Genomic DNA, 40,654 nt, shown 5'->3' on the forward strand with positions numbered 1-40,654 from the left:
CGACCGCACCACAATAGAACCCGCCCCCAAGGCGCACAAGCCGGCGGATTCTGGCTTGGCTGTAGGCAACGGCGCAAGGATTTGTAGCCTTGGGACCGTGTCAGCAGGTGTCTTTTAAACAGCTTCGTTTAAATCGAAGAATTGCGCCGAACCTGATGGCCTCTTCGCGAGCAGGCTCGCTCCCACATTGCAATTCATTGCGCCGCAGTCCACCGCACCAGCCCAAAACCCAACCTTATGGCTGATACGGAATCACCTTGTCCCGGTCCATTTCCACCAACAACTGGTCGAGCATCTGCCGTTTGTTCTCGACCCCGGGAATCGGCACATACCACGTCATCACGCTCCAGCCTTCGCGGGAGTAGTTGTAGGTTTTGAGCAGTTGGCCATCCTTGAAGACCGAGCCGCGCAGGTTGTCCTGGTAGTGGTAGGGCATCGGGAAGGTGAACAGGGTGAAGACGTTGACCAGCGCCAGCCAGTTGACCTTGCCGTCGCTGGGTTCGGTGATCAACAGGCTGTAGCCGTTGCGGGTGTAACCGCCGTCGAGCATCGAGAACGCGCCGGTCTTTTTCAGGACGCTGACGGTTTCGCGCTGATGCTGCTCGTCGATGCGCGTATACGCCGGCCCCATGCCGAGCGTGACCGGCACGTAGGCCTGATCGGCATGGTAATCGAGCGGCTGCAAGGTGTTGGCGCAGCCGCCCAGCATCAGTGAGGCACAGAGCAGGCCGGCGACTTTTATCATCGCGCGGTTCATTGCGCGACTGCCGGGATCAGCCGGTCCTGCTGCACATCCTGCGCGAAGGCGCGGGCGATGCGGCCGAGGTTCTGTTCGCGCATCTCGCCGCCCTGATCCAGTAGCCAGACGTATTTTTGAGTGATGTTGCGATAGGTGTATTGCTTCAGTCGCTTGTCACCCTGGAACACGGTGAATTCGGTTTGCGTGTCGAATTCGTTCGACAGCGGCAGCAAGAACAACGTCGCGGTGCTCAGCAGAATCACCGGAAACGGCGGCAGGTGTCGTTCCACATTGAGTTTGACCTGCACGTTGTACTCGTCAGCTTTACCGCTGCCGGTTTCGATAGTGCGGAACACACCGGTCTGACGCAGGTGGTTGCGCAGGCTGGAGCCGTTTTCCGGATCATCGACCATAACGTGAATCGGCTGCAGATAATCCTGAGCGTCCGTAAGCGTGCGCTCGGGCAAGGTGTTGGTCGCCGCGCAACCGGTCAACAGAGAGGCGGCGGTGAGGACGATGATTTTTTTCATGGTTTGGCATCCACGGCAATACCCGGAATGGGGCCGGTGAAGATGTAGGGCTGAGCACGGTTGAGGTCGAGTTTCAGCGGTTGCAGCGTTGGCAATCCTGGCGCCAGACGTTGCGCAATCAGCGCATCGCGGGCGTTCTGATCACTCCAGCGGAACGCGCAGAAACCGGCGGTCAGGCAGAACGAACGGAACTCGCCGATGTAATAGGCCTTGCCGGGTTCCAGGCGCATCGGCAGGTTGAATTTTTCCCGCGCCTCTCTCGAGGTGAAAACAGTGCCTAGCCCAGGTTGATAACGTGCGGAAAAGAACTGGAAATCATAGAACTCGTAATCGCCCGGCTTCAGGGGAAGCACGAATACGCTCGCTGCGCCGACACCGTCCTGAATATCCTGCGGCGTGGAGTAGGCGCCGGCCATTTTCCAGACGCCGGCCGCACCGTATTCGGAACCGCGTTTGCGGAAAAAGATTCGCTGGTTGTCAGCGGCTGATTGCTTGAGTGATTGCGGCCCGATTGAGCCAACGAGATAACTGACTGGCTCGCTTGCCTTGGGTTGCAAGGGTTCGCTGACCCAGGAAGCGCTTTCGGTAATGCAGCCGCTGAGCGTCGCGGCGAGCACGACGGCCGCTCCGAGTTTGAATAGCTGAAACATGTACATCCCTGAATCTGCTTACGTTGATTGACTACAAACAGGAAGGTCAATCAATGCCTTCCTGGCTTGGCTTTTTATGCGGGGGCGCAGAATAAACGAGGTGATGGCACTTGGCTAGCCGCTGTAGGCGCTGCGGTACGCTGAAATCATTTGATTTTGATCTCAAGGAGCAAACTCAGGGTTTGTGGCCGACGCAGGAACCTGTGGGCGGGTTGATCGTGTTACCTCAAAAACCCAGCGGGTACTGAATGACCACGTAAATCCGGTCAATATCATCGCCAGCCTGCGCTTCGTTGGCGCGGTGGGTGACGTGCGACAGCTGCACCGACAGATCCTTCGCGGCGCCGGATTGCACGACATATTTCAGGTCGATATCGCGTTCCCAGTGTTTGCCGCCGCTGCCTTGTTGCGGTTGATAGTCGCCGCTGTCGGCGTCGAACGGGTTGTAGGCGCCGCCCCTCGGCGCGTGCGTGCCGTCGATGTGGCTGCCGCTGACGTAGCGGGTCATGAAGTTCAGGCCGGGGATGCCGAAGGCGCCGAGGTCGAGGTCGTAGCGGGCTTGCCAGGAGCGTTCGTTGGCGCCGTTGAAGTCGGCGTATTTGATCGAGTTGGCGAGGTAGATCGAGTCGCCGCCGACGAAATCAAACGGCGTGTCGCCATTGATCCGTTGCCAGCCGAGCATCACCGCGTGCGCGCCGAAGCTGTATTTGCCGGAGAGGCTGAAGGCGCTGTTGTCGATCTCGCCGGCCAATGCGCGGCCGGTGTCGCGGGTATGGTAGAGGTTGGCGTCGAGCAGAATGCCGGACTGTTTGAAGTGCAGGTTGCCGTAGTACTGGTGCCAGGTGTCGCTCAGTTCCGAGGCATACAATGCGCCGCCGATCGGGCTTGAGCTGAACAGATCGGCACCGACGAAGCTGATGCCGCCCGCTTCGGTGTTGGCGCCGTATCCAAAGAAATCGCCTTGGCCGGAAGAGCTGTCCTGGTTCTTGAACGCGGTGAAATGCCCGGCGACCAGATTGACGTTGTCGAACTCGGCGCTGTTGAGCAAAAAGCCTGTGGCGTATTCCGGTTGCAGGCGTTTGTCGGAGGTGTCGAAAACCGGGGTTTCTACGGTCATTTCACCGAAGGCCAGACTGGTGCGCGAGACCTTCAGCTTGAACGCACCGCCGGCGCTGGAATAGTTGTTTTCACTGCGACCATCGCTGTCGACCGGTAACAGACCGGTGCCGGAATGGCCCTTGCCGCCGTCGAGTTTCAGGCCGGCGAAAGCGTGCGCGTCGATGCCGAAACCGACTGTGCCCTCGGTGAAACCGGATGAGAAGTTGCCGATAAAGCCTTGTGCCCATTCCTGTTTGTAGTTTTTCCCGGAGGGCGTGGGCGAGCGGTAGTCGTTGCTCAGGTAGAAGTTGCGCAGCAGGACATCGCTTTTGGCGTCGTCGAAAAAGCCGCTGGCATGGGCGGTGCCGGTCAGACCGCAGAGCATGGCGAGCAGAGTGAGGCGGGAGGGGGCGCGGTTGATCATGGTCAGTGCCGGTGGTAATCAGGATGGCGCTGATGATCGGCGGATTGGCCTGGTAAGGATTGGGCCGGTGTGCTGAGTTGGCAGCCCTCACACTAAACCCTGTGGGAGCGAGCCTGCTCGCGAATGCGGAGTGTCAGTTAACAAAAATGCTGACTGAAACAGCGCTTTCGCGAGCAGGCTCGCTCCCACAGTTTGAGTCGGGGTAGTCAGGTGGAAATGTGGCGGCTGTCAGGCCGCCATCGCTGGCAAGCCAGCTCCCACAGAGATTGTGGAAGCTGACACAGTGCATTAAGCCAGCGGCGGTGTACGCGGTGGGATCTGGCGTTTGCTGCCGGTGGATTCGTAGGCGGCGGCGAAGCGCAGCAGGTTCGAGTCGTCGTAGGCGCGGCCGGCGAAGGTCAGGCCGACGGGCATGCCGATGTCGGCCATCACGCCCATGGGCACGGTGACGGTCGGGACGCCGAGGTGGCGGATCGCGAGGTTGCCGTTGGCCACCCAGACGCCGTTGCTCCAGGCGATATCCGCCGAGGCCGGGTTCACATCCGCATCCGCCGGGCCGACGTCAGCGACGGTGGGGAACAGCACGGCGTCGAGGCCGAGGCTGTCCATCCAGTCTTCGAGGTCGATGCGTCGGGTCTGCTCCAGACCGCGCAAGCCATCAGGCACGGTTGGGATTTCATTCCACGGCGTGATGCCGCGCTCGGCCATGCGCACGTATTCGTCCATGCCGGCGGCCAGATCGCCTTCGCGGTTGGGCAGGGTGCCCGGGTCGTGCGGGAAGATCTTCTGCCCGTCGACATCGACCAGACGATTGAGCTTCGGGTCACCGTTGGCTTGCAGGAAGTCGTCGAACGCCCACGCAGTCAGATCCCACAGTTCATGGTGCAGAAACTCTTTCGACACCAGGCCACGGGTGAACACGGTTGGTGCGCCAGGGCGGTCGCCTTCGCAGTTGGAAACCAGCGGAAAGTCGGTTTCGACGACTTCGGCGCCAGCGGCCTCAAGGGCCTGACGCGCCTGTTTCCACAAATCGATCACGGACGCGCGGGTGTTGATGCGCTGGCCGGTCGGGCCGCCAATGCCGGGGGCTTCGCTGGTGCCGGCGTCCGGGTCGGCATTGATGTACATGCGCGGGATGGCGAAGCGTTTGCCGGCCAAGGCTTTGGCGTCGGCGGCCAGTTCGCTGTACGCAGCCGGGCGTACTTCGCTGACACGCGGTATCGGCACCCAAGGTTGCAAGCGCCAGAGGTCGCCACGGGTATCGGTATCTTCGGCGACGACCACATCGAGCACTTCGAGCAGGTCGGCCATGGTCCGCGCGAACGGCACGACGACGTCCATGGTCGGGGTCAACGGCCAGTTGCCGCGCACCGAAATTACGCCGCGCGACGGGGTGTAGGCGCACAGGCCGTTGTTCGACGCAGGGCCGCGACCGCTCGACCAGGTTTCCTCGGCCAGACCGAACGCAGCGAAACTCGCAGCGGTCGCGGTGCCGGCACCGTTGGACGAGCCGGAGGCGAACGGTGCGGTGAGGTAAGCGGCGTTGTACGGGCTTTCAGCGCGGCCATAGACGCCGCGCTGCATGCCGCCATTGGCCATCGGCGGCATGTTGGTCTTGCCCAGGCAGATCGCCCCGGCAGCGCGCAGGCGCTCGATGGTGAAGGCGTCGCGATGGGCAACCAGATCGGCAAACGCCGGGCTGCCGGAAGCGGCGGTCAGGCCCTTGACCAGATAGCTGTCCTTGGCGGTGTAGGGAATGCCATCGAGCGGGCCGAGGGTTTCACCGTTGGCACGGCGGGCGTCGGAGGCGCGGGCTTCGTTCAGTGCTTCGGGGTTGCGCACGACGACGGCGTTGAGTGCCGTCGGGGTGTCGGCGCCATCGTAGGCATCGATCCGTGCCAGATAGGCTTGCACCAGTTCCACGGCAGTGGTCTGGCCTGATTCGAGGGCGGCGCGCAGTTGGGCGATGGAGACTTCGGTGACTTCGATCATCGGGTCACCTGTTGAGCGTGGATGTTCTGGGCAGGGGTTTTCATAGCGGTTCTCGTGGCACGGCTTGAAGCGACAAGGTCGGGACTGGCGCCTATTTAACACCATGCGGCGGGCGGAGTAATCGGTGGGGTGATGGTTTTGTTGGTAGATGGCCTGAGCATCCGTGCTGCCTGACCTTGCGCTTTCGCGAGCAGGCTCGCTCCCACACTGGATTTGTGGGCGGGTTGAGATTGAGGATTAACGCAAAGCCCGGTGGGAGCGAGCCTGCTCGCGAAGGCGCCGGCAGATTCAAAAGGGTCTTGGCCCTGAAATACTGCTTTCGCGAGCAGGCTCGCTCCCACAGTGTGTTGTGTAAACCGATAATCCCGCGCCCCACAGGAAGACCAGCCCAACATGTTCTAGGCTCAGCGCATCCCGAATGCTGCACCGCTCAGGAATGTTGCCATGGAAGAAAAGCCGCTGATTGCCTTCAACAGTTCCAAAGCCTTGCTCGACGTGCTGATCCGCGCCGGGTTGATCGCGACCCTGGTGCTGTTCTGCTACGACATTTTCCATCCGTTTCTCAATGTGATGCTGTGGGCGCTGATCCTCGCGGTCACGCTGTACCCGCTGAACCAGAAACTCGGCGCAAAACTCGGCAACCGCTACGGTTGGGCGGCGATTGTGCTGGTTTTGCTGGGGCTGGCGATCCTGATGGTGCCGCTGAGTCTGCTCGGCGCATCCGTGGCCGATTCGGTGAAGGTGGGCATGCAGACCGTGGAAGCGGGGCAGTTCGAGATTCCGCCGCCACCCGCCAATGTCGCCGACTGGCCGCTGATCGGTGCGCCGTTGTATGGCATCTGGATGCACGCTTCGCAGGACCTGAGCTGGGTATTCAAGGAGCTCGCGCCGCACCTGACCAGTTGGGGCCGGGTGCTGTTGCATCAGGCCGCCGGCGTCGGCGCAGGCATCGTGGTGTTTGTCGTCGCGCTGATCGTCGCCGGACTGATCATGACCCACGGCGAACGCGGCCATCGCACAGCGGTGGCGATCACCACGCGGATTTCCGGCCCGGTGCGTGGCCCGCAGATCGCGCAGCTGTGCACCTCGACCATTCGCGCTGTGGCGCAGGGCGTGGTCGGTATCGCTTTTATCCAGATGATCTTGATCGGTGTGGCACTGGTGATCATGGGCGTGCCCGCTGCCGGCGTGCTGGCGTTGATGGTGTTGCTGCTGGGCATCATGCAACTGCCGGTGCTGCTGGTTACCGTGCCGGTGGTGGTGTTTGTCTTTGCCCATGATGGCGTAGGCCCCGGCACGATCATTTTCGCCGTGTGGATGGTGATCGCCGGGCTCTCCGACAACGTGCTCAAGCCGATGTTGCTCGGGCGTGGCGTGGCCGTGCCGATGCCGGTGGTGCTGATCGGCGCGCTGGGCGGCATGGTCACCAGCGGCATCATCGGCCTGTTCACCGGGCCGGTGATCCTGGCGGTCGGTTATGAATTGTTCATCGGCTGGGTCTATCAACCGGCCGACGTCAGCGAAGTGCTGGACGAAACCTCCCACGACAATCAGCCATAAGGAACGGCGCATGCGTAACAGGCTGATGGTGCTGGCGATGCTGCTGGCTGCAACACTGTGGTCCGGGCTCGGCCAGGCACTGGAAGACACCACGACAGCAACGGACGAAGCGGTAGAACTGAAGGTGGCCAACCGCAGCATCATGCTGTTTCGCGCAACCATTCTTGGCGAGGCGCCGGCCTCACGGGTCAAGCGGGCGAAGCGGGTGATCAGTGAAGCGCTGGAGGAAGACCCTGAGCTGAAAATCAGCACTGATTCGATCCAGAACAGTTACATGGTGCTGATCGGCAATACCCGTGCGTTCATCGTTGCACCGAAAGACGTCGACAGCCTGGCCTATTCCTCGGTGCAGGAAGCTGCCGAAGGCGCAGCGGAAAAACTGCGCCAAGTGGTCAACGAGACCCGTGAGGCGCGTAACGTGCAGATGATTGTGCGTTCGCTGGCGCTGGCGGCGGTGGCCACGCTGATCTATCTGGCGCTGCTCTGGTGCCTGTCATGGCTGCGCCACAAGCTGTTGGCGAAACTGCCGGCGCTGATGGATCGGCACACCAAGGCGCTGAAGGTCGGGCGGGTGCAACTGATCGATTCGAATTTTCTCTACCCGTTGGTCAGCCGCTGTCTGTTGTTCCTGCGTTGGTTGCTGATCCTGCTGCTGTCCTACGAATGGCTCGGTTTTGTCCTGTCACGCTTCCCGTATACGCGGCCGTGGGGCGAAAGCCTCAACAACTATCTGGTGGAACTGGCCGGTTATCTGTTGCAGGGCATCGTCGATGCGATACCGGGGCTGGGCGTGGCGCTGGCGATTTTCTTTATCGCCCGGGGCGTGACCGCATTTACCCGACGCATCCTGCGCCGGATGGCCGCGCCGGGGACGTTCAGCTGGCTCAACCATGAGACCCTGCAACCGACGCAACGCCTGACCGCACTGGCAGTCTGGCTGTTTGCGCTGGCGATGGCTTATCCCTATCTGCCCGGCGCTGGTACCGATGCGTTCAAAGGCTTGTCGGTGCTGATCGGCCTGATGATTTCCCTCGGCGCCACCAGTGTCGTCGGGCAAGCGGCGGCCGGGTTGATCCTGACCTACACGCGGACTTTGCGCCCAGGCGAGTTTGTCAGGATCGGCGAGTACGAAGGCACCGTCACCGAGCTGGGCATGTTCACCACGCGGATTCGCACCGGCCTCGGTGAAGTGCTGACGCTGCCCAACTCGATGATCACCGGCACCGTGACCAAGAACTACTCGCGCACCGTGCAAGGTCCGGGCTACGTGGTCGATACGGTGGTGACCATCGGCTACGACACGCCATGGCGCCAGGTCGAAGCGATGCTGCTGGAGGCGGCCAAACGCACGCCGGGCGTGCTCGAAGACCCGCCGGCGCAGGTGTTCCAGACCGCGCTGTCGGACTTCTATCCCGAGTATCGACTGGTGGCCCAGGCCATCCCCAGCCAGCCGCGCCCGCGTGCGGTGTTGCTGAGCATGCTCCACGCCAATATTCAGGACGTGTTCAACGAATACGGCGTGCAGATCATGTCGCCGCATTACCTGGGCGATCCGCAGCAGGAAAAACGCGTGCCGCCGGAGCAGTGGTTCACCGCCCCGGCGCAGGCACCGAAGGATGAGTGATCCCTAGAAACGCCAGACCACGCCGCCGCCCAGCACATGCAGGGCGGCGTTTTTGTATTCGCCGGAGACCGAGCCGCCGGAGCGCGCTTTGGTCTGTTGCACGTCCATGTCGCCGAGGTAGATCAGTGTGTAGCTCATGTGCACGTCGACATCTTCCTGCAACGCATAGCTGACCCCGGTCGCCAGGCGCCACGCTTCGTTCATCGGGTTGTCGACGGTGCGATCCTTGTCGTCCACTGCCGAGGAGTCGTAACCGAGGCCGACGTTCCAGCGCAGTTTCGGGTTGATCTGGTGCTGCGCGCCGATCGAGGCATGCCAGGTGTCCTTGTATTGCCGCTGCGCAGTTCTGGCAGTCGAGCCCAGGTCGGTATCGACTTCCACGCCGACCTTGCCGAAATCGCTCCAGTCCTGCCAGCCGAGGCTGCCGAGCAGCGTCCACTGCGGATCGAGCTGGTAGGACACGCTGGTGGTGACGGTCTGCGGCACGTTCATGTCGACGTTCAGCTGATCGGCGTCAAGACGGTTGAGCGCCAGACGCAGCAGCGGATTGGTGATTTTCTTAAGCTCGGGTTTGTCTTCGAATTTGAGCTTGATCTTGCTGGTCCAGGCCAGCCCGAGCTTTGTGCGCTCGTTGAGGTTGTAGAGCACGCCGACGTTGGCGCCCGTGCCCCAGTCGGTGTCCTTGTAGCGCAACTGACCATCCTCGGCGTTGCCCAGACCGAGCACGTTATTGTTGACCGCCACTTCGGTGCGGAAGTAGCCAAGCATGAAGCGCGGGCCGAGGCCGACGGACAGGTCGTCGGTGATCTTGTAGGCATAGGTGGGCTGGAATGACACACCGATAATGGCCGACTCCTGAGCGAAATAGCGCCCGGCCCAGTCATCGTCGTAGTCCAGCGCCAGACCGAAATTGCCGTACATGCCGAAGCCGATCGAGGAGCGCTCATCGAGTTGATGGCTGATGAAGAAGCTGGAGCCGGGCAGGTACTTCAAGGCGTTGCCACCTTCGTTGCCGCCGAAGGTATTGGCGTTGTCGCGGGAGAAGCTGACGTCGCCGAGGATCAACTGCGCGTTGAAGTTGATCTGAGTGCCAGCCAGTTGGCTGATGCCCGCCGGGTTGGTCATCAGAATGCTCGGGTCGCTGGCCATGACCGCAGAACCGGCGTTGGCCAGCCCGGTGCCTTCGTGGCCGGCCTCGTAAATCATGATGCCGCCGGCTTCGGCCTGAAGGCTGGCGAAGAGCAATCCGCCAGCGACCGAACTTTTCATCAGCTTGAACATGTGAACTCCTTGAATGGCATGCGATCCGGTTTCAAGGCTAGCTCAAGCTCGGCGCGGCGTCGGACCGATTGCCGACGCCGCACTGATCAATCGATGCGCGGATGCTGGAGCGCCAGTTCCTTGCGCTTGGCTTCCAGCGCGGCGATTTCGGCATCTATGTCTTCGATTTTCTGCTCGATGTTGTCGTGGTGTTCCTGCAACAACTCCTTGGCCTCTTCCAGGTCGGAAGCCGCCGGGGCCGCGCCGCGCAGGGGCTTGTTGGCGGTTTCCTTCATGGTCACGCCAGTGACCAGACCGACCACGGCGATGACCATCAGGTAATACGCAGGCATGTACAGGTCGTTGGTGCTTTCCACCAGCCAGGCCACGGCAGTCGGGGTCAGACCGGCGATCAGCACCGAAACGTTGAAGGCACTGGCCAGCGCGCTGTAGCGGATGTGCGTGGGGAACATTGCCGGCAGGGTCGAGGCCATCACGCCGATGAAGAAGTTGAGCAGCACCGCGAGGATCAGCAGGCCGGAGAAGATCAGGCCGATGCTGCCGCTGTTGATCAGCATGAACGCCGGAATGGCGAAGATGAACAGGCCAATGCTGCCGACGACGATGAAGGGCTTGCGGCCGATCTTGTCGCTGATGAAACCGATCAGCGGCTGCACGAAGAGCATGCCGACCATGATTGCGATGATGATCAGCACGCCGTGGTTTTCGCTGTAGTGCAGGTTGTGCGTCAGGTAACTCGGCATGTAGGTGAGCAGCATGTAATAGGTGACGTTGGTCGCCGCCACCACGCCGATGCAGGTCATCAGGCTGCGCCAGTGTTTGGTTGCGACTTCCTTGAACGACACCTTCGGGCCACCGGCGAGGCCTTCGCGGTCGCCTTGTTCGAGTTTTTCCACGTGCTGCTGGAACGCCGGGGTTTCTTCCAGGGCGTGGCGCAGATACAGGCCGATCATGCCCAGCGGCAGGGCGAGGAAAAACGGAATCCGCCAGCCCCATTCTTCGAAGCGCTGTTCACCAAGAATCGTCGAGATCAGCACCACCACGCCCGCGCCGAAGACGAAACCGGCGATCGAGCCGAAATCCAGCCAACTGCCGAGGAAGCCGCGCTTACGGTCGGGCGCGTATTCAGCGACGAAGATCGAGGCGCCGGTGTATTCGCCACCGACCGAGAAACCTTGGGCCATTTTCGCCAGCAACAGCAGGATCGGCGCCCAGATGCCGATCGAGGCATAGGACGGAATCAGGCCGATGGCGAAGGTGCTCAGGGACATGATGACGATGGTCGCGGCGAGGACTTTCTGCCGTCCGTATTTGTCGCCGAGCGCACCGAAGAACAAACCGCCAAGCGGACGGATGAGGAAGGGCACGGAGAAGGTCGCCAGCGCGGCGATCATTTGCACGCCGGGATCGGCGCCGGGGAAGAAGACCTTGCCGAGCACATAGGCGACAAAGCCGTAGACGCCAAAGTCGAACCATTCCATGGCGTTGCCCAGTGCGGCGGCGGTGATCGCCTTGCGCATCTTGGCGTCGTCGACGATGGTGATGTCTTTCAAACCGATCGGTTTGACGGTGTTCTTGCGTGATTTCATTGCGCTGTTCCCGCTCGCTGATCCAGATTACCGCTGCGATGCCATCTCCATGATGGCGCCGGCTCTTCTGGCTCAGATACATGCAGACACGAAATAATTCACCGATAGGCTGGAATTAATTTCGACAGGTGGGGCGGGTGGTCGGTGCGCTGAAGAGCTTGGTTGGAGCATTCAAGATAGTTGTTGCCTGAGCCCATGCCATCGCGAGCAGGCTCACTCCTACAATTTTGCGCGGCGAATCACAATTCCCTGATCCAACACAAATCCCCTGTGGGAGCGAGCCTGCTCGCGATGACGGCAGCCCTTTCACCACAAGGTTAAAGCGCAGCCTTCACCTGCAAACCCACCACCAGCGCATTATCGATGTCCTGCCCGGAAAACGCCCCCGGTTCGATGATGTATTGCAGGTTCGGGCGCAGGGTCAGCCATGGGGTGGCCTGGTAGCCGTAACCCAACTCGATCAACTGCTCGGCGCTATCGAGGTTCGGGAACGCAGCACCATTGGCCAGCGCGGCATCCTGCTGCACATCGCGGCTGCGCGGGTTCGGCACGGCGCGGCCGTAGCCCAGCGCCAGGGTGTCACGCGGGCGGCCTTCGAACGGTTTGTACAAAACCACACCGGTGCCGTACCACTTGCTGAACGGCGAGGCGGCTTCACTGGCCGCCGAATACTGACCGAAAGCATGCAGGCTGCGGCCCTCGGAGGTCGGCGAACGCCATACGGCCTGATCGATCAGCAGATAATGCCCGCCACGCCCGGACACCTCGTCGTCGCTGCCGATGCGTTTGACGTCGGAGCTGTCGTAGTAATAGCCGAGCTTGTACTCGCCGGGCAGCTCGCCGGCGTGCTTGTACACCAGCTCGATCGGCACGACGGTGCCGGTGGTGTGCTTAGGCCCCAGATGCCAGGCGCGACTGGAATTGCCGTTGCTTTCTGGATCGACGTTAAACGCCGCCACACGCAGCTGCCAGGACGGCGACAGGTCGTATTTGACCCGCACGCCCAGACGCGCGTTGGGGTAGTTGGTCCAGCCGCTGCCGCCGGACATGTTCAGCGGATGGCCGCAGAAACCGGCGTTCATGAAGTTGCACAGAATGCCGCTGTCGAGACCGCCGAGGTCGTTGCCCATGGCCATGTAGCCGAGCTTCACGTTCAGCGCCGGGGTGAACAGGCTGCGCTCGTAGCTCAGTTCAGTCAGGCGCGTGTACAGGCCGCCGTAGTTTTCCTGAATCGGCAGGCGGTTGCCGACCAGATCTTCCGAAGCGCTGTTGCCGCGCCGGTCGTTGATGGTCAGTTGCACTTTGCCGGCGTTGTCGACGCCGTAGAGTTTGCTCAGATCAAACTGCACGCCGAGTTTGATGTTCTGCGAGTAGCGCGCCGAACGGTGCAGGCCGCCGTCGGCGTTGTAAGCGGTTTCGCCGCTGTAATCGCCAGTGAACTTGATGCCGTCTGCATCGAGTTGATGACGCAAGCCGCCCCAGTCACCGGTCAAGGTGCTGCGGGTCAGCAGATCGGAATCGCTGGCGGCCAGCGCGGGGAGGGCAGTGGTGCAGCTCAGGCCCAGCAACAGGCCAGTGGAAAGCTTGGTACGAGAAAAGCGAACAGCCGATGACATGTGAATCCTTCCTGCTGAAATCTTTAACGCAATAAAACAGCGACGCGGTGCTTTGGGGCACCGCGCGCTTGGAGGAGGTTGGTGGTGCGGCAGCGAGTTACGGCAGGGCGTAAGCCATCACGTAATCGCCCCGATCGGTCGACTGGCGTGCGCCGCCAGCGGTGACGACGATGTACTGCTTGCCGGTCTTCGGCGAGACGTAGGTCATCGGGCCGCCCTGGCTGCCGACCGGCAGACGGGCTTTCCAGACTTCTTCGCCGTTGCCGCTGTTGAAGGCGCGCAGGTAGAAGTCCTGGGTGCCGGCAATGAAGATCAGGCCGCCCTGGGTCGACAGGGTGCCGCCGAGGGTTGGCAGACCGATCTTGATCGGCAGGTGCATGCGGATGCCCAGGGGACCGGTATCTTCAACGGTGCCGACCGGAACCTGCCATGCGACTTTCTGGGTCTTCATGTCGATCGCGGTCAAAGTGCCGAACGGCGGCGCCTGGCACGGAATGCCGGCCACCGACAGGAAGCGGTTCTTGTTCACCGCGTACGGCGTGCCTTTGAGCGGCACAGCGCCCATGCCGGTGTTCAGCGCTTCGCCACCGCCAGCGGCCTGGCCTTTGTTCTGCGACGGGATCATCTGGATCCACAGACCCAGGCGCATGTCGTTGACGAAGATGAAACCGTGCACCGGATCAGTGGAGATGCTGCCCCAGTTCATGCCGCCCAGCGAACCCGGGAAACTCAGCGATTTGTCGGTACCCGGTGCGGTGTACAGACCGTCGTAGCGCATGCTCTTGAAGTCGATGCGGCAGAGCAACTGGTCGTACGGCGTGGCGCCCCACATGTCCGATTCGGTCAGGTGCTGCGCGCCGATCTGCGGCATGCCCACGGATTTCGGCTGAGTCGGCGAGTACGGCTCGTTGGGGATGTTCGCGGCTTTCACCGGTACTTCCTTGACCTCGGTCAGCGGCTTGCCGGTGGCGCGGTCGAGCACATAGATCTGCCCGGCCTTGGTGCCGATGACCAGCGCCGGAACGCTTTGGCCGTCCTTGTCGAAGTCGATCAGGCTCGGCTGCATCGGCAGGTCGAAGTCCCACAGATCGTTGTGCACGGTCTGGAACACCCAGCGTTCTTCACCGGTGCTGGCGTCCAGCGCGAGGATCGAGGCGCCGTACTTGTGGTCCAGTTCGCTGCGCTCGACACCATAGATGTCGGTGGACGAGCTGCCCATCGGCAGGAATACGGTGTTGGTCGCCGCGTCGTAGGACATAGGCGCCCAGCTGTTCGGCGTGCTGCGCACGTAGGTTTTGCCGTCGGCTGGCGCGTTGCGATCCTGCGGGTTGCCCGGGTCGAACGCCCAGCGCATGGTGCCGGTGATCACGTCAAAACCACGGATCACACCGCCTGGCATGTCGCTTTGCACGTTGTCGGCAACACGACCGCCAACCACCACGGTGGTGCCAGCCATCAATGGCGCGGACGACAACTGATAGTAGCTGTCCGGAACATCACCCAGGCCGGCCTTCAGATCGACCTGGCCGTTGTTGCCGAAACCCTGGCAGAACTCGCCGGTGTCGGCATCGACCGCGATCAGGCGGGCATCGATGGTGTTGGTCAGCAGACGGCGCTGGCAGTTGGCAGCCGGCTCGGGTTTGGCTTCGATGATCGAAGAGTTGCTCGGCTGAGCGATGGTGACGGTGGCATCGAAATAGGCCATGCCACGGCAGCGCTGCCAGACTTTCGATTGCGCGTTGATCGCGTTCTTCCACAGCTCTTTGCCGGTGTCGGCATCGAGGGCGATCAGGTTGTTGTGCGGGGTGCAAATGTACACCTTGTTGCCGACCTGCAGCGGGGTGAGCTGGTCTTCGGCGCCGTTGCCATCGCTCTCGGCGACGTCACCGGTGTGGTAGGTCCACGCGACTTTCAATTTGTCGACGTTGTTGCGGTTGATCTGATCGAGCGCGGCGAAGCGGCTGCCACCTTCGGTGTTGCCGTAGTGCGCCCAGTCTTTCTGCGCCTTGGCCGGCTCGACCGGAGTCAGGCCCGGGCCAGTGCCAGTCGCGGCAACGGTTGGGTGAGCGACAAACATGTTGCCCGCCGCAACCGCGACACCGACCGCGAGCACAGCGGCCACGGCATACGCGCCACGACCGGCGACGCGGCCATTGGCGCGCGCCAGCAGCGGGTAGACCAGAGCGACGACCATACCGATGGCGCTGAACATGAACAGCCGCGAGAACACCGGCCAGAACACCAGCCCGGCGTCAGCCACGGCCCAGATCGCGGTGGCCACGAGAAATGCGGCGAACAGCCAGGCGCCTGCAGTTTTCTTCAGTGCGATCAGCACACCGGAAACGGTCATCGCCAGACCGCCGACCAGGAAGTACCAGGAACCGCCCAGGCTGACCAGCTTCACACCGCCGACCGCGAGCGCCAGACCGAGCAGGGCGATGATCACGCCAAGGCCGACCAGAATGAACGTTGAAACGCCTGAGACGCGTTGACTGTGGTTCACATTGAAAGTCCCGTTTGAATGAAGCGCGGGATTATAACGGTAACTAACCATTCAGTTAACCGCAGTTTTGCCAGGAAAACGTGCACTTCTGTGAATCACAGCGTGGTGCAGGATGGGCAAAATGCAAGTTGAGAGGGGTTTCTCGACGTTTCAGCGGGGGATGGCGAGTCGGGCTTGCAGTTGCAATGCACATATACAAACACCGCGCTGAATTCACCCCTCACCCCAGCCCTCTCCCCGAGGAGAGGGAGCTGATTTGTGGGCTTTTTGGGATATATGTTCGACTCGGTATCTCAGGTCGGCGTTACTCGCGCATTCAGCTCGGTCAGTTCCTTCTCCCTCTGGGAGAGGGTTAGGGTGAGGGCGTTTCAGGATCGATCACGATGGCAACCTTGCCCTTGGCCCGACCTTGTTCAACGTAGTGCAACGCGTCAGCTATCTGATCGAACGGAAAAGTGCGATCAACCACCGGTTTGATCACTCCTGCCTCAATCAATGCAGTGATTTTTTGCAACTGAGCGCCATCGGCACGCATGTACAGAAACGAATAACCCACCCCGTGTTTGCGTGCCTTGCGCCGAATACCACTGCTGAGCAGGCGCATCACCAGCCCGAGCAGCCACGACAAACCCTGCTCCCGAGCGAACTGCGCAGTCGGCGGCCCTGACAGGGAAATCAGTTGCCCGCCCGGTTTCAACACCTTTAACGATTTCTCCAGGACATCGCCGCCGAGGCTGTTGAGCACCACGTCGTAGTCGCGCAGCTCAATGGCGAAATCCTGCTGCTTGTAATCGATCACCACATCAGCGCCCAGCGCCTTGACCCACGCGACATTCGCCGTGCTGGTCGTAGTCGCAACAAAAGCGCCGAGGTGTTTGGCCAGTTGAATGGCGACCGTGCCAACGCCACCGGAACCGGCGTGAATCAGCACCTTCTGGCCTTTTTGCACGTTGGCGACTTCGACCAGGGCCTGCCACGCCGTCAACGCCACCAGCGGCATGCAAGCCGCCTCGGTCATGGCGAGATTGGCGGGTTTCAACGCGATCGCTTGTTCGTCGACAGCGATGCGTTCGGCAAACGTGCCAATCCTGTTTTCAGGCGCACGCGCATAAACCTCATCGCCCGGCTTGAAACGCTTGACCGCCGCACCGGTGCTGAGCACCACACCAGCGAAATCGTTGCCCAATATCAAAGGCATTTGATAGGGCAGGATCATCTTGAATTCGCCGCTGCGAATCTTCAGGTCCAGCGGATTGACGCTGCTGGCGCGCACTTCGATCAGCACGTCGTGAGCGCCAACCAGCGGTTCGGGCAGGTCGCCAACCCGGCCGTTCTGCTTGCCGTAGCGCTCGATGAAAAATGCCTTCATTGCGGATGCTCTTGTCGGTAGAAACCCGCCGGCATAGCGGCGGGTCTGGATGAGGTCAGGCCTGAGTCAGATAACGCTGCGCCACCGCCGACTGGCGAATCTGCCCCAACAGCCCCTGACGCGCCGCTTGCAAGGCATCCCAGCGCTCGCCTTCGTGCAGCGGCGGGATGGTCACGACTTCGCGACGGTCGAAGCCGACCAGCGCGGCGTCGACCATGTCGCCGACTTCCATGATGTCGGTGAGGGTGTTGATGTCGATACCGGCGCGGTCCCAGATTTCCGTGCGGGTGGCCGCAGGCAATACGGCTTGCACGTACACGCCTTGTGGCGACAGTTCCAGGCTCAGGCCCTGGGAGAGGAAAAGTACGAACGCCTTGGTCGCGCCATACACCGACATGCCGAACTCCGGCGCCAGGCCCACCACCGAGCCGATGTTGATGATCGCGCCGTCGCCGGCCTTGGCCAGACGCGGGGCGATGGCACTGGCCAAACGCACCAACGCCGTGGTGTTCAGCGCGACCAGTTGCGCCACGCTGTCGGTGCTCTGCTCGATGAAGGTACCGGACTGCGCCGCGCCGGCATTGTTGACGAGGATACCGATGCGCGCGTCGTCACGCAGACGCGCCTCGACGGTTTGCAGGTCGCTCAGTTGCGTGAGGTCGGCCTGTAGCACTTCGACATTGACGTTGTGTTCAGCGCGCAAACCGGCAGCAAGGGTGTCCAGGCGCGACTGGTCACGGGCGACCAGCACCAGATCGTGCCCGCGTTGGGCGAAACGTGCGGCGTAGACGGCGCCGATGCCGGTGGAGGCGCCAGTGATCAGAACAGTAGGGCGAGTAGTCATGGTGTGGGCTCTTTTGTCAGTTGAAGACTGATTGCGGACCTTTAGGATGATGATCGAAATCTAACCTGTCAACGGTTTTGATTATGGCCAACATCTATGTATCATCGGCCGATGAATTTTCAGCGCTGGAGGTATTCAACATGCGCGTATCCAAGGCTCAGGCTCAGGCCAATCGCGAGCACATTGTCGAAACCGCTTCAGTGATGTTCCGCGAACGCGGTTATGACGGGGTCGGCGTGGCTGACCTGATGGCGGCCGCCGGTTTTACTCACGGCGGTTTCTACAAACACTTCGGCTCCAAGGCCGACCTGATGGCCGAAGCGTCGGCCAACAGCCTGGCGCAGTCCACGGCCGCCGCCGAAAGCATGAGCGTGCAGGATTTCATCGACGTGTACGTGTCGCGCGAGCATCGTGACGGCCGTTCCACCGGTTGCACCATGGCAGCGTTGTGCGGCGATGCGGCGCGGCAGTCCGGGGACGTGAAAGCGGCGTTCGCTGAAGGCATCGAGCGCACGTTGCAGACGCTCGGCGAGAGATACCCGACGGCAGCGGATGCACCGCAAGGTGAGGGCAGGACCCGGATGATCGACCTGCTGGCCCGCGCCGTCGGGGCGATCATGCTGTCGCGCGCCTGCCCGGATGACTCGGCGCTGGCCGATGAGATTCTGGCGGTGTGTCACGCTTCGATGACTGAGTCGCTGCCCGCGATCGAAACTGCGGAACAAGACACGCAGGACAGCTGAAGCGATCAGTGCTGGCGGTGCAGGGCCTTATCGAGTGCCGCCAGCAAAACCTCTTCTTCGAAGGGTTTGCACAGGCATTCAAACGCCTGGTAATGCCCGGACTCAGCCAGCGCCGCCTCGTCCCAATGGGCGGACATGCAGATCACCGGAAACTGTCGCGGCAGTTGGCGCATCACGTCGATGCCGGACAGGCCGGGCATGCGCAGATCCAGCAGCAGGCAGGCGATTTCGGCGAAGTCGGCTTCGGCGAGAAACGCTTCGCCACTGGCATAAACCTGCGCGCGATAACCGACCGAACGCAGCAGATTCGACAGGCTTTTGCGCACCGACGCGTCGTCATCGACGATGCAGACAATCGTCGGTGGGGTGTTCTCGATCGCCGTCGGGCGACCCGCCGGGCCGCTCACGACAGGCTCGATGGGCCAGGCGAAGGCGCAGCGCTGATCAGTCCGTAGAGTTCGACGAGGTTGACCAGCGAGCGGGTCTGCATCTTCGCCATGATGTGTTTGCGATGAACCTTGGCGGTCACTTCACTGGTGCCCAACTGGTTGGCGATCTGCTTGTTCGACAGGCCACCGACAATCAGCGGCAGCACCTCGCGCTCACGCGGTGTCAGCTGCGCCGCCAATTGCCGCACGTGCTGAACCCGTTGCCATTGATTGAACGCCGTCGCGGCGTGTTGACGGGTGCTGCGCAGAATGCCGAGCAGTTCATCGTCATCGAATGGCTTGGTCAGGAACTCCACCGCGCCGGCCTTCATCGCCTGCACCGACATCGGAATCGTGCCGTGGCCGGTCATGAAGATCACCGGCCACGGCAAGCCGCGCTCGTTCAGCGCTGCCTGCAATTGCAGGCCTGTGGTTTCGGGCAGGCTGACGTCGAGCAACAGGCACGCCGGGCCGCTGGCGATGTCGGCCTCGAGCAGTTCTTCGGCGGACTGGAAAATCCGGTGCTCGATGCCTTCGGCGCGCAACAAGCGGCTCAATGCGCTGCGCACGCAGGCCTCATCGTCAACGATGAACACCGGCACCGATTGCGTATCGACCAACGGCGGCTGCGCCACCATCGGCGCCGAGGCCAGGGCGTTGAACACGGGCAGTTTGGGTTCGCGGTCTTTCAATAATCGGTAACCTCGACGGGCAACTGTCTGGATGATTTCTTTTTCCCCGAGCAGTTTGCGCAGCGAGGAAATCTGCACTTGCAGATTGTTCTCTTCGACGACGATGTCCGGCCACACCTGATTGATCAGCTCGTCCTTGCTGACGATGCGCCCATCGGCCTGCATCAGTACCGAAAGTATTTCGAACGCCCGCCCGCCCATGCGCAAGGGCCGGCCATCGAGAAAGGCTTCGCGCCGTTCCAAAGAAATCGTGGCTTGGCCGAGTCGGATCATGCGGGCCTCTGCGTTGCGGTGAGAAGGACAGGGCGCGGGCGCCGGGTTATCAGGTTCGTACGCTAGGGGACGGCCTGGCATAAAGCAATTATCCCGAGGGATAAGACGTGCGCTTCTATAGCGCAGGAAACAGCAGCGCAAGGCTCTGGACGGCCATCTTGAGGCTGCAGACGGACATCAGCGCAGCGGCTGGCCCTCTGGCAAAAAAACGCTGGGTATACTTCGCCACCAGCCTGAATCCCATTTCCAGCGGTGAATGCGTATGCCCGGCCAGCCATCCTCCTCTGCAATTTCCCGCGCGGCCGATGCGCCGATGCTCGATGAAGCATGGCTGGAGAACTGTCGGTTCAGTCTGCTGCGCCGTGACCATGAACTGACCTGGTTCAGCCTTGAAGACGGCCGCTCGGGCCAGAGCTGGTTCGCCGTGCGTGCGCCGATCCAGCGCCCGGCGCTGTGCCAGCGGCTGGAGCGCGATTTCCATTTGCAGTTGCCTTCGCAGTGGGCGCTCAACCCGCTCGCGCTGATTCGCTCGGCGGACGGGCCGGTGTTGGTCTACCCGCAATGGGGCGCGCCGCTGGCTGGACTGATCGACGCCGCCGGCTTACCACTCGGACGGGTGTTGAATATCGCCGTCGCCGCCGCGAATGCGCTGGTCCACTCTCGCCATCCGGAAACAGCGCAAAACCCTGTGGGAGCGAGCCTGCTCGCGAAAGCGTCATTCCAGCCGACATCACCCCTGACTGACCCACCGCTTTCGCGAGCAGGCTCGCTCCCACAGGGTTGTTTATTGCCTTGGCATCTGCTGGTCAATGCCGACGACAGCGTCAGGCTGATGGGCTTTCTCACCCACGCGCAGGAAACGCCGGCGACCAAACTGCCGAGCCTGGAACACTGGCCTTATCTGGCGCCGGAACAGCTGCAGCGCGACGGCGTCGATTTCGATGAGCGCAGCGACGTCTATGCGCTGTCGGCAATCATCTACGAGGCGCTGACCGGGCGCCCGCCGCTGATCGCTCGCGACGCCTCGCAATGGTTGCATGTGCACGCCGCCGTCCAGCCTGTGTCGCCAGCGCAATACCAACCCGACCTGCCGCAAGGCATTTGTCATGTGCTGCTCAAGGGCCTGGCCAAGGAGCCGGACGCGCGCTATCAAAGCATCGAATCGCTGGCCGCCGATCTGACTTGGTGCCTGCGCCAATGGCAAAAAAAAGGCCAGATCGAAGCGTTCCGCCTCGGTGCTTTCGATGCTCGCGCAACGGCCACGCGCGGCGATGTGCTGTTTGGTCGTGAAGACGAACGTCAGCAACTGCTTGAACAGATCCGGCGCGTGCGCAGCGACGGCATCGCTCGGGTGCTGCTGGTTGCCGGCGCACCGGGAGCGGGGAAGTCGACGCTGATCCAGCAAGTCCTGCGTAGCCAGGCACCCGGTTATTGGGCCAGCGGCAAGATCGAACTGCTGAACAATGACCGGCCTTTCGCGCCGCTGGCGCAGATTTTTCAGTCTCTGATCAGCCAAGTGTTGACCAAGCCCACGCTGGCCTTGCAGGCCTTGGCCGAGCAACTGCGCGAAACCCTCAAGGGCCGTGGCCGCTTGCTGCTGGACCTGGCGCCGGAAGCCGAACTGCTGATTGGCGCCACCGCCGAACTGCCGAACATGCCGGCGCGCCACGCCCTCGACCGGGTCAATCGGGCGCTGCTCGATGTGCTCGAAGTCTTCGCGCAACCGGGGCATCCGCTGCTGCTGTTTATCGACGACTTGCAGTGGGCTGACGACTCGACGCAGGCGTTTCTCAAAGCCTTTATCGCCCGACCGACGCGGCATCTGCTGCTGGTTCTGGCGTATCGCGAGGGCGAGTTGACGGAGCATCCGGGCGGCTGGCTCGATGAGATGCGCAGAGCACCCGCGCTGCCAGTCAGTGACCTTCGACTAGGGCCGCTGTCGGTGCAGGCCGTTGCGCAGCTGATGGCGGTCGAACTCGATGCTGACGTCGACAACCTCGAGGCGCTGGCCCGCGTCGTGCATTTCAAAACAGCCGGCAATCCGTTGTTCGTCAGCCAGGTGGCGCGCGCGCTGGTGGACGAGCGTCTGCTGCGTTTCGACGCGACGACGCGGCGCTGGGTGTGGGATCAGGCCGAAGTGAACGGCTATCGCTACGCCGACAACGTGGCCGAATTGATGGTGCAACGCTTGCAGCGTCTGCCGGCCAGTGCCCGTGAAGTGTTGCGCACCGCGGGTTACGTCGGTGGCCGCTGTGACGAAACGCTGTTGGGCGATTTGCTGGGGGACGATCCGGCGCAATTGCTGCGTGACGTGGATTATCTGGTCAGCGCCGGATTTCTCCTGCGCGAGCCGGGCCAACTGGTGTTTCCCCACGATCGAGTGTTGGAAGCCGCTGCTGCGCTGACCGCACCGGCCGGGCGTTCGGCTGAGCATGCGCGCATCGCGGCCGCCATGCTCGATCAAAGCGGCGAGCAGCGGCAGGCGCGGGTCTTCGACATCGCCAGTCAGATTCAGCGCAGCGCCGGCAATGCGCTGCAAGCGCCTCGACGCGCTGAGTTCATCCAGTTATTGCTCGAAGCTGCCGAGCGCGCCCGCGATAGCGCCGCTGTCGAGCAGGCCGTGGATTATCTGCGCAGCGCCGAGGTATTACTCGGCGACAACGGCTGGACGCAGCTCTACCCGCAAGCCTTCGCGGCGCGCTGGCTGGCAGCCGACTGCGCGATGTTGCTGGCGGATCTGCCCGGCGCGCAACAGCGTCTCGACGATTGCCTGGAACACGCTGCCACCGTGCTGGACCGGGCGAAAACCTACCGCCTGCGCGCCAGCCTGCGCACCTTGCATTCCGATTACCACGGCGCGATCGGCGAAGCGCTGGCCGGTCTTGCGTTGCTCGACATCGACCTGCAGCGACACCCATCGAAGGCGCAACTGGGCGAAGCGTTTAAGCGGGTTCGGCAATTGGTCGGTGCGCGACGGATCGCTGAGTTGACGGCGTTGCCCAAAGCCAATGAGCCGCGAATCGAAATGGCCATGGAACTGCTGAGCACGCTGATCGCCTCGTTCTTCGTGCAGGACGACATTGCTTTTCTGCACTTGGCGAAGATGGTCGAACTGACTTTGCTCCATGGCACCACGCCGAGCAGCGGCTACGGTTTCGCCTGGTACGGCGTGATGATCGCCGACCGTTATGGCGAGTATCTGGACGGTGTTGCTTTCGCCGAACTGGCGCTTGATCTGACTGATCTGCACGGCTATGAGGCGGGGCGCACCGGCACGCTGGTGGCGCTGGATCAGGTCAGCGCGTGGACCCGGCCGATGGCTTACGCGCGGCAGAAGGCTTTCGCCGCGTTTGAGTGCGGTCAGGCCGGCGGCGATCTGGGCATGTCGTGTTACGCCTGCAACCATATCGGCTCCGATCTGCTGTTCATGGGCGAGCCGCTGCCAAACGTGTTGAACGAGCTGGACGTCGGCCTGAGTTGGGTGCGGCAGTTTCACTACATCGACATCGAGCGCATTCTGCTGGCGCAACAGGCGTTTGCCAGCGATTTGCGCAATGGGCCTGAGCCTCGTTCGATCGCAATGCTGGATGCTTTGGAACATGACCGCTTCGGCCCGCTGCATCGCGACCGCGTTTCACAGCCGACGCTGTTGTGGATGTGGTTGTATTCGGGCATGTCGGCGTTCTATTTCGGCGAAGTGCGTTACGCGTTGCGCCGTTTCGAAGACGCCGAGGCGTTGACCTGGTCGCTGCCGGCGCACATTGATCTGGCGCATTACTACCTGTTCTACAGCTTGGCACTGGCCAGTCCCGAGGCGCCGGGCTCTGTTGCCGAAAAACTGCAGAAACTGGAGCAGCAACGGCAGCGTTTTCTGCCATGGGTCGAGCTCAATCCTTCGACCTTCAGCAACAAACTGCTGCTGATCGAAGGCGCGATGGCCCGCGTGCGCGGCGAAGGGCTGGCCGCCATTCGCTGCTTCGACCAAGCGCAAATCGCGGCGGCCGCTGCCGGATTTATCCATGAGCAAGCACTGGCACATGAACAACTGGCCGAGGTCTGCCTGGCCAACGGCCTGGTCTCCGGCACGCATCATCACCTGCGTGTTGCGCGCGACTGCTATGTGCTGTGGGGCGCTGAAGCCAAGGCGCGCCAGCTCGAAGCGCAGCATCCATTTCTGGCGCACGAGCATTCTCTGGAAGCGGGAACGCCGGTGACGCGGGGGCGCCTTGACCTGGAAGTCGGCATTGAAGCGGCACGCGCAGTCTCGCAAGAGGTGTTGCTTGATCGGCTGGTGGAGACCTTGATGAATCACTTGATGATTCAGGCCGGTGCCGATCGCGGCGCGCTGCTGTTGGTCGCCGAGGGTGAGTTGCAATTGGCCGCTGCCGCGCATGTCGAGGCGGGCAACGTGCGGGTCAGTCAGGACAACGATCGCTCGCTGGAGCAGATCGCGCCGGTTTCAGTGCTCAATTCGACCATGCGCACGCGCACGCCGCTGGTGCTTGACGATGCCCGCGCCGACTGCCCGCAAGCCTACAGCGCTGATCTGCAGCAACGGCAGACGCGCTCGCTGATGTGCCTGCCGTTGCTCAAGCAGGGCGCGCTGATCGGTCTGGTGTATCTGGAAAACAGCCTGGTACCGAAGCTGTTCAGCGCCGAACGCCTGACCATGCTGGAAATCCTCGCCTCGCAGGCAGCGGTGTCGCTGCAGACCGCGCGGCTCTACGCGCAACTGGTCGAGGACAACCGCTTGCGCGCGCAGATGGAAGCCGATTTGCGCAGCTCGCGGGCGGAACTGGCGCGCAACTCGCACCTGAAAATGATGGGCGAACTGTCGGCCTCGATCGCCCACGAAATCAGCCAGCCGCTGCTGGGCATTTCATCGAACGCCTCGGCCAGTCTGCGCTGGCTCAAGCGCGACACGCCTGATCTCAACGAGGCTATTCAGGGACTGGAAGACATCCGCTCCGACAGCGCCCGTGCCACCGAGATCGTCCAGGCTTTGCGCGCCCTGGCCAGGCAGGCGCCGTTGCAACGATTGCCGGTGTCGATTGACGCGTTGATCGGTGAGGTCGTGCAACTGACGGCCAGCGATGTGCACAATCGCGGGGTGAGCTTGCACACGCAACTCAACGCTGCTGACCCGGTACTGGGGGATCGGGTGCAGGTTCAGCAGGTGATCTACAACCTGATCGTCAACGCGCTGGAAGCGATGGGTGGGCAGGGCGTGACTGACGGGCGCCTGGTGATTGAGTCGACGCTGTCCGATGGGCAGGTCTGCGTGGCTTTTCAAGACAACGGGCCGGGGATCGCCGAGCATCAGCGTGAAGAAATTTTCGATGCGTTCTTCACCACCAAGGGCAGCGGCATGGGCATGGGCCTGGCGATTTGCCGAACGGTGATTGGCGCCCATGGCGGGACGTTGCGCGTGGAAGACAGCGAAGAGGGCGCGCGGATCTGCTTCAGACTGCCGCTGGCGCCGGACGCCAGGATCAAAAGCCCCTCACCCTAACCCTCTCCCGGAGGGAGAGGGGACTGACCGAGGTGTTTGGGGGAGATACGCCGACGTGCAATACCGAGTTGAATTCAGGTTTGGCAAAAACAAAAGCCCCTCACCCTAACCCTCTCCCGGAGGGAGAGGGGACTGACCGGGGTGTTTGGGGGAGATACGCCGACGTGAAAGTCCGAGTTGAACTCAGGATTGGAAAAGCACACAAATCTGCTCCCTCTCCTCGGGGAGAGGGCTGGGGTGAGGGGTGAATTCACCGCCACTCCAATGCCGAACGGCGGTGCGCCGTTAAAAAAAAAGCCGCGAAAAATCGCGGCCAAAAGGGAGGAGTGAACAAAACCCTTTGAAGTCCCACTCAGGGCCGCAGTTCCGTCAACCGCTGGGCCATCGTCGAATTCAGCAACCCATCGCTGAGCCGCCAGACATCCGCATCCACCAGCGCCACCCGCGCTCCGCACATCAGTTGGCGCCAGACCTTCGGCGGCATCCCCACCATGCGCCCGAACGTGCGGGTGAAGTGCGAGTGATCGGAAAATCCGCATTCATAAACAATCTCGGTAATCGCCATCGAGGTCAGCAACAGCCCTTTGGCTTTGTCGATCTTCATCTTCAGCATCCATTCCTGAGGCGAGCAGCCGGTGACGATCTTGAACGCCCGGGAAAAGTGGCTGCGTGAAAGATTGCAATGTTCGGCAATCTCGCTGACGCGCAGGCTGCGGCTCAGATCGTGCAGCATGTAGGCCTTGGCGCGGCGTTCCTGCCAGCCGGACAGTGCGCCCAGTGGGCGAGCCGAGTGGCAGGAAGGGTCTGACTTCACCGATTGCGGGTTCATGGCGGCTCTCCTGATCGATGGGCAAAGTCTGGCCGCAGGCTTTATTTAAAGTCCTTAAACAAACCTTAAAAGTTATGAAGCCCAAGCCTCAGGCGTGAAACGGATAATCGACGTAACCACGCTGATCGCCGCCGAAGAAGCTGCTCGGATCCGGCGTGTTCAGTTCAAGCCCGTCGTGCAGCCGACGCGGCAGGTCCGGGTTGGCCAAAAATGGCCGGCCAAAGGCGATGATGTCGGCGCGATCGGCGTTCAGCGCCTGTTCGGCAGATTCAGCGTCATAACCGCCGGCGAGGATCAGCACGCCGTTCCAGGTCTGGCGCAACTGGGCGATGATCGCGTCCCAGCGCGGGTCGAAGTTTTCGTCCTTGACCGTGCCGACCATGGCCGGCTCGACCAGGTGCAGGTAGGCCAGATTCCACTGGTTGAGCGCCGCGACCAGATAACCGAAGGTCGCTTCAGGCGTGTCATCGCCCATGCCCATGAAGCGGCCCATTGGCGTCAGACGCACGCCGACGCGCTCGGCGCCGACTTCATCAGCGACGGCGGCGACCACTTCGAGCAGAAACCGCGCACGGTTTTCCACACTGCCGCCATAGGCGTCATCACGCTGGTTGCTGTTGCTGTTGAGGAACTGATCGAGCAGATAACCGTTGCCGGCATGGATCTCCACGCCGTCCATGCCAGCGTTCAACGCGTTGCGCGCAGCGCGGCGGTAGTCTTCGACGATGTCGGCGATTTCCGCTGTTTCGAGGGCGCGCGGCACCGGCACATCGCCCCACACGCCGTTGCCTTGTTCATCGACGATAAAGGTCTTGCCCGGCACAGGCAGGGCGCTCGGCGCCACCGGCAAACCGGCGTCCGGCTGGAAGCTGGGATGCGAGACCCGGCCGACGTGCCACAGCTGCATGAAGATCAGACCGTTGGCCGCGTGCACCGCCGTGCTGACTTCGCGCCAGGCGTGGACTTGCGCATCGGTGTAGATCCCCGGCGTCCACGCATAGCCCTGGCCTTGCTGAGAAATCTGCGTGGCTTCGGTGATGATCAGCGCAGCACTGGCGCGTTGGCGGTAGTACTCGGCGTTCATTGCGGTCGGCACGTCGCCCGGCTGGCCAGCGCGCGAGCGGGTCAGGGGCGCCATCGCCACGCGATGAGCAAGGGTGTAAGGGCCGAGTGCGATGGGTTGAAACAGGCGACGGGTCATGGGTAGCTCCGGATGTCGATGAGTAGGGTTCAAGTGCGGCAGCCAGGTGCCGCGCGGTGTGCAGGTAACTTAACCGGGGGTGGCGGGGCTGATAATCCGTGGCCGGCGCTACGCAGCTTTGCGCGCAACGCAACGGCACCCGCGCTCATCGCTGATGAGCGCGGGCGTGGCTCAGGCGGGTTGGCTCGAGCGAGTCAGCGGCAGATTCAGCCAGCGCCGGCCGGTGGCATTGCTGACCGCGTTGCCGAGCGCAGCAGCCATTGGCCCTTGGACGATTTCGGCAGCACCGAGGAAGGGTTCGCCCGGTTGATCGAGCAGGTGCACGTCGACTTTTTTCGGCAATTGCGTGAAACGCAGAATTGGATAACCGCTCCAGTCATAGCTGCGAATGCCGCCGGCGTCGTAGGCGACTTTTTCGTAGAGCGTCCAGCTGGCCGACTGGACGATGCCGCCCTCGACCTGATTGCGCAGGCCATCGGGGCTGACAATCTGGCCGACGTCGACCGCCGTGACCACATGATCGACGCGAATCTCGCCGGTCTGCGGATGCACCCGCAATTTCACCGCGAGGGCGCAGTAACCCATGATGTTTTTGTAGCGGGCGAAGGCAAAACCAATCCCCGCGCCGGGCTCGTTGCTCTTGTGTGGCCAGCCGATTTCGTCACGCACGCGCTCGATCACAGCCCGGGCACGCGGGTCGCGCAGATGGGCCAGACGCAACGCCAGCGGATCGAGCCCGGCCTTGATCGCCAACTCATCAATACCTGCCTCGATCGCGAAGATGTTGATGTGCGCACCCAGCGAGCGCATGGCCGAAGTGCGGAACGGCATAGTGGTGACGAAGTTCATGTTGATTCGCGTCGCGCCCAGCTCGTACAGCGGCACCGCGTTGCGATCGCCATCACCTTCGGGCTGGGCGATCGGCACCGAAGGCGCCGAGGTGAAGGGTTTCGCCAACAGGCGTGCCGGCAGCAGGCGACCTGCGTTGACGATGCGTTCGTTGTGCGGCGTGGTCCACAGCTCGTAGTTCCAGTCCTGCAAACGGCCCTGACTGAGGCCGGCATCGACTTCGGTGACCATCGCCGAGCTGTATGGCTCCCAGAGATTTTCCTGCTCGCGCATCCATTGCACACGCACCGGCGTGCCCGGCAGGCGCATGGCGATCAGCGCGGCATCGGCGGCGGCATCATCGGCGCCGTTGTGGCCGTAGCAACCCGAGCCTTCGGTGTGAATGCAGCGCACGCGCTCCGGCGGCAGACGCAGCATTTCGGCGATACCGGCACGCAGCGGATAGACGCCCTGAGTGTGGGTCCACACCGTGAGCACGCCGTCGTTGAACCAGGCCACCGCACAGGACGGGCCGATCGAGCCGTGCATCAAATATTGCTTGGTCACCCGCGCCTTGAAGCGCGTTTCGGTCGCGCCGCCGGGAATGCCGTTGTTGCTGATTGGATAGCGCTTGGAGGGCAATTGCTTGAGCAAATCATGAATCCCGGCGGCTTCGGGAATCGCCTCGCCGCCACTCCACTTGGCACTTTCCATGCCGGCGCGCATGGCCTTGATCGCTTGCCACTCATCATGGGCGACCACGGCCAGATAGTTGCCGTCGCGAATCACTTTGACCACGCCGTTCAACGCCTCGATGGACGCAGCATCGAACGGCTGAAGCGTGCAGCCGGGACGCGGCGGGCGGATGACACGCGCGTGCAGCATGCCCGGCAGGCGCATGTCCTGGACGAATGCCGCGCCGCCGCTGACCTTGGCCGGAATGTCCAGGCGCGGCAGGTTGTGGCCGATCAGTTTGAAATCGGCCGCAGCCATCGCCGGTGATTGCGCCTTGGCGTACTGGTGCACGTCGACATGCTTGACCGCGTCGGCATATGCCATGCGCTGACCAGTCGGCCCTTCGATGATGCCGTCGCGAGTGCTCAGTTGCGCAGCATCGACTTGCCAGTTGCGCGCGGCGGCCTCGACGAGCATTTCCCGCACCTGGGCGGCAGCGTTGTACAGCGCGGTGCCGCTGTCGAAAATACTGTGGCTGCCGGCGGTGTAGCCTTCGTTGGGCGTCAGTGCGGTGTCGGCGGTGAGCAAGTTGATTGCGCTGGCCGGCACCTGCAAACGCTCGGCAGCAATTTGCAGCAACGCGGTTTTCACCCCGGTGCCCAGTTCGACCTTGCCGGTGTACACGGTGATGCCGTCGGCGCCGATGCGAATCCACGCGTCGAGGTATGGGTTGGTGCGCAGGCTGCCGGGCAGGTCGGGGGCCAGCACCACAGTGCCGAGGGTGTCGACTTCGGTATCGGCCAAGGCACGCCGCGCTACCGGCATCAGGGTGAAGGCCATGAGCAGCGCGCCGCCACGCAGGAAGGCCCGGCGGCTGGGGTTCAAGCCGTTTGCTTCGCTCATGTCAGGCTCCCGTTGTGCCCGGCCACCTGTTTGATCGCCTCGATGATGCGCAAGTGCGTGCCGCAGCGGCACAGATTGCCGGCCATGTGTTCGCGGATGGTTTGTTCGTCCGGGTGCGGATCGCGTTCGAGCAACGCCTGCGCGCGCATCAGCATGCCGGCGATGCAGTAACCGCATTGCGCGGCCTGCTTGTCGATGAACGCCGCTTGCAACGGGCCGGGTTTCTCTGCGCTGCCGAGGCTTTCCACGGTGCGGATCTTTTTTCCTTCAAGGCCAGCGCAAGGTGTCAGGCAGGCGAACACTGGCTGGTCGTCGACGATCACCGTGCACGCGCCGCACTGGCCCAGGCCGCAGCCGTACTTGGCGCCGTTGAGGTTCAAGTGATTGCGCAGCGCATACAGCAGCGGCATGTCCGGTTCCAGCTCCAGCGCTTGGGCGGCTCCATTGACGGTGAGAGTGATCTGGCTCATTTCGTCTCCTGACGTAACGCTTCAATAGTGGAAGAAAGGTCGGTCCATGGCTGCTCGGGTCTGGCTTGCTCGCGCAAATACGCCGCCAGTGCGCCGAGCTGGGCGTTATCGAGGCTGGCGGCGAACGGCGGCATCACCGGGCCGGGCGCGCCGGGAATGGCGGGCACGCCTTCAAGCACGGTCTTGAGAAAGTTGCGCGGGCTGGCCGCTTGCAGCGCCGAAGTGCTTTGCAGGCCTGGGCGGCCGTCGATTTCGCGCATCGGCGCGGCGGGTGCGTGACATCCGGCGCAGGCGCTGCTGAAGAGCAGGGCGCCGGTTGTGTGATCCGCTGGAATACCTGGCTGCTTTTGCGCGGTGGTTTCGCTCACCGCGTGCGGGTTTTGCAGGCTCAGCAGGTAGTCGGCAATCGCCTCGGCTTCGCTGGCCGGCAAGCGCGCCAGACTCAGGCTGACCGGGCGCATCGGGCCGGCGGGTGTGCCGTGGCCATCGACCACATCGGCGCGCAGATAGCCGACCAATTGCTCGCGATTCCATGGATTGGCGCGTTGGCCGAGGCCGACCAGTGCCGGCGCTTCCCAGCCATCGACGCTGCCGCCCTGAAGGTCTTGCGAGGATTTCTCCGCGCCAATCAGGTTCAGCGGCGAATGGCAGCCGGCGCAGTGGCCCGGGCCGTCGACCAGATAGCGTCCGCGATTCCATGCCGCGTTGTGTTCGGCCAGCGGCGTGAGCGGCTCGCCATGCAGAAACAGCAGATTCCAGAACGACACCAGCGGGCGGATGTTCATCGGGAAGTTCATCTGGTTCTGCCGCGCCGGGGCGTGTACGGCGGGGCCGCTCATCAGGTAGGCATAGGCGTCGGCGATGTCTTCGGAGCTCATGCGCCGGTAGTGCACGTAAGGAAACGCCGGGTAGAGAAAGTGGCCGTCGCGGGCAATGCCTTCACGCATCGCCCGTTCGAAGGCCGGCAGTGACCATTCGCCGATGCCGGTCTGCGCATCCGGGGTGATGTTGGTGCTGTACAGCGTGCCGAACGGCGTCACCAGCGGCAGCCCGCCAGCCAGGTATTCGCCGCCGGGGCGGGTATGGCACACCGCGCAGTCGCCGGCCTCGACCACCCGTGCGCCGCGTTGCAACTGCGCAGTATCGAATGACGTCGGCCGTTTGATTGGCGCGATCGCCGGGCGCCACATCAGCGCGACGGCGACGATCAGACCGAGCACCGCGAGCACGCCGACGCTGATCCACAGGGTTCTGGATTTGAGCAAATGGCTGTTCATGGTCGGCAGAAAAACGCGGCGGACAGTGGCAGGACGAGTGCAGTGCGGGTCATGGAAACGCTCCTTGTAGCAGCCGGGGAAGGGCGCCGATGCGGACGTCAGCGCCAGGGCCAAAGCGTAGAGAAGACCCTTGCAGCGGAGAATCACCGGCCCGCGCAACAGCGCGTTGCGCCACAAGCAACGTTGCGCGCTACGCATCAGTGCGTTGCCAGTGGCACGGATTCTCGCGGCCGCCGGCTGGCCGTAGCCTTGGCACAAATTTCCCGAACTCAACGAGGTGTCACCATGCTTACGGGCAACCCTGCCGTTGCGGCCCCGGCCGAACAGCCTGCTTCACTCTCCGGCCTGATGGTCGCGTTTCTGGCCTTCTGCTGCGGCGCGGTCGTCGCCAACCTGTATTACGCGCAGCCCATCGTCGAACTGATCGCGCCGCAGATCGGCCTGTCCAGCGCCAATGCCAGCCTGATCGTCTCGCTGACGCAGTTCGGTTACGCGCTGGGCTTGTTGCTGCTGGTGCCGCTGGCCGACCTGATGGAGAACCGTCGTCTGGTAGTCGGTTTCACCCTCGCTGCCAGTGTCACGCTGCTGTGTGCTGGCCTGACTCATTCGCCGTCGCTGTTTCTGCTGCTCTCTTTGCTGATCGGCCTGACCTCGGTGGCGGTGCAGATTCTCGTGCCGTTGGCCGCGCATTTGGCGCCGGAAGCCAGCCGGGGACGCGTGGTCGGCAACATCATGAGCGGCCTTTTGTTGGGGATTCTGCTGTCGCGGCCGCTGTCGAGCCTGTTGGTCGAGGTGTTCGGCTGGCGCGGGGTGTTTTACAGCGCGGCGGCACTGATGGCGGTGATCGCGTTGATCACCGCTGTGGCATTGCCGCGCCGGGTGCCGACGCACAAAGCCACCTATGTCGCGTTGATCGGTTCGGTGTTTGCCTTGGCCCGACGCTTTCCTGTGTTGCGCCAGCGTTCGCTGTATCAGGGTTTGCTGTTCGCCAGTTTCAGCCTGTTCTGGACTCTCGCGCCAATTGAGCTGATGCGTCACCACGGTTTCAGCCAGGCGCAGGTGGCGATCTTTGCTCTGGTCGGCGCGGTGGGTGCGATTGCCGCGCCGATTGCCGGGCGTCTGGCCGATGCCGGGCACGGTCGTCGCGGTACCTTGGTGGCGTTGCTGCTGGCGCCGCTGTCGCTGTTGATCGCCGCGTTGCCGGGCAGTGGTTACGTGTGGCTGGTGGTCTGTGCGGTGCTGCTGGATTTTGCCGTGCAGCTGAACATGGTCCTCGGCCAGCGTGAGGTCTACGTTCTCGACCCGCACAGCCGTGCACGCCTGAATGCGGTGTACATGACCAGCATTTTCGTTGGCGGCGCCCTCGGCTCACTGGTCGCCAGCCCGCTGTACGAACACTTCGGCTGGAACCTCTCGGCCGTTGCCGTGGCGGTGTTGCCGGCGCTGGCGCTGGCGTTGTTCCTCGGGCGCAAGGCTGAGCACAGCTGAATCATGTAGGAGTGAGCCTGCTCGCGATGGCGGAGTGTCAGTCGATAAATGGCTGCCTGGCCGAATGCATTCGCGAGCAGGCTCGCTCCCACAGGGGGCGGTGTGATTTCCCGATTTTTTCAGGAGCAGATGAACATGCAATTTGCAGAGAGCGCCCTGAAGCACGACGATACAAGACGTGTGGCGAGCACTGATGCACAATCAGTGGCGTTCCCTCACCACCGGATCCCGCTTATGGACAAGTTGCTGGCCTTGAAGATGTTTGTTGAAACCGTGCGCTGCGGGGGCTATTCCTCGGCGGCGCGCAAGCTTGGGATTTCGACGTCTTCGGTGACACGGCAAGTGGCGGGGCTGGAAAACGAGTTGGGCGCCAGCCTGCTCAATCGCACCACGCGCAACACCAGCGTGACCGTCGCCGGTCAAACCTATTTCGAGAAAGCCGTGGCGATTCTCGATGCCATCGACGAAGCCGATGCGGTGGTCGCCGATCGTGGCAGTGATGCCCAGGGTCGCTTGCGCATCAGCGTGCCGGTGGAGTTTGGCCGGCGGCTGATCGCGCCGCACCTGAGCCGCTTGCTCGAACGTCATCCGGGGCTGGAGATCAGTCTGTCGCTGAGCGATCAGGTCAGCGATCTGCTCAGCGAGCAGATCGACGTTTCAGTGCGGCTCGGCTCGACGGTGGTCAGCGAGGATATCGTCAGCAAACGCGTCGGCCACTTTCAACGTTGGATTGTCGCCAGCCCGGATTATCTGGCGCGCAGCGGCGTGCTGGAGCATCCGCGGGATCTGCTCGAGCACCAATGCCTGCGCTTCGACTACGGCGGCAGCCATCACCACTGGACCTTTCAGGGCGACGAAGAGCCGATTCAGCTCAACGTCCAGGGTCGCCTGCAAAGCAACAATGCCGACATCCTGCGCGAAGCGGCGATTGGCGGTGGCGGGGTGGCGCTGCTGGCCGACTGGCTGGTGCGCGACGACGTCGCCGCCGGACGCCTGACGCGCTTGCTTGAACACTATGAAGTCAACCCCGGCAGCGCCAGCAGTTGCATCAACGCGCTATACCTGCCCAACCACCGTGGATCGAGCCGGATCAACGTGTTCATCGATTTTCTCGTGGAAATCCTCAAACCCGCTGCTTAGCACTGCACACTCTGTTGCTGCAGCCGCTGCACACTGCTTGTATGCTTGCGCCCCGGGACACGTGGCCGCCGTGAGTGCCGACGTTCGAATGATGGCTGGAATGGATACCGGACTTCCTTAAGGTACTGACGTGAAGCGTGATACTCGCCTTGTAATGCTCCTGCTGCTGGTGATCGGCTGTTCCCTGACTTCGCTGACGATCTGGAAAGTCTGGTCTTCGCGCGAGCGTGCGCTGGCGGAAGTCGACGTGCATGGCCTGAACCTGACCCAGGCGCTCAACACCTACACCGAAGGCATCGTCCGGCAAAGCTCGCTGCTCTTGCTCGGGCTGGTGGAACGTCTGGAAACCGAGGGCAACGGCCCGGCGCAGATTCAGCGCATCCAGAGCCTGATCGACCGCCAGCAGCCGCTGATGCCACAGCTCAGCGGCATCATCATCTATGACCGGAACGGGCATTGGCTGATGTCCTCCAACCGGCCGATTCCGGAGGGCGCCAACAGTAGCGACCGCGCCTATTTCATTCACCACCGTGACAGCCCGAGCCGCGAGCCGTTCATTGGCCCGCCGATCCAGAGCCGTGCCAATCACGAATGGGTGGTGACTATCAGTCGGCGCTTCAACGACGATGGCGGGCAGTTCGCTGGCGTGGTAGCGGTGACGCTGGGGGTGGAGAACTTCCTGCGCGTGTTCGGCAAACTCGACGTTGGCCAGGATGGCGCGATCGGTCTGTCTTACACCGATGGCACGCTGCTGGTGCGCTACCCGTTTCGCGAGCAGGACATGGGCCGCAACTTCTCCAAATCGCCGATCTACGCCAAATACCTCGTCGACCGTTCGGTCGGCACTGCCTCCTACACCTCCAGCCTCGACGGTGTCGAGCGGCTGTACGCATTCCGTAAAAGCGAAACGCTGCCGCTGATCACCACCGTGGCCCTGGGCAAGGACGAAGCGCTGGCGGCGTGGCGTATTGAAGCGGCGTTGTCGGCGGTGGTGGTGATCGGACTGTTGGGGCTGACCGGATTGATCGGCTGGTTCCTGATCCTTGATATCCGCCGCCGCACTGAGGCTGAAGAGGCGTTGCGCGATGCCCAACAGCAGTTGCTTGCGTCCAATCGGCAGCTGGAATTGCTGGCGCTGAAGGACGCGCTGACCGGCCTGGCCAACCGCCGCTGTTTCGATGAAACCCTGACGGTGGAAGCGCGGCGCGCGCAGCGTGACGGCACCTCGCTGGCCTTGCTGATGATCGATATCGACCACTTCAAATTGTTCAACGATGCCTTGGGCCACGTCGCCGGCGACGCCTGCCTGCAAGCGGTCAGCAAGATTCTTGAAGGCTGCGTGCGACGCCCCTCGGATCTGGTCGCGCGCTACGGTGGCGAGGAAATGGCGGTGATCATGCCGGCCACCGACAGCGCCGGGGCGACCGTGGTGGCGCAACTGATGCTCGAGCGTTTGCAGCAAGCGAACATCGCCCACCCGGGCAGTCCGTTTGCTCGGATTACGGTGAGTATCGGCATGGCGGTGGGGACGGGCGCGCAGCTGGATTCGCTGCCGGCGTTGATCCAGACCGCCGATCAGGCGCTGTACCGCGCCAAAGCGGCGGGGCGCAACGGGATGGCCGGGCAGGCCTGAGGCGCACTAGAAAGCTTCGCCGTTATCCAGTTTCGCCAACAGCATTTGTCCGCGTTGCCACAGTGCATCCTGCTTGGCCAGCGGCATGCGGTCGAGGTTCTTGTACATCATGCCCATGCGCTGATTGCCGCGCAGGATATCGCCGTGGCGCATGAGGAAATGCCAGTACAGCGCGTTGAACGGGCAGGCATCGTCCGCGCTGCTTTCCTTGACCTTGTAGGCGCAGTCGCCGCAGTAATCCGACATCCGATTGATGTACTGGCCGCTGGCGCAGTAAGGCTTGGAGCCGAGATAACCGCCGTCGGCATGCATGACCATGCCAAGGGTATTGGGTAGTTCGACCCAGTCGAAGGCGTCCATGTAGATCGCCAGATACCACTCACAGATTTCCTTCGGCGCAATCCCGGCGAGCAAGGCAAAGTTGCCGGTGACCATCAGCCGCTGGATGTGGTGGGCATAGGCATGTTGCAGGCTTTGACCGATGGCCTGGCGCATGCAGTTCATCTGTGTCTGCCCGGTCCAGTAAAACTCCGGCAGCGGACGCGAGTTGCCAAACACGTTGCCCTCGGCGTAGTCCGGCATCTTCAGCCAGTACACGCCGCGCACGTATTCACGCCAGCCGATCAGTTGCCGAATGAAGCCTTCGGCAGCGTTGAGGCCAATGCTCCCCGACCAGTACGCGGCCTCGACATCGCTGCACAGCTGGCGCAAATCGAGCAGGCCGATGTTCAGCGCGGCACTGATCCGCGCGTGAAACAGGAACGGCTCGTCGCTGGCCATGGCGTCCTGGTAGTCACCGAAGCCGGCCAGCGCATAGTCGAGAAAGTATTGCCACAAGGCTTGGGCGTCGGCGTTGGTCACCGGGTAATTGAAGTCGTCCAGCGTGCCGTAATGGCTGGCGAAGCGCTCGCCGACCAACGCCAGCACCTCTTGGGTGATTGCATCATTGGCGAAACGTGCCGGGTAGGGCGGTTTGGCGTGTTTGGGCAGGGCCTTGCGATTCTCCGCATCGAAATTCCACGCACCGCCGACCGGCGTGCCGTCGCCATTGAGTAGCAGCCGACTCTTGCGCCGCATCTCGCGGTAGAAAAACTCCATGCGCAGCTGCTTCTTGCCGCTGGCCCAATTGGAGAACTCTTCGCGGGAGCAGAGGAAACGGCGGTCTGAATGCCAGTGCACGGGCAAGCCCGAATCTTTGATTGACTGCTCAAGGCGCCAGTCGCCGCATTCGGTGATATGAATCTCTTCGGCGCCGGTGAGGGTTTGCCAGCGCTGTAGTTCGCCGGGAATTGAGCCGCTGTTGTCCGGGTCATCGAGGGTGACGTACTGGACGCGGTAGCCTTTATCGCGCAACGCCTCGGCAAAGTGGCGCATGGCGCTGAAGATCAGAGCGATTTTTTGCGGATGATGGGCGACGTGAGTCGCTTCCTCCATGACCTCGACCATCAGCAGCAGGTCGTGCTGGGGATCGAGTGGCTGCAGGGAGGCCAGGTCGAAAGAGAGCTGGTCGCCGAGGATCAGGAGCAAGCGGTGGGCAGGGGGCATGGAGCGAAATCCGGTGAGCGATTCGAACTCCAATAGTTATACAGTTTACTTGTCATGTATAGGTTTTAGCGGACACTGACATCCTATTGTGGGAGCGAGCCTGCTCGCGAAAGCGTCCTGTCAGTCAATACAAGTGCTGACTGACACACCGCCTTCGCGAGCAGGCTCGCTCCCACAGGGATTTGTGTTGTGTGCTTATGCGGGGTAGGTCGGATAGTCGATGTAGCCCTCGGCACCACCGCCATACACTGTCGCCGGATTCAACTGATTCAACGGCCAGTCATTGGCAATCCGCGCCGGCAGGTCCGGGTTGGCCATGAACGGTCGGCCAAACGCAACCAGATCGGCCAGCCCCGACTCAAGCAATTGCGCGCCGGTTTTGGCGGTGTAGCGACCGGCATAAATGATCGCGCCGCTGAAGGTGTCGCGTACGGCCTGGCGAAAGGTCTGCGGCATCGCTGGCGCGTTGTCCCAGTCGGCTTCGGCGATCGACAGGTAGGCGATGCCGACGTCTTCAAGAATCTTGATCGCGGCAATGTAAGTTGTGTGCGGATCTTCCTCGACCAGGCCCAGGTATGTCCGCGCTTCATCGGTGGTAGTGAACAACGGCGCGAAACGCACACCGACCTTGTCCTTGCCAATGCATTCGGCGACGCCGGCCACCACTTCGCGCAAGAAGCGCAAGCGATTGTCCAGTGAGCCGCCGTACTGGTCGGTGCGCAGGTTGCTGTGGGCGGAGATGAACTGGTTGACCAGATAACCGTTGGCGCAATGCAGTTCGATGCCGTCGAAACCCGCATCCATCGCGTTGCGCGCGGCCTGGATGTACAGCTGAATCAGTTCCTGCACTTCATCGGTGCTCAACGCGCGCGGCGCGGACGGCGGCACCAGTTCACCGACACCGGGCGCGGTTTCGATGAACACGCTGACGCGGTCCGTGGCGACCGCAGAGGCCGACACCGGCGCATCGCCGTTGGGCTGCAACGCCGTGTGCGAGACCCGACCGACATGCCAGAGCTGGGCGAAGATCACGCCATCCACGGCGTGCACCGCCTCGGTGACTTTGCGCCAACCGGCGATCTGCTCCGGCGTATGAATGCCCGGCGTCCACGCATAACCCTGACCGCGCGGTTCGATCTGCGTGCCTTCGGTGACCAGCAAACCGGCACCGGCGCGCTGCTGGTAATACTCGGCCATCAACTCGTTGGCGACATTGCCCGGCTGCGTGCTGCGCTGGCGGGTGAGAGGCGGCAGGACGATGCGGTTTTTCAGGGTGTGTGCGCCCAATTTGGCAGGCGTGAAGAAAGCGTTATTCATGGAGTAAGCCTTGAATCTGATTAGACCAGTCGACTAGTGACTGGGCAAAAAAACAACGCCGGGCGGTACGCACGCGGCGTTGATCGGGTTGGAGCGAGGGATTCAGCCGAGCATCTTCAACAGCTTTACGGCAACGGCGGCAGAGCTGGCCGGGTTCTGGCCGGTGACCAGTTGACCGTCAGCCACCACATGCACCTGCCAGTCGGCAACTTTCGAATAGCGCCCGCCAAGACGCTGGAACTCGTCTTCGATGAGGAACGGCACCACGTCAGTCAGGCCGACCGCCGCTTCTTCGGCATTGGTGAAGCCGGTGACATCACGGCCCTTGACGATTGGCTGGCCGTCAGCGCGGACCACATGACGCAACACACCCGGTGCGTGGCAGACAAAACCGTGAGGTTTGTTGGCGCGGTCGAAGGCTTCGATCAGTGCAATAGAGGCTTTGTCTTCGGCCAGATCCCACAACGGGCCGTGGCCACCTGGGTAGAACACTGCGTCGAAATCCTCAGCCTTCACGTCAGCCAAACGGCCAGTGGTGGCGAGTGCCTGTTGTGCGGCCGGATCGGCGCGGAAGCGATCGGTCTCGGCAGTCTGCGCGCTTGGCTCATCGCTTTTCGGATCGAGTGGCGGCTGGCCGCCGGCAGGCGATACCAGGGTGACGTCGGCGCCGGCGTCCTTGAAGGCAAAGTAGGGCGCGGCAAACTCTTCCAGCCAGAAACCGGTTTTCTTGCCAGTGTTGCCGAGTTGATCGTGGGAAGTCAGAACCATCAAGATTTTCATAGAGCACCCTTGGGTTGGTCTGGCATCGGCAGAAGGCGAGGGATTCGCTTGTTGTCGGTGCCGCATGAATTTGTGTGTCGGGGCGCAGCATAGTTTCCAATTAGACCAGTCGTCTAGTAATTTTTTCAGAAAATGTTTTTGCCCGTCGGTTATGGCAAACTCCCGGTCCTGAAAACTATACGACTGGTCTATTGTCTGGAATTTTGCGCACCATGAAGCCGACCTTTGACGACACCCGCCAACACTTGCTCGACACCGGCCACCGGATGATGGCCGAGAAGGGCTTCACCAGCGTCGGCCTCAACGAGATCCTGCAGACCGCCGGCGTGCCCAAGGGCTCGTTTTATCACTACTTCAAATCCAAAGAGTTGTACGGCCAGGCGCTGCTCGAGGATTACTTCGTCGACTACCTCGCCGACATGGAGCGCCGCCTGACATTGCCTGGGCTGACGGCCTTCGAGCGTTTGATGGATTACTGGCAGGGCTGGCAGAACCGCTGCACCCTCGAAGGCCACGGCGATGAATGCCTGGTGGTGAAACTCAGCGCCGAAGTCGCCGATCTCTCCGAATCAATGCGCCTGACCTTGCGCGACGGCGCCGAACGCATCGTCGCGCGCATCACTGAATGCATCGAACAAGGCCAGACCGACAAAAGCCTGCCCGAGGGCGATGCGCGCAAGTTGGCGGAGACGCTGTATCAGCTCTGGCTCGGCGCCAGCCTGCTGAACAAACTGCAGCGCACCGGACAGTCGCTGGAAACCTCGATGGCGATGACCCGGCAGTTGTTGCAAGTCTGAGCCTCGCTGCAGGCTCACTCCTACACTGTTTTGTGCTGAACCATCGGTCTTCATTCAATCCCCAATCCCTGTGGGAGCGGCATGTGCCAAATCCCGGCAACACGCAAAACCCAGTGTGGGAGCGAGCCTGCTCGCGAAGACGGCGGCACATTCAACATCTTCATTGCCTGACCCAATGCATTCGCGAGCAAGCTCGCTCCCACAGGTTTTCGCGGCGTGTGCCAAATCCCGGCGACACGCAAAATCCACTGTGGGAGCGAGCCTGCTCGCGAAGACGGCGGCACATTCAACATCTTCATTGCCT

29 protein-coding genes and 1 pseudogene are annotated in these 40,654 nt (G+C 62.3%); 8 read left to right on the top strand and 22 right to left on the bottom strand.

What is annotated here, in order from left to right; genetic code table 11:
- Positions 1–235: 235 nt before the first annotated feature.
- From D8U71_RS18410 to D8U71_RS18430, 5 genes are all read right to left on the bottom strand, one after another.
- The gene (locus D8U71_RS18410) at positions 236–745 is read right to left on the bottom strand and encodes a hypothetical protein (RefSeq protein WP_016774812.1); all 510 of its coding nucleotides are present in this window, start codon (positions 743–745) and stop codon (positions 236–238) included.
- Positions 746–753: 8 nt separating this feature from the next.
- On the bottom strand, positions 754–1,269 hold the full coding sequence (locus D8U71_RS18415) for a hypothetical protein (protein WP_130888368.1): 516 nt from the start codon (positions 1,267–1,269) through the stop codon (positions 754–756).
- Complete coding sequence (locus D8U71_RS18420) at positions 1,266–1,919, bottom strand: hypothetical protein (protein ID WP_130888369.1); 654 nt, start codon at positions 1,917–1,919, stop codon at positions 1,266–1,268. The genes D8U71_RS18415 and D8U71_RS18420 overlap by 4 nt, the downstream gene beginning before the upstream one ends.
- 226 nt (positions 1,920–2,145) lie before the next feature.
- Positions 2,146–3,441 (bottom strand): OprD family porin, encoded by a 1,296-nt coding sequence (locus D8U71_RS18425; RefSeq protein WP_130888370.1) that lies wholly within the window; start codon positions 3,439–3,441, stop codon positions 2,146–2,148.
- A 288-nt stretch (positions 3,442–3,729) separates the two neighbouring features.
- Positions 3,730–5,433 (bottom strand): amidase, encoded by a 1,704-nt coding sequence (locus D8U71_RS18430; RefSeq protein ID WP_130888371.1) that lies wholly within the window; start codon positions 5,431–5,433, stop codon positions 3,730–3,732.
- A gap of 444 nt (positions 5,434–5,877) precedes the next feature.
- Here D8U71_RS18430 and D8U71_RS18435 point away from each other — a divergent pair, with 444 nt between their 5' ends.
- Together D8U71_RS18435 and D8U71_RS18440 are read left to right on the top strand one after the other, a co-directional pair.
- Positions 5,878–6,993 (top strand): AI-2E family transporter, encoded by a 1,116-nt coding sequence (locus tag D8U71_RS18435; RefSeq protein ID WP_130888372.1) that lies wholly within the window; start codon positions 5,878–5,880, stop codon positions 6,991–6,993.
- A 10-nt stretch (positions 6,994–7,003) separates the two neighbouring features.
- Positions 7,004–8,617, top strand: a complete 1,614-nt coding sequence (locus D8U71_RS18440; protein ID WP_071172514.1) for a mechanosensitive ion channel domain-containing protein — start codon at positions 7,004–7,006, stop codon at positions 8,615–8,617.
- A gap of 3 nt (positions 8,618–8,620) precedes the next feature.
- Here the strand turns inward: D8U71_RS18440 and D8U71_RS18445 are convergent, their stop codons facing one another.
- The 6 genes from D8U71_RS18445 to D8U71_RS18470 all read right to left on the bottom strand — a co-directional run bounded on the left by D8U71_RS18445 (position 8,621) and on the right by D8U71_RS18470 (position 17,819).
- Complete coding sequence (locus tag D8U71_RS18445; RefSeq protein ID WP_240995524.1) at positions 8,621–9,886, bottom strand: OmpP1/FadL family transporter; 1,266 nt, start codon at positions 9,884–9,886, stop codon at positions 8,621–8,623.
- A gap of 98 nt (positions 9,887–9,984) precedes the next feature.
- Entirely contained in the window at positions 9,985–11,487 is a 1,503-nt protein-coding gene (gene proP, locus D8U71_RS18450; RefSeq protein WP_024013032.1) for a glycine betaine/L-proline transporter ProP, read from the bottom strand.
- Between the two features lie 317 nt (positions 11,488–11,804).
- On the bottom strand, positions 11,805–13,103 hold the full coding sequence (locus D8U71_RS18455; protein ID WP_130888373.1) for a carbohydrate porin: 1,299 nt from the start codon (positions 13,101–13,103) through the stop codon (positions 11,805–11,807).
- Between the two features lie 97 nt (positions 13,104–13,200).
- A complete protein-coding gene (locus D8U71_RS18460; protein ID WP_130888374.1) occupies positions 13,201–15,606 on the bottom strand; it encodes a glucose/quinate/shikimate family membrane-bound PQQ-dependent dehydrogenase in 2,406 nt (801 codons plus the stop codon).
- Positions 15,607–15,958: 352 nt separating this feature from the next.
- Entirely contained in the window at positions 15,959–16,975 is a 1,017-nt protein-coding gene (locus D8U71_RS18465; protein WP_130888375.1) for an NADP-dependent oxidoreductase, read from the bottom strand.
- Positions 16,976–17,030: 55 nt separating this feature from the next.
- Positions 17,031–17,819, bottom strand: coding sequence for an SDR family oxidoreductase (locus D8U71_RS18470; protein WP_110645344.1), 789 nt, complete (start codon positions 17,817–17,819; stop codon positions 17,031–17,033).
- Positions 17,820–17,959: 140 nt separating this feature from the next.
- On the opposite strand from D8U71_RS18470, the gene D8U71_RS18475 reads away from it, so the two are divergent.
- Positions 17,960–18,562 (top strand): TetR family transcriptional regulator, encoded by a 603-nt coding sequence (locus D8U71_RS18475; protein WP_122602717.1) that lies wholly within the window; start codon positions 17,960–17,962, stop codon positions 18,560–18,562.
- Between the two features lie 5 nt (positions 18,563–18,567).
- Here the strand turns inward: D8U71_RS18475 and D8U71_RS18480 are convergent, their stop codons facing one another.
- Positions 18,568–18,969, bottom strand: a complete 402-nt coding sequence (locus D8U71_RS18480) for a response regulator (protein ID WP_241664239.1) — start codon at positions 18,967–18,969, stop codon at positions 18,568–18,570.
- The gene (locus D8U71_RS18485) at positions 18,966–19,955 is read right to left on the bottom strand and encodes a response regulator (RefSeq protein WP_130888376.1); all 990 of its coding nucleotides are present in this window, start codon (positions 19,953–19,955) and stop codon (positions 18,966–18,968) included. Before D8U71_RS18485 ends, D8U71_RS18480 begins: the two co-directional genes overlap by 4 nt.
- A gap of 262 nt (positions 19,956–20,217) precedes the next feature.
- Between D8U71_RS18485 and D8U71_RS18490 the strand changes: the two genes are divergently transcribed.
- On the top strand, positions 20,218–25,467 hold the full coding sequence (locus tag D8U71_RS18490; protein ID WP_241664240.1) for an AAA family ATPase: 5,250 nt from the start codon (positions 20,218–20,220) through the stop codon (positions 25,465–25,467).
- A gap of 352 nt (positions 25,468–25,819) precedes the next feature.
- Here the strand turns inward: D8U71_RS18490 and D8U71_RS18495 are convergent, their stop codons facing one another.
- The 5 genes from D8U71_RS18495 to D8U71_RS18515 form a co-directional block, all read right to left on the bottom strand.
- Positions 25,820–26,296: an AraC family transcriptional regulator gene (locus D8U71_RS18495; protein ID WP_130888377.1), complete on the bottom strand. Its 477-nt coding sequence runs from the start codon at positions 26,294–26,296 to the stop codon at positions 25,820–25,822.
- An 88-nt stretch (positions 26,297–26,384) separates the two neighbouring features.
- Positions 26,385–27,497 (bottom strand): alkene reductase, encoded by a 1,113-nt coding sequence (locus D8U71_RS18500; RefSeq protein WP_130888378.1) that lies wholly within the window; start codon positions 27,495–27,497, stop codon positions 26,385–26,387.
- A 171-nt stretch (positions 27,498–27,668) separates the two neighbouring features.
- Positions 27,669–29,903: a molybdopterin cofactor-binding domain-containing protein gene (locus D8U71_RS18505; protein WP_130888379.1), complete on the bottom strand. Its 2,235-nt coding sequence runs from the start codon at positions 29,901–29,903 to the stop codon at positions 27,669–27,671.
- Complete coding sequence (locus D8U71_RS18510; RefSeq protein WP_125927088.1) at positions 29,900–30,373, bottom strand: (2Fe-2S)-binding protein; 474 nt, start codon at positions 30,371–30,373, stop codon at positions 29,900–29,902. The genes D8U71_RS18505 and D8U71_RS18510 overlap by 4 nt, the downstream gene beginning before the upstream one ends.
- Positions 30,370–31,650: a c-type cytochrome gene (locus tag D8U71_RS18515; RefSeq protein ID WP_130888384.1), complete on the bottom strand. Its 1,281-nt coding sequence runs from the start codon at positions 31,648–31,650 to the stop codon at positions 30,370–30,372. Before D8U71_RS18515 ends, D8U71_RS18510 begins: the two co-directional genes overlap by 4 nt.
- 285 nt (positions 31,651–31,935) lie before the next feature.
- Between D8U71_RS18515 and D8U71_RS18520 the strand changes: the two genes are divergently transcribed.
- The 3 genes from D8U71_RS18520 to D8U71_RS18530 all read left to right on the top strand — a co-directional run bounded on the left by D8U71_RS18520 (position 31,936) and on the right by D8U71_RS18530 (position 35,911).
- A complete protein-coding gene (locus D8U71_RS18520; RefSeq protein WP_130888380.1) occupies positions 31,936–33,138 on the top strand; it encodes an MFS transporter in 1,203 nt (400 codons plus the stop codon).
- A 234-nt stretch (positions 33,139–33,372) separates the two neighbouring features.
- Complete coding sequence (locus D8U71_RS18525) at positions 33,373–34,278, top strand: LysR family transcriptional regulator (protein ID WP_016774792.1); 906 nt, start codon at positions 33,373–33,375, stop codon at positions 34,276–34,278.
- A gap of 130 nt (positions 34,279–34,408) precedes the next feature.
- A complete protein-coding gene (locus D8U71_RS18530; RefSeq protein ID WP_073476240.1) occupies positions 34,409–35,911 on the top strand; it encodes a sensor domain-containing diguanylate cyclase in 1,503 nt (500 codons plus the stop codon).
- A gap of 6 nt (positions 35,912–35,917) precedes the next feature.
- On the opposite strand, the gene D8U71_RS18535 is transcribed toward D8U71_RS18530, so the two are convergent.
- The 3 genes from D8U71_RS18535 to D8U71_RS18545 form a co-directional block, all read right to left on the bottom strand.
- Positions 35,918–37,456 carry a cryptochrome/photolyase family protein gene (locus tag D8U71_RS18535; protein WP_130888381.1) on the bottom strand — a complete coding sequence of 513 codons (1,539 nt, stop codon included), beginning with the start codon at positions 37,454–37,456 and terminating at the stop codon, positions 35,918–35,920.
- Positions 37,457–37,651: 195 nt separating this feature from the next.
- The gene (locus tag D8U71_RS18540) at positions 37,652–38,773 is read right to left on the bottom strand and encodes an alkene reductase (RefSeq protein ID WP_125927083.1); all 1,122 of its coding nucleotides are present in this window, start codon (positions 38,771–38,773) and stop codon (positions 37,652–37,654) included.
- A 102-nt stretch (positions 38,774–38,875) separates the two neighbouring features.
- Complete coding sequence (locus D8U71_RS18545; protein WP_130888382.1) at positions 38,876–39,553, bottom strand: type 1 glutamine amidotransferase domain-containing protein; 678 nt, start codon at positions 39,551–39,553, stop codon at positions 38,876–38,878.
- A 212-nt stretch (positions 39,554–39,765) separates the two neighbouring features.
- Here D8U71_RS18545 and D8U71_RS18550 point away from each other — a divergent pair, with 212 nt between their 5' ends.
- On the top strand, positions 39,766–40,350 hold the full coding sequence (locus tag D8U71_RS18550; RefSeq protein WP_016770670.1) for a TetR/AcrR family transcriptional regulator: 585 nt from the start codon (positions 39,766–39,768) through the stop codon (positions 40,348–40,350).
- 50 nt (positions 40,351–40,400) lie between these two features.
- On the opposite strand, the pseudogene D8U71_RS28495 reads toward D8U71_RS18550, so the two are convergent.
- Positions 40,401–40,654, bottom strand: a pseudogene (locus D8U71_RS28495) (hypothetical protein); the annotation flags it as partial.

Source organism: Pseudomonas sp. Sample_21 (assembly GCF_004307525.1).
In the GTDB taxonomy this organism is placed as follows: Bacteria; Pseudomonadota; Gammaproteobacteria; order Pseudomonadales; family Pseudomonadaceae; genus Aquipseudomonas; species Aquipseudomonas atacamensis.

What these genes read in the sequence shown, in the direction of transcription:
- D8U71_RS18500 (WP_130888378.1), bottom strand. Translation starts at nt 27,497, where the DNA reads ATGACCCGTCGCCTGTTTCAACCCATCGCACTCGGCCCTTACACCCTT.
- D8U71_RS18430 (WP_130888371.1), bottom strand. Translation starts at nt 5,433, where the DNA reads ATGATCGAAGTCACCGAAGTCTCCATCGCCCAACTGCGCGCCGCCCTC.
- D8U71_RS18510 (WP_125927088.1), bottom strand. Translation starts at nt 30,373, where the DNA reads ATGAGCCAGATCACTCTCACCGTCAATGGAGCCGCCCAAGCGCTGGAG.
- D8U71_RS18515 (WP_130888384.1), bottom strand. Translation starts at nt 31,650, where the DNA reads ATGAACAGCCATTTGCTCAAATCCAGAACCCTGTGGATCAGCGTCGGC.
- D8U71_RS18465 (WP_130888375.1), bottom strand. Translation starts at nt 16,975, where the DNA reads ATGAAGGCATTTTTCATCGAGCGCTACGGCAAGCAGAACGGCCGGGTT.
- D8U71_RS18525 (WP_016774792.1), top strand. Translation starts at nt 33,373, where the DNA reads ATGGACAAGTTGCTGGCCTTGAAGATGTTTGTTGAAACCGTGCGCTGC.
- D8U71_RS18490 (WP_241664240.1), top strand. Translation starts at nt 20,218, where the DNA reads ATGCCCGGCCAGCCATCCTCCTCTGCAATTTCCCGCGCGGCCGATGCG.
- D8U71_RS18410 (WP_016774812.1), bottom strand. Translation starts at nt 745, where the DNA reads ATGATAAAAGTCGCCGGCCTGCTCTGTGCCTCACTGATGCTGGGCGGC.
- D8U71_RS18470 (WP_110645344.1), bottom strand. Translation starts at nt 17,819, where the DNA reads ATGACTACTCGCCCTACTGTTCTGATCACTGGCGCCTCCACCGGCATC.
- D8U71_RS18535 (WP_130888381.1), bottom strand. Translation starts at nt 37,456, where the DNA reads ATGCCCCCTGCCCACCGCTTGCTCCTGATCCTCGGCGACCAGCTCTCT.
- D8U71_RS18420 (WP_130888369.1), bottom strand. Translation starts at nt 1,919, where the DNA reads ATGTTTCAGCTATTCAAACTCGGAGCGGCCGTCGTGCTCGCCGCGACG.
- D8U71_RS18435 (WP_130888372.1), top strand. Translation starts at nt 5,878, where the DNA reads ATGGAAGAAAAGCCGCTGATTGCCTTCAACAGTTCCAAAGCCTTGCTC.
- D8U71_RS18440 (WP_071172514.1), top strand. Translation starts at nt 7,004, where the DNA reads ATGCGTAACAGGCTGATGGTGCTGGCGATGCTGCTGGCTGCAACACTG.
- D8U71_RS18540 (WP_125927083.1), bottom strand. Translation starts at nt 38,773, where the DNA reads ATGAATAACGCTTTCTTCACGCCTGCCAAATTGGGCGCACACACCCTG.
- D8U71_RS18485 (WP_130888376.1), bottom strand. Translation starts at nt 19,955, where the DNA reads ATGATCCGACTCGGCCAAGCCACGATTTCTTTGGAACGGCGCGAAGCC.
- D8U71_RS18505 (WP_130888379.1), bottom strand. Translation starts at nt 29,903, where the DNA reads ATGAGCGAAGCAAACGGCTTGAACCCCAGCCGCCGGGCCTTCCTGCGT.
- D8U71_RS18445 (WP_240995524.1), bottom strand. Translation starts at nt 9,886, where the DNA reads ATGAAAAGTTCGGTCGCTGGCGGATTGCTCTTCGCCAGCCTTCAGGCC.
- D8U71_RS18545 (WP_130888382.1), bottom strand. Translation starts at nt 39,553, where the DNA reads ATGAAAATCTTGATGGTTCTGACTTCCCACGATCAACTCGGCAACACT.
- D8U71_RS18475 (WP_122602717.1), top strand. Translation starts at nt 17,960, where the DNA reads ATGCGCGTATCCAAGGCTCAGGCTCAGGCCAATCGCGAGCACATTGTC.
- D8U71_RS18455 (WP_130888373.1), bottom strand. Translation starts at nt 13,103, where the DNA reads ATGTCATCGGCTGTTCGCTTTTCTCGTACCAAGCTTTCCACTGGCCTG.
- D8U71_RS18425 (WP_130888370.1), bottom strand. Translation starts at nt 3,441, where the DNA reads ATGATCAACCGCGCCCCCTCCCGCCTCACTCTGCTCGCCATGCTCTGC.
- proP (WP_024013032.1), bottom strand. Translation starts at nt 11,487, where the DNA reads ATGAAATCACGCAAGAACACCGTCAAACCGATCGGTTTGAAAGACATC.
- D8U71_RS18550 (WP_016770670.1), top strand. Translation starts at nt 39,766, where the DNA reads ATGAAGCCGACCTTTGACGACACCCGCCAACACTTGCTCGACACCGGC.
- D8U71_RS18495 (WP_130888377.1), bottom strand. Translation starts at nt 26,296, where the DNA reads ATGAACCCGCAATCGGTGAAGTCAGACCCTTCCTGCCACTCGGCTCGC.
- D8U71_RS18520 (WP_130888380.1), top strand. Translation starts at nt 31,936, where the DNA reads ATGCTTACGGGCAACCCTGCCGTTGCGGCCCCGGCCGAACAGCCTGCT.
- D8U71_RS18415 (WP_130888368.1), bottom strand. Translation starts at nt 1,269, where the DNA reads ATGAAAAAAATCATCGTCCTCACCGCCGCCTCTCTGTTGACCGGTTGC.